Annotated in this window: 46 protein-coding genes (2 of these 46 running past the window's edge); 17 read left to right on the top strand and 29 right to left on the bottom strand. The window is 72.2% G+C overall.

Annotation, left to right across the window (positions count from 1 at the left end):
* The 3 genes from MQN93_RS06000 to MQN93_RS05990 form a co-directional block, all read right to left on the bottom strand.
* Positions 1–1,589: the 5' portion of an FtsX-like permease family protein gene (locus MQN93_RS06000; protein ID WP_242708627.1), read on the bottom strand. 1,120 nt of this gene lie to the left of the window's left edge; the window shows 1,589 of its 2,709 coding nt (coding positions 1–1,589); its start codon is at positions 1,587–1,589; its stop codon lies off the left edge, out of view.
* A complete protein-coding gene (locus MQN93_RS05995) occupies positions 1,589–4,834 on the bottom strand; it encodes an ABC transporter permease (RefSeq protein ID WP_242708626.1) in 3,246 nt (1,081 codons plus the stop codon). Before MQN93_RS05995 ends, MQN93_RS06000 begins: the two co-directional genes overlap by 1 nt.
* 125 nt (positions 4,835–4,959) lie before the next feature.
* Positions 4,960–5,373 (bottom strand): globin, encoded by a 414-nt coding sequence (locus MQN93_RS05990; protein ID WP_016435104.1) that lies wholly within the window; start codon positions 5,371–5,373, stop codon positions 4,960–4,962.
* Positions 5,374–5,489: 116 nt separating this feature from the next.
* On the opposite strand from MQN93_RS05990, the gene MQN93_RS05985 reads away from it, so the two are divergent.
* Positions 5,490–6,485: a methyltransferase domain-containing protein gene (locus MQN93_RS05985; protein WP_242708625.1), complete on the top strand. Its 996-nt coding sequence runs from the start codon at positions 5,490–5,492 to the stop codon at positions 6,483–6,485.
* Positions 6,486–6,585: 100 nt separating this feature from the next.
* Here the strand turns inward: MQN93_RS05985 and MQN93_RS05980 are convergent, their stop codons facing one another.
* The 14 genes from MQN93_RS05980 to MQN93_RS05915 all read right to left on the bottom strand — a co-directional run bounded on the left by MQN93_RS05980 (position 6,586) and on the right by MQN93_RS05915 (position 25,465).
* Entirely contained in the window at positions 6,586–7,923 is a 1,338-nt protein-coding gene (locus tag MQN93_RS05980) for an FHA domain-containing protein (protein WP_242708624.1), read from the bottom strand.
* 81 nt (positions 7,924–8,004) lie between these two features.
* Positions 8,005–9,351, bottom strand: a complete 1,347-nt coding sequence (locus tag MQN93_RS05975) for a vWA domain-containing protein (RefSeq protein WP_016435107.1) — start codon at positions 9,349–9,351, stop codon at positions 8,005–8,007.
* 98 nt (positions 9,352–9,449) lie between these two features.
* Positions 9,450–10,817, bottom strand: coding sequence for a PP2C family protein-serine/threonine phosphatase (locus tag MQN93_RS05970; protein ID WP_372504287.1), 1,368 nt, complete (start codon positions 10,815–10,817; stop codon positions 9,450–9,452).
* Positions 10,818–13,325, bottom strand: coding sequence for a serine/threonine-protein kinase (locus MQN93_RS05965; RefSeq protein ID WP_242708622.1), 2,508 nt, complete (start codon positions 13,323–13,325; stop codon positions 10,818–10,820). It lies immediately after the preceding gene.
* Positions 13,326–13,350: 25 nt separating this feature from the next.
* Positions 13,351–14,679 carry a hypothetical protein gene (locus MQN93_RS05960; RefSeq protein ID WP_016435110.1) on the bottom strand — a complete coding sequence of 443 codons (1,329 nt, stop codon included), beginning with the start codon at positions 14,677–14,679 and terminating at the stop codon, positions 13,351–13,353.
* Between the two features lie 75 nt (positions 14,680–14,754).
* A complete protein-coding gene (locus MQN93_RS05955) occupies positions 14,755–15,798 on the bottom strand; it encodes a glutamate ABC transporter substrate-binding protein (RefSeq protein WP_242708621.1) in 1,044 nt (347 codons plus the stop codon).
* Between the two features lie 14 nt (positions 15,799–15,812).
* Positions 15,813–17,267, bottom strand: a complete 1,455-nt coding sequence (locus tag MQN93_RS05950; protein WP_242708620.1) for a GlnX family signal transduction membrane protein — start codon at positions 17,265–17,267, stop codon at positions 15,813–15,815.
* A 147-nt stretch (positions 17,268–17,414) separates the two neighbouring features.
* Positions 17,415–18,386 (bottom strand): N-acetylglucosamine kinase, encoded by a 972-nt coding sequence (locus MQN93_RS05945; RefSeq protein ID WP_242708619.1) that lies wholly within the window; start codon positions 18,384–18,386, stop codon positions 17,415–17,417.
* Complete coding sequence (locus tag MQN93_RS05940; protein WP_242708618.1) at positions 18,377–19,699, bottom strand: 6-phospho-beta-glucosidase; 1,323 nt, start codon at positions 19,697–19,699, stop codon at positions 18,377–18,379. The genes MQN93_RS05945 and MQN93_RS05940 overlap by 10 nt, the downstream gene beginning before the upstream one ends.
* Positions 19,700–19,705: 6 nt before the next feature.
* On the bottom strand, positions 19,706–20,599 hold the full coding sequence (locus tag MQN93_RS05935; RefSeq protein ID WP_242708617.1) for a carbohydrate ABC transporter permease: 894 nt from the start codon (positions 20,597–20,599) through the stop codon (positions 19,706–19,708).
* Positions 20,600–20,601: 2 nt separating this feature from the next.
* Positions 20,602–21,543: a carbohydrate ABC transporter permease gene (locus MQN93_RS05930; RefSeq protein ID WP_242708616.1), complete on the bottom strand. Its 942-nt coding sequence runs from the start codon at positions 21,541–21,543 to the stop codon at positions 20,602–20,604.
* Positions 21,543–22,904 (bottom strand): ABC transporter substrate-binding protein, encoded by a 1,362-nt coding sequence (locus MQN93_RS05925; RefSeq protein ID WP_242708615.1) that lies wholly within the window; start codon positions 22,902–22,904, stop codon positions 21,543–21,545. Before MQN93_RS05925 ends, MQN93_RS05930 begins: the two co-directional genes overlap by 1 nt.
* 69 nt (positions 22,905–22,973) lie before the next feature.
* Positions 22,974–24,185, bottom strand: a complete 1,212-nt coding sequence (locus MQN93_RS05920) for an ROK family transcriptional regulator (protein WP_242708614.1) — start codon at positions 24,183–24,185, stop codon at positions 22,974–22,976.
* Positions 24,186–24,364: 179 nt separating this feature from the next.
* Positions 24,365–25,465, bottom strand: a complete 1,101-nt coding sequence (locus tag MQN93_RS05915) for a mechanosensitive ion channel family protein (RefSeq protein WP_242708613.1) — start codon at positions 25,463–25,465, stop codon at positions 24,365–24,367.
* A gap of 318 nt (positions 25,466–25,783) precedes the next feature.
* On the opposite strand from MQN93_RS05915, the gene MQN93_RS05910 reads away from it, so the two are divergent.
* The 4 genes from MQN93_RS05910 (at position 25,784) to MQN93_RS05895 (ending at position 29,439) form a co-directional block, all read left to right on the top strand.
* Complete coding sequence (locus MQN93_RS05910; RefSeq protein ID WP_016435120.1) at positions 25,784–26,320, top strand: HNH endonuclease; 537 nt, start codon at positions 25,784–25,786, stop codon at positions 26,318–26,320.
* A gap of 243 nt (positions 26,321–26,563) precedes the next feature.
* Positions 26,564–26,797: a hypothetical protein gene (locus MQN93_RS05905; RefSeq protein ID WP_242708612.1), complete on the top strand. Its 234-nt coding sequence runs from the start codon at positions 26,564–26,566 to the stop codon at positions 26,795–26,797.
* A gap of 186 nt (positions 26,798–26,983) precedes the next feature.
* A complete protein-coding gene (malQ, locus tag MQN93_RS05900) occupies positions 26,984–29,089 on the top strand; it encodes a 4-alpha-glucanotransferase (RefSeq protein WP_242708611.1) in 2,106 nt (701 codons plus the stop codon).
* A gap of 86 nt (positions 29,090–29,175) precedes the next feature.
* The gene (locus tag MQN93_RS05895) at positions 29,176–29,439 is read left to right on the top strand and encodes a hypothetical protein (RefSeq protein WP_242708610.1); all 264 of its coding nucleotides are present in this window, start codon (positions 29,176–29,178) and stop codon (positions 29,437–29,439) included.
* A 93-nt stretch (positions 29,440–29,532) separates the two neighbouring features.
* Here the strand turns inward: MQN93_RS05895 and MQN93_RS05890 are convergent, their stop codons facing one another.
* Positions 29,533–30,135, bottom strand: coding sequence for a TetR/AcrR family transcriptional regulator (locus MQN93_RS05890; protein WP_016435125.1), 603 nt, complete (start codon positions 30,133–30,135; stop codon positions 29,533–29,535).
* A gap of 150 nt (positions 30,136–30,285) precedes the next feature.
* Between MQN93_RS05890 and MQN93_RS05885 the strand changes: the two genes are divergently transcribed.
* The 3 genes from MQN93_RS05885 (at position 30,286) to MQN93_RS05875 (ending at position 34,009) form a co-directional block, all read left to right on the top strand.
* On the top strand, positions 30,286–31,722 hold the full coding sequence (locus MQN93_RS05885) for an FAD-dependent monooxygenase (protein ID WP_242708609.1): 1,437 nt from the start codon (positions 30,286–30,288) through the stop codon (positions 31,720–31,722).
* A 142-nt stretch (positions 31,723–31,864) separates the two neighbouring features.
* Complete coding sequence (locus MQN93_RS05880) at positions 31,865–33,178, top strand: sigma-70 family RNA polymerase sigma factor (protein WP_242708608.1); 1,314 nt, start codon at positions 31,865–31,867, stop codon at positions 33,176–33,178.
* Between the two features lie 72 nt (positions 33,179–33,250).
* Entirely contained in the window at positions 33,251–34,009 is a 759-nt protein-coding gene (locus MQN93_RS05875) for an SDR family NAD(P)-dependent oxidoreductase (RefSeq protein ID WP_016435128.1), read from the top strand.
* 62 nt (positions 34,010–34,071) lie between these two features.
* Here the strand turns inward: MQN93_RS05875 and pepN (MQN93_RS05870) are convergent, their stop codons facing one another.
* A complete protein-coding gene (pepN, locus tag MQN93_RS05870) occupies positions 34,072–36,642 on the bottom strand; it encodes an aminopeptidase N (protein WP_242708607.1) in 2,571 nt (856 codons plus the stop codon).
* Between the two features lie 157 nt (positions 36,643–36,799).
* On the opposite strand from pepN (MQN93_RS05870), the gene MQN93_RS05865 reads away from it, so the two are divergent.
* Positions 36,800–37,273, top strand: coding sequence for a DUF1203 domain-containing protein (locus MQN93_RS05865; protein WP_242708606.1), 474 nt, complete (start codon positions 36,800–36,802; stop codon positions 37,271–37,273).
* A gap of 624 nt (positions 37,274–37,897) precedes the next feature.
* Here MQN93_RS05865 and MQN93_RS05860 read toward each other — a convergent pair.
* Entirely contained in the window at positions 37,898–38,914 is a 1,017-nt protein-coding gene (locus tag MQN93_RS05860) for an aspartate-semialdehyde dehydrogenase (protein ID WP_242708605.1), read from the bottom strand.
* Positions 38,915–39,167: 253 nt separating this feature from the next.
* On the opposite strand from MQN93_RS05860, the gene MQN93_RS05855 reads away from it, so the two are divergent.
* Positions 39,168–39,695: a sigma-70 family RNA polymerase sigma factor gene (locus MQN93_RS05855; RefSeq protein ID WP_037782396.1), complete on the top strand. Its 528-nt coding sequence runs from the start codon at positions 39,168–39,170 to the stop codon at positions 39,693–39,695.
* A 1-nt stretch (position 39,696) separates the two neighbouring features.
* On the top strand, positions 39,697–40,416 hold the full coding sequence (locus tag MQN93_RS05850; RefSeq protein ID WP_242708604.1) for a hypothetical protein: 720 nt from the start codon (positions 39,697–39,699) through the stop codon (positions 40,414–40,416).
* Positions 40,417–40,481: 65 nt separating this feature from the next.
* Here the strand turns inward: MQN93_RS05850 and MQN93_RS05845 are convergent, their stop codons facing one another.
* Positions 40,482–43,778: a S8 family serine peptidase gene (locus MQN93_RS05845; RefSeq protein WP_242708603.1), complete on the bottom strand. Its 3,297-nt coding sequence runs from the start codon at positions 43,776–43,778 to the stop codon at positions 40,482–40,484.
* Positions 43,779–43,918: 140 nt separating this feature from the next.
* Positions 43,919–44,461, bottom strand: a complete 543-nt coding sequence (locus MQN93_RS05840) for a CGNR zinc finger domain-containing protein (RefSeq protein WP_242708602.1) — start codon at positions 44,459–44,461, stop codon at positions 43,919–43,921.
* 107 nt (positions 44,462–44,568) lie between these two features.
* Here MQN93_RS05840 and MQN93_RS05835 point away from each other — a divergent pair, with 107 nt between their 5' ends.
* From MQN93_RS05835 to MQN93_RS05815, 5 genes are all read left to right on the top strand, one after another.
* Positions 44,569–45,012, top strand: a complete 444-nt coding sequence (locus tag MQN93_RS05835; protein ID WP_242708601.1) for a VOC family protein — start codon at positions 44,569–44,571, stop codon at positions 45,010–45,012.
* A 2-nt stretch (positions 45,013–45,014) separates the two neighbouring features.
* Complete coding sequence (locus MQN93_RS05830; RefSeq protein WP_242708600.1) at positions 45,015–45,902, top strand: pyridoxamine 5'-phosphate oxidase family protein; 888 nt, start codon at positions 45,015–45,017, stop codon at positions 45,900–45,902.
* 9 nt (positions 45,903–45,911) lie between these two features.
* The gene (locus MQN93_RS05825) at positions 45,912–46,373 is read left to right on the top strand and encodes an NUDIX hydrolase (RefSeq protein ID WP_242708599.1); all 462 of its coding nucleotides are present in this window, start codon (positions 45,912–45,914) and stop codon (positions 46,371–46,373) included.
* Positions 46,374–46,635: 262 nt separating this feature from the next.
* Positions 46,636–48,396, top strand: a complete 1,761-nt coding sequence (locus MQN93_RS05820; RefSeq protein WP_242708598.1) for a TIGR03767 family metallophosphoesterase — start codon at positions 46,636–46,638, stop codon at positions 48,394–48,396.
* Positions 48,397–48,495: 99 nt separating this feature from the next.
* Positions 48,496–49,647: a serine hydrolase domain-containing protein gene (locus MQN93_RS05815; RefSeq protein WP_242708597.1), complete on the top strand. Its 1,152-nt coding sequence runs from the start codon at positions 48,496–48,498 to the stop codon at positions 49,645–49,647.
* A gap of 143 nt (positions 49,648–49,790) precedes the next feature.
* Here MQN93_RS05815 and MQN93_RS05810 read toward each other — a convergent pair whose 3' ends face one another.
* Positions 49,791–50,837: a hypothetical protein gene (locus tag MQN93_RS05810; RefSeq protein ID WP_242708596.1), complete on the bottom strand. Its 1,047-nt coding sequence runs from the start codon at positions 50,835–50,837 to the stop codon at positions 49,791–49,793.
* 188 nt (positions 50,838–51,025) lie between these two features.
* Positions 51,026–53,593 carry an aminopeptidase N gene (gene pepN / locus MQN93_RS05805; RefSeq protein WP_242708595.1) on the bottom strand — a complete coding sequence of 856 codons (2,568 nt, stop codon included), beginning with the start codon at positions 53,591–53,593 and terminating at the stop codon, positions 51,026–51,028.
* Positions 53,594–53,750: 157 nt separating this feature from the next.
* Between pepN (MQN93_RS05805) and MQN93_RS05800 the strand changes: the two genes are divergently transcribed.
* Positions 53,751–54,413, top strand: coding sequence for a mycothiol-dependent nitroreductase Rv2466c family protein (locus MQN93_RS05800; RefSeq protein WP_242708594.1), 663 nt, complete (start codon positions 53,751–53,753; stop codon positions 54,411–54,413).
* Between the two features lie 3 nt (positions 54,414–54,416).
* Here the strand turns inward: MQN93_RS05800 and MQN93_RS05795 are convergent, their stop codons facing one another.
* The 5 genes from MQN93_RS05795 to MQN93_RS05775 all read right to left on the bottom strand — a co-directional run.
* Complete coding sequence (locus MQN93_RS05795; RefSeq protein ID WP_242708593.1) at positions 54,417–54,620, bottom strand: hypothetical protein; 204 nt, start codon at positions 54,618–54,620, stop codon at positions 54,417–54,419.
* A 91-nt stretch (positions 54,621–54,711) separates the two neighbouring features.
* Complete coding sequence (locus MQN93_RS05790) at positions 54,712–54,942, bottom strand: hypothetical protein (RefSeq protein ID WP_242708592.1); 231 nt, start codon at positions 54,940–54,942, stop codon at positions 54,712–54,714.
* On the bottom strand, positions 54,942–55,979 hold the full coding sequence (locus MQN93_RS05785) for a glycerophosphodiester phosphodiesterase family protein (RefSeq protein WP_242708591.1): 1,038 nt from the start codon (positions 55,977–55,979) through the stop codon (positions 54,942–54,944). The genes MQN93_RS05790 and MQN93_RS05785 overlap by 1 nt, the downstream gene beginning before the upstream one ends.
* Positions 55,980–56,005: 26 nt before the next feature.
* Complete coding sequence (locus MQN93_RS05780; protein WP_242708590.1) at positions 56,006–57,427, bottom strand: FGGY-family carbohydrate kinase; 1,422 nt, start codon at positions 57,425–57,427, stop codon at positions 56,006–56,008.
* A 16-nt stretch (positions 57,428–57,443) separates the two neighbouring features.
* Positions 57,444–57,671: the final stretch of a 2-hydroxyacid dehydrogenase gene (locus MQN93_RS05775; RefSeq protein WP_242708589.1), read on the bottom strand. It continues 795 nt past the right edge of the window; the window shows 228 of its 1,023 coding nt (coding positions 796–1,023); its start codon lies off the right edge, out of view — the gene reads right to left on this strand; its stop codon occupies positions 57,444–57,446.

Raw genomic sequence — 57,671 nt, 5'->3', positions numbered from 1 at the left:
GTGCGGCCCGCGCGGGCCAGCGACAGATGGCCCACCGCGCCGCGCAGCCGGGCCGCCGGACGGGCCAGTCCGCGCAGCGGGAGCGGGTACACGCGGACGAGCAGCAGAGCCGCGGCCACCCCCACCAACACCGGGGCCAGCGAGGTCAGTTGATCGTTCGACGCGCCTCGTCTGCGCAGTGTCTCGACCGCGCCGAGGGCCACGACGACGAGGGTGAGCTCCGCGACCGAACGGCGTCGGGACGGCCGTACGGAGGTGACGTCCCCGCGGCCCCCGTGGATCCGTACGGTGCGGTGGACGGCCGCCGCCCGCAGGGGCAGGGCCGCGCAGGCGAGTGCCGTGGCCGTCGCCGCCGCGGTGATCGCGGCGGCCGCCCGGCCGCTGGGGAGTGCGAGCAGCGCGAGGCCGAGACCCACCGCGCCCGCGGGCAGTGCCACCACCGCCGTCTCGGCGAACAGCCGGCCGGCCAGGCCGCGCAGCGAGGCGCCGCGGGCGCGCAGCAGGGCGAGTTCGGCGCGGCGACGGTCGGCGGCGAGGCCGCCCGCCATCAGCAGGACCACGGCGGCCACCGTGCCCGTGCCGAAGGCGGCGACGGCGACCAGCGGCCGGACACCGCCGCGGAGTTGCTCGTACTCGCTCAGCACGCTGTCGAGGTCGGTGCTCACCGTCGTGGACAGGTCCGTCTGCTCACGGATCCGCCGCAGCGCCGGACCGGCCTCCACGGAGGCGACGGCGGACTTCAGGCGGTCCACGTCGTGGCCGCGGAGCCCGGCGTGGGACGGCGCCAACTGCCAGTAGCGCGAAGCGTTTCCGGCGGTCCCCAGCAGCGCGGGGGCCGCGTCCGGGGCGAGCAGAAGGGTGGCGCGCCAGTACTTGTCGCGCTCGGGGCCCGGGGCGACGACCAGGCTCGGGTCGGCGAGCAGGGGCGCGGTGGCCCACCAGGCGCCTTCCGGGTCGTGTGGGGTGACGATGCCGGTGACCCGTACGGCGAGCGGGGGACGGTCCGCGCCGGGCAGATGGACGACCGAACCCACCTTGATGTGCAGGCTCTCGGCGGTCCGCGCGGTGACGGCGGCCTCCACCTGAGCCGTCGCGGCGGTGACCTGTCCGTCGGCGCGGGGCAGGCGCCCCGAACGCACCGTCGCATGACCGTCCAGACCGTGCTGCGCGGCCACGGTGAACTGCGGCGGCAGCCCGCTCGGCCGCGGCAGCCAGGACTCCGGCGCCTCCAGGGGCTTCATGGTGTGCACGCCGTACGTCGACTGTCCGCGGTCGACGACGAGCGGGCCCGGGACGGCCGCGAGGACCTGCGTGTACTGCTCGCCGAGCGTGGCGGGGCGCAGCAGCTCCTCGCGCCGCTCCCGTGGCCTCGGGGGGCCCGGCTGCTCGGCGGACACCTCCAGGGTCGTGCTCACGGGCCGGGCGTGCTCCACGGCCCGGCGCAGCCCGGCGTCCTCGTACCGGTCGACGGCCCGCGGGAACGCGGCGGCGAGACACGCGGTCAGCGCCACGAGCAGCGCCAGCGCACAGGCGGCGGCGGGGGCGGCACGCAGCCGGGTACGGGTCCACGGAGCCGGTACCGGGTTCATCACTCGCCCCCCTGCTCCCGCAGGGACACCGCGGGATCCCCTCGCCGCAGTGCCAGGGCCGCCGTCACCAGCAGCGGTGCCAGGGCCACCGCCGCCAGCAGGAGGGCCACCTGCGGCACCGGCAGCTCGACCAGCACCCGCGGCACCGGGCGTGTGGCCTGCGCGGTCAGCACGATCAGCGGGATCACCGCCCGGGTCAGCACCGTTCCCAGCGCCGCCCCCACCACCAGGGCCAGCGCCACCAGGACCCCCTGCTCGACGGCGATCATGCGGGCCAGCCTTCGGCGCGGGGCGCCCAGGGCCCGCAGCACCGCGAGTTCGGCGCCCCGCTCCCGCAGGGAGCCCGCCGCGCTCACCGCGAACCCGACGGCGGCCAGCGCCGCCGCCACCCCGGCCGCCGCCGTGAAGGCCGCCTCGGGGCCCGCGCCGAACGGGTCGTCCCGCAGCTGCGCGGCGGTCTCGTCCCGCACCACGACCTGCGTCGGATCGAGATCGGGCAGGGCCCGCAGCACCGCCGCGACCCTCGCCGTGTCTCCGGGGTCGGTGCGCAGCCACCACTCCGTGGGCGTGACGCTCGTCCCGTGACGGGCCTGCAGGACCTGGTTCACGGACCGCAGGTCGACCAGCAGGCCGCCGCCGTTCGCCGCTCCGGTCGTCGGCAGTTCGCGCACCGCGTCCACGATCCGCACCGGGACGTTCTCCCCGTCGACCGTCACGTCAAGGCGTTGCCCGGTGTGCGCGCCCGCCGAGGCGAGGAACCGGTCGCTCGCCACCGCCGTGACCTCGCCGGGCGCGGGCTGCGCGACCCGCAGCCGCACCGTCAGCGACGCGCTGACCCAGGTCTCCTTGACCGGCACGTACCCGGTGCCGTACTCGACCGCCGGCGGGCCCGACGTGCTCACGGTGGGCGGCGTCGGGTCGGTCTTCGCGTCCGGCGAGGCGACTTGCCCGTCACTGCCCACGGACGCCTTCCAGGAACGAGGCAGCGGCACCTTCCGCGCGGTGCCGTCCGCGCCGGTCGCCGTCAACGAGCCGATCGTCAGCCGGTGTTGCTCCGGACTGCCGATCGGCTGCGGCATCACCAGCTGTACGGCGGTCAGCGTCAGCCGCCCGCCGAAGACCGGCACGTCCAGGGCGTGCGTCCGCCCGTCGGAGGGCAGCTCGCCGGCCGGCACGTCGTACGGCGTCCCGTACGCGTCGACCAGCGTGACCGTCACGTCCGCCGTCGTCCCCGCGCCGGCCGAACTGTGCAGGGCCGCCGCCAGCCGCAGCCGGGCGGTGTGCGCGGGCACCTTCGCCCCGGCCGTCCCCGTCCTCGGACCCAGCGCCGAGAACAGTGGGCGCACCGGCTCGGACGACAGGTCCCGGCGCATCAGCATCGTGTCCGCGGCGTGCGCGGTGTCCAGGGCCAGCAGTGCCGCCGTACGGCTGCCCGACAGCGGCAGTTCGGTACGGACGGCCGGGGCCGCCTCCCGTACATGGGCGAGGGCCGCGTACTGCTCCGTGCGCCCCAGGTCGTTCTCGCCCGCCGCCAGGACGCGCACCGGCGCACCCGCGCCGAAGTCCGCCTGGTCGTCCTGCGAGCGGTCCCAGGAGGCGCCCTGCCCGATCGCCAGCATGCCGAGCGCGACGGCGAGGACCAGCAGCAGCACCGGCCCGGCGCCCCGCATCGGGCGACGGCTCAGCTGCCAGCCCGCCAGCGCCGCCGTCAGCCCGCGCCCTCCTGCCGCCCGACGCTCGGCCAGCCGTGCCACCAGCGGCAGCAGCCGCAGGGTCACCACCGTGCCGGCGAGCAGCGCGAGCGCGGGCGCCGCGACCAGGAGCGGATCGATGCCGAGGGTGCCGGACCTGTCGCCGGTCACGGCGCCGGAGGTCTGCCGGCCCAGCTGCCAGTACGCGACGGCGGCCACCGCCAGCAGGCCGAGGTCCGCGCCCGCGCGCACCGGTCCCGGCAGCGCGTGGGCCCGGACCGGGCCGAACCCCTCCGCGGTGAGCGCGGGCAGGGTCACCGCGAGCGCGCAGCCCAGTGCCACGCACGCCGCCACCAGCCACACCCCGGGCCGTCCGGCGGCCGGCACGTCCAGGTGCAGTCCGATCCGGGCCAGCGCACCCTGTCCGGCCAGCAGCCGGGTCAGCGGTCCGGCGAGCAGGGGCGCGCAGATCACCGCGGGGACCGCCAGGGCGAGTGCCTCCAGGGCGGCGAGCGCCGCGATCCGGGCGCGGGAGGCGCCGCGGGCCCGCAGCAGCCGGACCTCGCCCGCGCGTTCCGCGCTCAGCAGCCGCGCCACCAGCAGCAGCGCACAGCCCGCCAGCAGCGCGAGCTGCAACGCGACGATCAGCAGGGTGGAGCGGGAGACCAGCAGGGAGCGCTCGACGCGTCCTAGGACGTCCGGCAGGGAGGTGGTCGAGGCCGTCGTACCGCTGAGCGCGGGCTGTCTGCGCAGGGCCGCGCTGCCCGCCCGGGCCGCCTCGCGCAGCTCGTCGATCCGCCCGGTCGACAGGGACGAGAAGTCCGCCGACGCCAGCCACCCGGACTGGCCGGCGCTCACCCGGCCGCCGGTCAGCACACCGGGGGCGGTCAGCAGCGGGCCGTACGTGGTGAAGCCGACCGTTCGCACGCCCCGGCCGCCGAGGTCGTCCAGCTTCCAGTAGGGGGCGTCCGCGCGGGCGGGCCGGTACAGACCGGTGAGCGTGACGTGCACGGTCGGGCCGTCGAGCCGGTCGGTGAGGGTGAGACGGGCGCCGGGCTCCAGATGCAGGCGCCGGGCGGCGGTCTCGGGGAGCGCGGCCTCGATGCCCGAGCCGTCCCGGGGCGCCCGCCCCGCCACGATCCGCACCTGCGAGGGGTCCAGCGCCGCGACATACGTCAGATCCGGCTCCCCGGACCGCTCGGCCTTCGGCTGCAGCGAGCGCGGCAGGGCGTAGGGGCCCGAGCGCATCAGGGTCCGCACGGTCACCGGCAGCCCGCCGAACGTCCGCCGGGCCCCCTGCCGTACGGCGCTGTCGGCGGCTGCGCGCCCGTCGGCCGGCACGTCCGCCTTGACGATCAGGGCGGCGTCGGCGGCGTTCTGGGGCTCGCGCAGGGAGTGGCGCAGGGCCGCGTCGCCGATCGCGCCCGAGTAGGCGGTGAGGGTGGCCAGGACGGCCGTGGTCAGCAGGACGGTGAGCAGCGCGGCGGCCAGCAGCAGGCGGTGCGCGCGGGCGCGGAGCAGGACGAACCGTGCGACCGCACCGAACGCCGTCACGCCCACCCCCGTGGTTGTCCAGACCTCTCGGCGATGTTGTCAGAGAGTGAGGCGCACGGGTAAGCGCTTGTACGGCGGGCTTGACCGGATCGTTGTCAGCCCGGACGGTCAGCCGGGGGCGCCGGTCAGTCCGGGGTGTTCACCATCGACGCGGCGGCGTACGTCAGGTACTTCCACAGCTGCTGCTCGTGCTCCTCGGACAGACCGAGCTCGTCGACGGCGTCCCGCATGTGCCGCAGCCAGGCGTCGTGCGCCTCGCGGTTCACGGCGAAGGGGGCGTGGCGCATCCGCAGCCGGGGGTGGCCGCGGTGGTCGCTGTACGTCGTCGGGCCGCCCCAGTACTGGATCAGGAACAGGGTCAGGCGCTCCTCGGCGGGACCGAGGTCCTCCTCGGGGTACATGGGCCGCAGGACCGGGTCCTCGGCCACGCCCTCGTAGAAACGGTGGACGAGGCGGCGGAAGGTCTCCTCCCCGCCGACCTGCTCGTAGAAGGTCTGCTCCTGAAGCGTGCCGCGCCGAATCTCATTCACGTCCCCCATGGTCTCAGACGGCGGGAACCAGGACCTGAGGCGTAGGACCCCTGCCCGGGGCCCGACTTCCGGATCGGTGTGCTCCGGTACTCGCCTCGTGCCGCGCCGCGCAGGACAGTGGACGTATGGGCGCTCATGCTCTCGACAGAAGCGACGACGACCTCGCCGGGATCGCGCGCTCGGCGCGGGCGGCGCTCGTGCGGGAGATCGAGGCGAGCGGGGCCTTCGACGACGAACCGGTGTGGCGGGAGGCGTTCCTGGCGGTCCCGCGCCACCTCTTCGTGCCGTACTACTACGTCGGCGTCACCGGCGGCTACGAGCGGCGGTGGGGCGAGAGTCCCGACCCGCGGGCCCGGGAGATGTGGCTGCGCGGCGCCTACGCGGACGCCCCGCTGGCCACCCGGCTGCGCGACGGGGAGCTCGTCTCCTCCAGCAGTCAGCCCTCGCTCATGGCGAAGATGCTGGTCGAGCTGCGGGTGGAGGACGGCAACCGGGTCCTGGAGGTCGGCGCCGGCACCGGCTACAACGCGGCGCTGCTGGCCCACCGGCTGGGCGACGACGACCTGGTCACCACCGTCGACCTGGAGCCGGAGATCACCGAGTCGGCGCGCCGGCACCTGGCCGCCGCCGGACACCACCCGGCCGTCGTCACCGGTGACGGTGCGCGCGGGGTGCCCGAGCGCGCGCCCTTCGACCGGATCATCGTGACCTGCACCCTGGCCTCGGTGCCGCGCGGCTGGCTCGCCCAGTGCACCCCCGGCGCCCGCATCCTGGCCCCGTTCGCCACCGGCCTGATCGCCCTGACGGTCCACGACGCCGCCCACGCCGAGGGCCGCTTCCTGCCCACCCCCGCCTACTTCGTCCCGTTGCGCGGCGAGACCCGCCCCGCAACAGAACCGCCCGACCTCGCCGCCCTCCCACGCCGAGCCGGCAACCAGGAGCTGTTCCGCTTCCTGTACACCCTGACCCGCAGCACCCTCTCTCCCCAGGAAGCCTTCGCTCTATGGATCCGAGAGGGCGGCCCACCCCGCGACCGCTACGGCATCACGATCGACGGCAACCGGGAGTGGGCATGGCTGGACGCCCCGGAGGGCCCACACACCTGGCCCCTCCCCGGCTGAGTGGGCGGTCCGGCAGCGCCGCAAAGGGGCGCGGGGAACTGCGCGACCGGCCACGACGGCGCCGCAGACAGACGACGGCCCGCGGCGCTGACGGCGGAGCCTAGCCCCTGCGGATCGTGATCGTCGTCCACGCGCCCACGTGCACCTTGTCGCCGTCCTGGAGGGGCACCGGTACGAAGGGCTGGATCGGTTCCTCGGAGTGGTTGACCGTGGTGCCGTTCGTGGAGTTCTGGTCGACGACCGCCCAGCTGCCGTCCGGCTGCTGGACCAGCACCGCGTGCTGGTGCGAGACGCCCGGGTCCTCCGGCGGCACCGCCAGGTCGATGTCCGGGGTGTCGCCGGTGGAGTGGCGGCGGCGCCCGATGGTGATCTGGTTGCCGCTGAGCGTGCGCTGCTGCTCGGGCGAGTACGCGGGCAGGTTCAGCCCCGCGGCCTCGGGTCCCGAGCGCTGCATCATCGCCATGAAGTACTCGCGGTCCGGGCCGATGGTCGCCATCCAGGTGGCCGGACCGGCGGGCTGCTGCGGGAAGCCAGGCCCGGGCGGGGGCGGGGCCTGGGTCGCACCGCCCTGCGGATAGCCGTACCCACCGCCCTGACCGGGGCCGTTCGTGCCGCCGGGGCCTCCCGGACCGCCGGACGGCGGGGAGATCACCCAGTCGTCGTCACCGCCGCCGAAGGACGGACCGCCGGGCTGCTGCGGCCGTCCCGTCTCCTGCGGGTAGGTGGGCGGGGCCGGCGGACCGGGCTGGTGGAAGGCCTGCGGGGCACCGGGACCGTTCGGGTTTCCGGGGCCGCCGGGCCCACCCTGCCCGCCGGGACCGGGGCCACCCGGACCTGCGGGAGGCGTCGGTCCGGGCGGTGGCGGGACCGGGCGGGACGGGTCCTGCCCGAAGCCGGAGGGGTCGCCGAAGGGGCGGCCCTGACCCTGGGGGTCGGAGCCGTAGGGCGGGCTCGGCGGGATGGGCTCGGCCGGGCGGTTCATCTGGGACGGGCGCGAGCCCTGGTACTCGTACGAGTCACCGCCGCCGTACGACGGGCCGGGGCCGGGACCGCCGGGACCCGGGCCGGGACCACCGGGGCCGGAGCCGGGCGGCTGCTGGAAGCGCACGGCGGGGCCGGGCGCCGGCGGGCGCGGGGCCGCCGGGGTGTAGGAGGTCGCGGTGTTCGTGAGGAAGTTCCACCGGCACTCCTCGCAGAAGGGCGCGCCGCCCTCGCGGGGCGTACGGCACTGCGGGCAGAGCTCCGGCTCGGGGTCCGGCACGGCGGACAGATGACCGCGGCCGCCGCCCTGGGGGCCCTGGCCGGGCGGCGGGAAGCCGTAGCCACCGCCGGGCGGGGGCGGCGGAGGGGGCGGAGGTACGGCACCGGCCATGCGGTGACCGCAGACCTCGCACCAGTCGTCGGAACCCGACTGGTGTCCGTTCGGGCAGGTCGGCATGTCGGCGCTTCCCCCTCTCCTTGTCCGGCCTTCCGGCCGGGTTTCTCCAACCCCAGGGGGCCGGGCTCGCTCTTTGCTATGTCACTTCTTTACACGAACAGTCTTTGTCGACCGAGTCTCGAGCGTCATCTCGTCGGCCTCCTCGACCTTCGCCTTCAGTCGCACAGTACCCGTCGCGGCGTCGACCACGTCCACCACCTTCGCAAGCAGTTTCGCAGTATCCGCGTTTCCGGAGGCGCTGGCGAGCTGAACGGCTCGGCCCAGTTTGGCCGTTGCTCCATCGAAATCGCCCGCTTTGCGAAGGTCAAGCCCTTGCTGGATGGCCTGTGCCAGTTCGGCCTGCCCGGTGTAGTGGGCGACCTGGGGGTTGATCGCCGTGGAGGCGGCCATGTCGTCGGTCCACACGGCCCGCACCAGGCCCTGGGCGCCGAGGTTCTGGGCGCTGCCGTCGGGCTGTGGGATCACCAGGGAGACGCGGGCGGCGAGCATCTCCTGGCCGATGTCCGCCGACTGCACCTCGACGCATACGTGGTAGTCACGGGACTCGTCGCCCCAGGAACCGGTGGGATAGTCGCCGGCGCGCGGGCCGGCCTCCGTGCGGCGGTCGGTCAACTCCTCGACGGTGGGCGCGACTTGCTTGACGAACTTGATGGATGTGCCGACCGGCGTCCACAGCCGGAGCGCGACGTCGGCGACCTCCTTGCCCATGGCCGTCTCCATCATCTGCGTGAAGTCGGCGGCGAGGCCGGCCGGGTCGGCCACGATGTCGGCCGTACCGAGCAGGGCGGAGGCGATCCCTGTGACTTCTTTCACTTCCCAGTCGGTGCCCACGCCCCGTGCGTCACACGTGAACCGTCCGGCACAGGCGTCCAGGGAGGCCTTGAGGTCCTCGGGCGACTCGTGCTCGTTGCGGCCGTCGGTGAGCAGGATGCCGTGGCGGATCGCGACGTCGGCGGAGGAGAGCAGCCGGTCGGCCAGCCTGAGCCAGGTGCCGATCGCCGTGCCGCCGCCCGCGCTGAGCTTGCGCAGCGCCTGTTTGGCCTGCTCGCGGGTGGTGGCGTCGGCGATCGCGAGCCGCCCGCCGCCCGGGTAGACCTCCTTGGCGACATGGGTGCCGCCGATCACCGCGAAGTGGACGCCGTCGCGCAGGGTGTCGACGGCGGCGGCCGTCGCGTCCCGCGCGTTGCGCATCTTCGTCGGCGGGTAGTCCATCGAGCCGGAGCAGTCGACCATGATCGCCACGGCCGCGGACGGGCCCTGTCCCGGCGCGTAGAGGTGGGGTGCCGCGACCGCGCTGCCGATCGTGCCGCCGCCGGTGGCGGTCACCGTGACGATGGCGTTGACCTCGCGACCGCCTTCCGGCAGGTACTCGTTCTGGTACACGTCCATCGAGAACTGCGGCACGTTGGACTTCGAGAAATTGGCCATGCCTACTCAAATCCCCCTCGAAAACCTCACGGTGGTGAGGTGATGCCTGGAAGTGGACCGGTCCCCTCCGGTCCATGAGACCTTCCCCGTACGCGGCCTCAGGCCGATCCTGCCCCCTGGGACACGGCCGGGAACGGGACGACGGCCACTGTTACGTTGTCGTGGCCCCCGCCGTCCAGGGCATGACCGACCAGCACCCGGGCGGCGTGCAGCGGACGGGCCGCGGCGTCCGACGGGACGAGCTCGGCCATCTCCTGCGCCGCCTCCGCGTAGTTCCACAGCCCGTCGGTGCACACCACCACTACACCCGGCCGGTCCGGCTTGAAGGAAGCGGTGTGCGGCTCCAGTTCGTACGCGTCCGCGCCGAGCCAGCCCGTGATCGCGTGGGCGCGCTCGTCGGCGTAGGCCTCGGCCTCGTTCATCAGGCCCGCGGCGACCATCTGCGCGGCCCACGAGTCGTCCTCGGTGAGCCGGGCCGGGGGTGAGGTGCGGTCCGCCGGCACCCAGTAGACGCGGCTGTCGCCGACCCAGCCGACGACCAGCAGCCCGGGCGTGACGACCGCGCCGACGATCGTGCACGCGGGCGCGTTCTGGTGCGGGCTGTGCTCACGGGCGGTGGCGGGCTCGTCGGCCAGGGCGTTGACGGCATGCGAGGCGGCGACGATCGCGTCGTGCATCGCCTGCTGCGGATGCGTGCCGCGCGGCAGGGCGGTCAGCAGCGACTCGCTCGCGGCGACCCCCGCGGCGAGCGAGGCGTCGTCGGGGCGGGTCGCCGAGGAGACCCCGTCGCAGACCACGGCCACGGACGCGGGGGAGCCGTCCGGGAGGGTGGTCCGGCCGATGCCGAAGGCGTCCTCGTTGCGGTGGTGGCGCAGTCCGCGGTCGCTGACCGCGGCGACCGGGCCGGACTCCTGCTCCATGTGGTCGCGCTCGCGGGGCTGGGCGTGCCCGCAGTTCTCGCAGTAGCCGTCGCTGTCGACGCGGCCCGCACGGCAGGCGACGCAGAGCTTGGCCCCCGCGGAGGCGGAGAGGTCCGCGATGCGCGGGTCCGGCGCCTGCAGCGGGTACTCGTCGGGCTCCGGCGGCCGGTCGAAGCGCACGCCGGTGGCCGGGGAGACCGGCGATCCGGTGGGCGGCGCCGTCGGCAGCGGAGAGCCGCCCGAGTCCGTCCCGGGCAGCTCGGCGGGCACATGCGTCACCGCCGGGCCGCCGGAGCCGCTGTCCGGCTCTGCCGCGACCGGCCAGGCCGTGCCGGCACCGTCTGAGCCGGCACCGTCGGCGCTTTCGCCGTCCCCGGGGGGCGGGACCGAGCCATTCAGGGCGATCGTCGGATGGTCGTCCGGCCGTGCGGGCACCGCGGACAGGTCGTAGCCGCACGCACCGCAGAAACGGTCACCCGACTCGAGCGGCCACTCGCAGCTCGGGCAGTTCGACAGGGCGGCCTGCTGGGGCATCTGGGACATCAACTACACCCACGTCCGGGGGCGGTAACGGTTGGCACGTTCCACCAGGTCGATCCTCTCCTCGCCGCCGGGCGCCAGCCGGGCGAGCGTGCGGTACGAACGCTCCAGGCCGAAGCGGAGTCCCCGCTCGTCCAGATCGCTGCCGAGCAGCACCCGCTGCGCGGTGGGTGCGGAACCCTGCCCACCGGAGAGTATCCAGTCCAGTGCGCAGCCGAGGACCTCGGCCGACAACTGCTCCCGGCGCGCCGGATCCAGACCGTAGGCGTCCAGCGCCTCGACCTGCCGGGCCGCGGCGGTCAGGTCGTCCAGGAACGCCGTGTCACCGGGGGCCGCCGTGCGCCCGCGCAGCCGCGCCCGTACGGCGGCCACCCGCGCGGCCGTGTAGTGGATCGACGACTCCGGGACCGACTCCAGCGTCCCCACGGCGCCCGTGCGGTCCCCGGTCGCGAGCTGGACGCGGGCCAGGCCGAAGGCCGTGCTCACATAGCTCGGGTCGGTCGACCAGACCAGGCGGTAGTACTCGGCCGCGTTGTCCAGCTGGCCCAGCACCTCCGCGCACAGGCCGAGCGCCAGCTTGGGCGCGGGCTCGCCGGGGAAGGCGTCGTAGATCGCGTCGAAGGCGAGCGCGGCGCCCTCGTGGTCGCCGGTCACCAGCGCCGCCACACCGCGGTACCAGACCACCCGCCAGTCGTCGGGCCGCTCCTCCTCCAGATGGAGCAGGGCTTCGAGGGCGGTGTACGAGTCGCCGTTCTCCAGCCAGGCGCGGATCTGCCTCAGCCGGGTCTCGATGGACGCCGCGGGCGCCGCGGCCAGCGCCCCGAGCAGTTCGGCCGGCGCGGTCGTCATCAGACCCGCGAGGAAACCCGCGTTCGGGTCGGAGGGGTCGACGCGGGGGACCGGCAGCGCGAGGGCCGCCACGGGGGAGTTGACGGTCTTCACGAGCGCCGGGGAGCCGTTCGCGGAACCGTTCGCGGAGGCGGGCAGGGCGGGCTGCCGCCCCTTCCGGTGCGGCACCGCCCGCGCTCCCAGCAGCGACACGTCCCCCTCCAGCTCGGGGAACAACTCCGTGTCGGTGACCTTCAGTTCGGGCCCGAACAGCGTCGACAGGGAGGGCCGCGCACGCCCCGACTGCAGCGAGACGACCTCGCGCAGCACACCGGTCAGCTGCTCCGCCATCTCCTGTGCCGAGGCGAACCGGCGGGCCGGGTCCGGGTCGGTGGCGCGGACCAGGAAGCGGTAGAAGGACTCGTACTGGCGGAAGACCTCGATGTTGTCCGGGTCGGGCAGGGAGTCCACGAAGACGTTCGTGTACCCCTGGAAGTCGAAGGTCAGGACCGCGAGCGTACGGGCCACCGTGTACAGGTCCGAGGCCACCGACGGGCCGACCTCGGCGACCTCCGGCGCCTGGTAGCCCACCGTGCCGTAGATGGCCGACTCCTCGTCGTCCATCCTGCGCACCGCGCCCATGTCGATGAGCTTGAGCTGGTCCTCGGTCTGGATGGCGTTGTCGACCTTGAAGTCGCAGTACAGCAGGTTCCGGCTGTGCAGATGGCCGAGCGCCTCCAGCGCCTCGATGCCGTACGCGCACGCCTGCTCCACCGGCAGCGGATCGCGCTTGCCCTCGGGCGTACGGCGGGCGTTGGCGATCTCCTTCAGCGACTTGCCGCCGACGTACTCCATGACGATGTAGCCGTCGAGCGAGCCCGTGCGCTGGTCGAGGTGCTCCACGAAGTTGTAGATCCGCACGATGTTGGAGTGCTCGATCTCCGCCAGGAAGCGCCGCTCGGAGATCGCCGCGGCCATCGCGTCCTGGTCACCGGTGTCGAGCAGGCCCTTGAGGACCACCCACCGGTCGGAGACGGCCTTGTCGACGGCGAGATAGACCCAGCCGAGCCCGCCGTGCGCCAGACAGCCCACGACCTCGTACTGGCCGTGCACCACGTCGCCGGTCTTCAGCTTCGGGACGAAGGAGTAGGGGTTGCCGCACTTGGTGCAGAAGCCCTCGGTGCGGCCCGCGCGGTCGCCGCGCGCCCGGCCGACCGGCGCCCCGCAGTCGGAGCGCGAGCAGAACCGCTTGCGCTCGGGCACCTCGGGGTTCTCCAGGACCATCGCCCGCGGGTCGGGCCGCGGCACGTCCGGCACCTGCACCAGACCGACACCGAGCCGGCCGCGGCCGCTGGAGTTGGTGCTCGAACCCGAGCTGCGCACCGACACCGAACGGCTGGAGGTGCGGCCCGACAGGGAGCGGGAGAGCCGCCCCGACACCGAGCGCCGGGACTTGGAGGACTGCGAGGACGTACGCGAGCTGCCGCGGCTGCCGGCGCGTGAACTGGCGCTGCCCTGCGAGCCCTTGCCGCCGCCCGTGATGCCGGTGGCCGGCGAGCTCACCATGCCGTTCGCCGAGACGACCGGCGCGAGACCGCAGGTGTCGCAGTACAGCTCGCCGCCGCCCACGTCCTCGTAACGGCCCTCGCACCCCGGCCGCTGGCACTGCTGCTGGGCCTGACTCATGACGTCACAGCACCCCCTTCGTCACTCACGCTCCGGGCTCCCTGCGGTCCTGGGGCCCGCCCTGCCCCGGCACGCGGGCGGCCAGCGCCTCGGCGGCCGCCTGCTGGTAGCGCAGCACGGCCTGACCGGCGACGCGCAGATCGCAGGGCGCGCTCCACAGCATGCGGCGCGCCGCGTCGTACCGCTCGATCAGGAACGGGTCCTCGGCGAGACCGTGGCGGGCCACCTTCGCCTTGTACGCGTCGAGGCGGCCGCGCAGCTCCGCGCGGACCGCGAGCGGCGCGGTCACGGCGGTCAACGACTCGCGGGCGCGCAGCAGTTCGTCCTCCGCCTTCTGCTCCAGCGACTCCAGCAGCGGCGACAGACGGTGCCACTGCGCGTGTCTGCGGTACTCGGCGGCCGTCGCCAGCTGCTCCTGCAGCTGGGTCGCCGGACCGCTGACGACCGGCACCTCCGTGGCCGCGATCTTCGCCAGCACCTCACCGCGCGCGGTGCGCGCCTCCGCGAGCGTGCGGTCGGCGCGGCTGAGCACGTCCCGCAGCTTCACCAGCCGCTGCTCGGCGTCCTGCCGGACGGTGAGCACGGCGTCGATCTCCCGGCGCACCTCCTCCAGGGCGCGCGCCTCGCGGTCGTAGATGGTGGTGTCGGGGCGGCCGCCGCCGGGCGCCGAACTGCCCTGTGCGGGCAGCCAGTACGCGAGCGGGTCGGAGACCACCTGTTCGCGCAGGGAGGTCAGGACGCGCGTGATGCGCTCCAGGTCGTCGCCCGCCGGGTGCTCGCCGGGGCGCACACCGACGGAGTGGGCGAGCTTGCGGGTGCGCTGCAGCTCCGCCGCCAGTAAGTCGATCCGCGCGGGCAGCGCCGACCAGACCGCGTCGGCGGCGACGACCATGTCCAGGCTGGACGCGTACAGGTCGTTCATCACCTCGACCAGGCCGGCCAGCGAGAACTGCCGGCTCAGCCGGCCCGAATTGACCATGAGAGTGGGCGCGTTGGCCGTGGCCGTGGCGGAGTCCGCGATGGTGACGGACTCGCCGCGCAGCAGCTCCGTCAGCTCCACCAGGTCGTCGTGGCTGGACCAGCGGCGCCGGGAGCGGATCTCGCGGGCGGAGCGCAGCGCGTCCGTGTACGCGTCGAAGTAGGCCCACAGCAGGGTGATCGACGCCTCTGCCGCGCTCCAGCGCTCCTTGGTGATGCCTGTGAGCTCCGCGCCCTCCAGGAGTCTGCGGCCCGCGTGGTCCTGCAGGGCGAGGAGCGAGGTCTCGATCGCCTCGTGCTCCGCGCCGAGCCGCGCGAGCGCACGGTCCACCTCGTCCCGGTCCATCACCGGCCCGGCGGGGTCCGTGACGCCCATCGATCACCTCTCGCTGCTGTCGTGTTCCGTGGTGTGGTCTCTTACGTCTGCTGGTCGGTCACGTCTGATGGTCGGTCACTTGTAGTGCGCGGCGGGAGGGGTCGCCGACGCCGACTTCTTGTCGTCCTGGTCCATGGTGGGGTGCAGCCACTTCTGGTACGAGTCCGCCCAGCCACCGTCCTTGACGTAGTTCTCCAGGGTCCGGTTGACCTGGCGTACCAGATCGTCGGAACCCCGCTTCATCGCCACGCCGTAGTACTCGTCGGTGAACAGGCCGCCCTTGAGCTCCACCGTCGGGTCCTGTGCGGCCTGGCTCGCGGCGAGCGCGCCGTCGGTGACCACCGCGTCGACCTCGCCGAGCTGCAACTTCACCAGGCAGTCGAGCTGGTTGGGCACGACGGTGCGGATGTCGGTGGAGGCGGGGATCTTGCCGCCCTTGTCCGCCTTCAGGTTGTCGAGCGCGGTGGAGCCCTCGGCCGAGCAGACCTTCTTGCCGGCGAGGGTGTCGTTGTAGCCGGTGATCGTCGACTTCTTCGGCGCGAGGACCTGCTGGCCGGTCCTGAAGTACGGGGCGGAGAAGGCGACGTCGCCGAGGCGGTCGCAGGTGATCGTCATGGTGCGCACCACCATGTCGACCTGGTCGTTCTGGATCGCGGGAATGCGCTGGTTGGTGGGGATGGCCTTGAACGAGACCGCGTTCGGGTCGCCGAGGAGGTCCTTGGCGATCCGGTGCACGAGGTCGATGTCGAAGCCCTCCAGCGCGCCGGAGGCGTTGTTCGGGTTGAGATAGCCCCAGCGGTAGCTGTTGGTGTCGACGCCGACGATCAGCCGCCTGTCCTCGCGGGCCTTGATCCTGTCGACGACCGGTGTGGCGCCGCCGCCGGACGGCGAGAGGCTCTGGTCCTGCGGGGCCGCGCCGTTGTCGCACTTGGTCTCCGCCCTGGCCTGGGTGCCGTGGGCGAGGCGCCCGGCACCGCCGGCCGGGGCACCGCTGGACTGGGTGTGGGGCAGCAGCAGCGCGAAGGCCAGGGCCAGGGCGCACACGGCCGCCATCGCGCCGACCCCGCCCCAGCCGCGCAGGCCGGTCCGCAGCCGCCGGGCCAGTCGGTGTGCATCCATCTTCACGCCCCCTCTCACCGGTACTCCGAAAGCCTGCGCCCGATGCCGAGCACCGCGCCCGCCGCACCCAGCACGGCGAGCACCGCGGCGCCGTACGGCAGTCCGGTCAGCGCGTCCTTGCCGTCGCCCGCCGCCTGCTTGAACTCCGTCTGCTCGTGGCCGAGTGCCGTCTGGAGCGCCTTGTCCACATTGTCGAAGCACACGCTCGTCGGATCCTTGCCGACGCCGATGACCTTGTCACGGGCCTGCTGGTACTCACCCTTGTCGTTCAGGCCCTGGGCGACGCCGTGCCGGTCCTTCCACGCCTTCATGAAGCCGTTCGCGTCGGTCACGGGCTTGCGGCCCGCCGAGTCGTCGGCGAGCGAGTCCGCCCGCACGAGCGACTTGGCCAGCTTGTCGATCTGCTCGTCGTAGCCCGCGGCGTAGGCGTCCACGGTCGCGTCGCCGACCTTCGTGGTGTCCGCGCCGCGGCGGATCAGGCTGAGGTTCTCGTCGCTGCGGGCGGTCAGGGAGGCGATCCGGGCGTCGTGCAGGACGTTCAGCGAGCGGACGCCGTGGTCGTAGGAGTCGTTCAGGCCCGCGCGCGCGACGCTGTGCCCGACGACGAGCCACAGCAGCACGACCGCCGAGGCGGCCGAGGCGGTGACCAGGCCGTGGTTCAACACCCGGTTGGTGCGCAGGTAGTTGCGGCGCTGGGCCCAGGCCAGGGAGCCGAGGGCGACGAGGCCGAGGCCGATCGCCGCCCACGGGAAGGACTTCGCGTCGGCGTAGTCGGACTGCAGCCGCTGGTTCTCCTTGCGGTACAGGTTCTCGGCCTTGGGCAGCATCTGCGCCTGCATCTGCTCGTTGGCCGCGCGCAGATAGGCGCTGCCGACCGGGTAGCCCTGCCGGTTGTTGGACCGGGCCGTCTCGATCAGGCCCTTGTACTGCGGCAGCAGGTTGTTGAGCTCGGCGATCGTCCTCGCCGAGTCGGAGCCCGCCTCGGAGTTGGACGCCGCCGTGACCAGCTTGGTCGCGGCGGTGCGGATGTCGCTCTCGTAGCGCCGGCGCATCTCGGGCTTCTCCTGCGGGCCCGCGAGATAGCCGCTGGCCGCCGCCGTGTTGGCGTCGGCCAGCGAGCGGTAGATGTCGGCCGCGTCGGAACTCAGCGGCTGGCTGCGGGTGAGCACGTCGTCGGCGGCCGAGGCGCGGTCGGTCATCTGCCAGGCGGTGACCGCCCCGAACGCGACGACGAGAAGGGCGACGAATGCGCCGATGATGCGCAGCCGTCCGGGCTCCGTCGTCGCCGCCTCACGCAGCCGGTCGACGCCTTCGGCGAAGGCCGTGCGGCGGGCCGGGGCCACCTCGGGCACGGCGGAGGGGCCCGGGGCCGGTGGGGGTGCGGCCTGCCCGGGCTGCGGCGGAACGGCCGGCATCGTGGGCAGGGCGGTGCCCGGTGGCGCCGTGCTGCTCTTCGGCGGGTGTGTCACTGTGACCTCCCCCATGGTCATCCGTCGCCGCAAGTATCCCTGCCGGTCGCCTCCGGCGGGAGGGCAGGGTCTCGCCTCACCCCCTGCCCATCAATACGTCGTGGGAATCGGATCGGTTCCGCCCCGGGGTACGCCGCCTCCCGGTGCTCATGCCTCGAAGTGCGCCCGTACGCGCTCGTGCACCTCCTGGGGCGCGTCCATGAGGTCCAGACCCAGCAGTGCCGCCCCCAGCACCGGACTCGCCGTGACCACCCTGGGCACCGCCTTCGGGGCCCGGGCCGCCAGCAAGTCGCGTACGCCGTCGTTGAGTTGAGCGTGCTGGGCGGCCAGGACGCCGCCGCCGAGGAGCACCGGGGTCTCCTCCTCCAGCAGATCGAGACGCCTCAGGGCGACCGTCGCCATCGTGACCACCTCGTCGGCCAGGCGGTCCACGACGGCGCGGGCGACCGGGTCGCCGTCGGCCGCCGTGGCGAACAGGACCGGGGTCAGTTCATGACGGCGGGCGTACGCCACCTTCTCCAGGTGCAGCGCCTCGATCAGCGCGAGCATGCTGTCGTAGCCGAAGTGCGCCGGAAGGGTGCGGGCGAGGGCGGTGGGGGCGCCGCGGCCGTCCTCCGCGCGCGCGGCGAACCACAGCGCCTCCTCCGCCAGGCCCCATCCGCCGCCCCAGTCACCGGAGATACGGCCGATCGCGGGGAAGCGGGCGGTGCGCCCGTCGGGGCGCATGCCGACGCAGTTGATGCCGGCGCCGCAGACGACGGCGACGCCGCGCGGTTCGGTGATGCCCGCGCGCAGGATGGCGAAGGTGTCGTTGCGGACCTGGACGGCCGGGCCCCACGCGCGCGCGTGCAGCGCGGCCGCCAACTGCTCCTCCTCGACGGGGAAGTCGGCGTTGGCGAGGCACGCGGAGACCTGGTCCACGGACGTCACCCCCGCCGCGGTGAACGCGGTGTCCACCGCGGCGGCGAGGGCGTCCACCGCCGCCTCCACGCCCACCACCGGTGGCCTGAACCCGCCGCCGCGGGCCGTTGCGAGGACGGTTCCGTCGTCCGCCACCACCGCGACGTCGGTCTTGCTGTTGCCCGCGTCGACGGCGAGGACACGTGCGGTCATGCCCACGCGAGATGCTCCCGGTTGTGTGCGATCAGTCGGTCGGTCAGGGCGTCCGCGTACTCGTACTGGCCGATGAGCGGGTGGGCGAGCAGCGCCCGGAAGACCCGGTCGCGGCCTCCGCGCAGCGCTGCCTCCAGGGCCAGGTCCTCGTACGCCGTCACGTTCGCCATCAGGCCCGCGTACAGCGGGTCCACGGCCGGCACCGCCAGCGGGAGCGCTCCCTTCGGCCCCACGGCGGCCGGGACTTCGATGACCGCGTCGTCGGGCAGGAAGGGCAGCGTGCCCCGGTTGTAGGTGTTGACCACCTGGTAGGGGCTGCCCCCGCCCACCCGTCTCCCGCCACCGCCCTCAACCGAGGGCCCTGCGGGCCCGCTGCTTTGGTCTCCCAGCAGCGCGGCCGCGAGGTCCACCGCCGCCTCCGAGTAGTAGGCGCCGCCCCGCTTGGCGAGCAGCTCCGGCTTCTCGTCCAGGGCCGGGTCGCCGTACATCGTGAGCAACTGCCGTTCCATCTCGGCGACTTCGGCCGCCCGGGAGGGCTTGGTGCGCAGTTCCCGCACGACCTCGTCGTGGGCGTAGAAGTAGCGCAGGTAGTACGAGGGGACCACGCCGAGCCGGTCGAGCAGGGCCCGGGGCAGCCGCAGATCGCCGGCGATGGTGTCGCCGTGCTCGGCCAGCAGCTTGGGCAGGACGTTCTCGCCCTCGGGTCCGTCCAGGCGTACGGCGGTCTCCCAGGTGAGGTGGTTGAGGCCGACGTGGTCGAGGTGGACGTCGGACGGGTCGACGCCCAGCATCCGCGCGAACTTCCGCTGGAGTCCGATCGCCACGTTGCACAGGCCGACCGCCTTGTGGCCCGCCTGCAGCAGGGCCCGGGTGACGATGCCGACCGGGTTGGTGAAGTCGATGATCCAGGCGTCCGGGTTGGCGCGGTGGACGCGCTCGGCGATGTCCAGCACCACCGGGACCGTGCGCAGCGCCTTGGCGAGGCCGCCCGCCCCGGTGGTCTCCTGGCCCACGCAGCCGCACTCCAGCGGCCAGGTCTCGTCCTGCTCGCGGGCCGCCTGCCCGCCGACGCGCAGCTGCAGCAGCACGGCGTCGGCGCCCTCGGCGCCCGCGTCCAGATCGGAGGTGGTGACGATACGGCCGCCGTGCCCCTGCTTGGCGAAGATACGGCGGGCCAGGCCGCCGACCAGCTCCAGGCGCTCGGCGGACGGGTCGACCAGCACCAGCTCCTCGACGGGCAGGGTGTCCCGCAGCCGCGCGAAGCCGTCGATGAGTTCGGGGGTGTAGGTCGAGCCTCCGCCGACCACGGTGAGTTTCATGAATGGTTAACCCTTCACTCCGGTGAGCGTGACGCCTTCGACGAACGCCTTCTGGGCGAAGAAGAACACAAGGATCACGGGGGCCATGACCAGCACGGTCGCGGCCATGGTCAGATTCCAGTCGGTGTGGTGCGCGCCCTTGAACGACTCCAGGCCGTACGACAGGGTCCAGGCGCCGGGGTTCTCCGACGCGTAGATCTGCGGGCCGAAGTAGTCGTTCCAGGCGTAGAAGAACTGGAACAGGGCGACGGCCGCGATGCCCGGCCGCGCCATCGGCAGCACGACCCTCAGCAGGGTGCGCAGCTCGCCGCAGCCGTCCACCTTCGCCGCGTCAAGGTACTCGTTCGGGATGGTCATCAGGAACTGGCGCAGCAGGAAGATGGAGAACGCGTCGCCGAACGCCATCGGGATGATCAGCGGCCACAGCGTGCCGGACAGGTCCAGCTGCTTCGCCCAGAACAGATACATCGGGATGATGACGACCTGCGGCGGCAGCATCATCATCGAGATCACCAGCATCAGCGAGAGATTGCGGCCGCGGAAGCGGAACTTGGCGAGCGCGTACGCCACCGGGATCGAGGAGACGACGGTCAGGACCGTGCCGAGGCCGGCGTAGATCAGCGTGTTCTTCCACCACGTCAGAAAGCCCGGGGTGTCGAAGACCTTGTGGTAGTTGGACCATTGCCAGGTGTGCGGGATCAGATCCCGGCTGAGCGCCTGGCTGTCGGTCATCAGCGAGGTCAGGAACACGAACACGAAGGGCAGGACGAAGAACAGCGCGGCCGCGACGCCGAGCGCGTGGACGGCGATCCACTGCAGCAGCGTACGGCGGCGGGCCGTGCGCTCGGCGGGGGAGACCGGCGCCTTCACCTGCACGGGCTTTTCCAGCACTTGGGCCATGGTCAGTCACCTGCCAGGTTGAGACCGCCCCGGCGCCGCATCAGGAACGCGGTGAACACCATGGACAGGGCGAACAGCACCAGGGCGACGACGCACGCGGAGCCGTAGTCGAAGCGCTGGAAGCCGAGGTTGTAGACGAGCTGGGGGAGGGTGAGAGTCGACTTCTCCGGGTAGCCGGGCTCGAACTGGGTGCCCGCGCCCTGGATCACCCCGGAGGCGACCTTCCCCGCGATCAGCGGCTGTGTGTAGTACTGCATCGTCTGGATCACGCCGGTGACCACCGCGAACATGACGATCGGCGAGATGTTCGGCAGCGTCACATAGCGGAAGCGCTGCCAGGCCGACGCCCCGTCCAACTCGGCCGCCTCGTACTGCTCCTGGGGCACGTCGAGCAGCGCGGCCATGAAGATGACCATAAGGTCGCCGATGCCCCACAGGGCGAGCAGGGTCAGGGCCGGCTTGGACCAGGTGGGGTCGTTGAACCAGCCGGGGGCCGGGATGCCCACCTTCTCCAGGATCGAGTTGACCGGCCCCGTACCGGGGTTGAGCAGGAAGGCGAACGCCATGGTCGCCGCCACCGGCGGGGCCAGGTAGGGCAGATAGAAGAAGGTGCGGAAGACGCCCGTACCCGTCTTGATCTTGGTGATCAGCAGGCCGATGCCGAGTCCGAAGACGACCCGCAGGCTCACCATGATCAGCACCAGCCAGAGGGTGTTGCGCAGGGCCGGCCAGAAGAAGGGGTAGTGCTCGAAGACGTACGTCCAGTTCTTGGTGCCGCTCCACGTCGGCGGTTTGAAGCCGTCGTAGTGCATGAAGGAGAAATAGACCGTGGAGATCAGCGGATACGCGAAGAAGACCGCGAAGCCGATCAGCCAGGGCGACATGAAGGCGAGAGTACGAAGCGCCGACCGGCGGCGCTTCGACGCCAGTGTGAGCGTGGTCATTACTTCGCCTGCGCGATGTCCGTGTCGATCTGCGCGGCCGTCTTCTTCAGGCCGGCCTTGAGGTCGGTGACCTTTCCGCTCTCGTAGTCGTAGCCGAAGTTCTGGATCGTCGTCAGATACACGCCGCCGTTGACGGAGGCGGGGGACGTGGTGGAGTTCGGGTTCGCGGCGATGTCCAGGAAGGTCTTGAAGCGCGGGTCGTACTTCAGCTTCGGGGACTTCAGGGCGGCGAGGGTCGAGGGGACGTTGTGGATGCCGTTGGAGAAGTTCACCACCGCGTCGGTGTCGGTGGTCATGTACTTCACCAGTTCCCAGGCCGCGTTCTGCTTGTGGCTGGTGGCGGCGATGCCGGTGATGGTGCCGGTGATGTAGCCCTTGCCGTACTGGCTCACCTGGTCGTCGGGGACGGGCAGCGGGGCGACGCCGATGTCGAACTTCGGCTTGGCCTCCATGGCCATGCCCAGGCGCCATTCACCGTCGAGCTGCATGGCCACCTGGCCGGTGTGGAAGGGGTGTTTGACGCCCCATTCGTCGCCGAGCTTGGAGCGGTAGGTCTCCAGCTTCCTGAATCCGCCGAGTTCGTCGACGAGTTTCTTCTGGAGGGTGAATCCGGCCTGGAAGGCGGGGTCCGTGGCCAGTTCGGACTTGCCGGCCTTGTCGAAGTACGTCGGCGAGAACTGCCCGAAGTAGTGCTCGGTCGTGGTCTCCCAGCCGTGGTAGTTCGGCATGAAGCCGAGCTGTTGGTAGCTGTCGCCCCGGGTGATGGTCAGCTTCTTCGCGTCCGTCTCGAATTCGGACCAGGTCTTCGGCGGGTTCTTGATGCCCGCCTTCGCGAAGGCCGTCTTGTTGTAGTAGAGCCCGTAGGCGTCGCCGAGCAGGGGCGCGGTGCAGCGGTTCCCGTCGAACTGGGTGTACTCGTTCATCGCCTTCGGGAACGTCGTCTCCGGGTCGATGCCCGACTTCTTGAAGAAGGGGTTGAGATCGACCAGCGCACCCGACGAGCAGAACTTGCCGACGTTGTTGGTGGTGAAGGAGGAGATGACGTCCGGTGCCTTGTCGCCGCCGGCGCGCAGTGCCTGGTTGATCTTGTCGTCGGTCATGTTGGCGACGACGTTCACATGGATGTTGGGGTGCGCCTTCTCGAAGCCGGCGATCAGCGCGTGGACGGCCTTGACCTCGCTCGGCGCGCTCCAGGCGTGCCAGAAGTTGATGGTCGTCTCCTTCGAGGCGTCGTCGTCCGCGCCGGAGGAGGACTGGCCGGTACAGGCGGTGGTGAGGAGCGCGAGAGAGGCGGTGGCGGCGAGGGCGACGGCCGTCCTGCGTGACACTCCGGGTATGGCTTTCCTGGACTTTTCGGGCATGGCGAGGTCTCCCAGGGACGGGACGGGTGAGGGGAAGGCAGGGCAGGGACGGGGCGGACGGGCAGGGGCTCAGCGCGAGGTGTCGAAGACCTCGTCACGGGTGGCCGCGAGCGCGCTCTCCAACGCGCCCCGCAGCACGGGGTGTTCACGGACGTCGCCGACCACGAGCCGGGGCCGGGAGGCGGCCAGCTCCTCCAGCTCGGCCTGGACGAGGGCGCGCAGCACCTCACCGCCGCTGGTGAGCGAGCTGCCGCTGAGGACGACGAGTTCGGGGTCGAGGACGGAGACGAGCGAGGCGAGACCGGTGGCCAGCCGGGTCGCGTACGTCTGCAGCAGCTGCCGGTGCGGTTCGTCGTCGCTCCCGGCGGCGCGGGCGACGAGAGCGGCCGCGGTCTCGGCGTACGGGCCGGAAGGGATGTCCTCGATGCCGAGGCTGCGGGCCAGCTGGGGGATGGCCTGCGAACCGGCCAGCTCCTGGTAGCCGCCGCTGTTGGCCTTGGTCACCTGCCGGACCAGGGGCGCGCCCGGCACCGGCAGGAAGCCGACCTCACCGGCGCCGCCGGTCCAGCCGCGGTGCAGCCGCCCGCCGAGGACGAGGGCGGCACCGAGGCCCCCCTCGTTCCACAGCAGCACGAAGTCCTCGTGGCCGCGGGCCGCGCCGAGGCGCTGTTCGGCGACGGCGGCGAGGTTGACGTCGTTCTCGTACTCGACCGGCACCGGCAGGGCGGCGGCGAGGTCGTCGAGCAGGTTCGGGGCGTGCCAGCCCGGCAGATGGGAGGCGTAGCGCAGCCGGCCGGTGTTCGGGTCGAAGGCGCCGGGGGTGCCGATGACGAGGCGGTGGACGTCGGCGCGGGCGAGCCCGGCGGCCTTCACGGCGCCGTCGAGGGCGTCGGTGACCTGCCGCACGACGGGGTGGGCGGGCCGCCTGCCGGGGGTCGCGAGTTCGTAGGAGCCGACCGTGCGGCCGGTGATGTCGGCGACGGCGGCGATGATGCGCTCGGGTGTGACGTCGAGCCCGGCGGCGTACGCGGCGGCCGGATTGACCTCGTACAGCTGGGCGTTGGGGCCGGGCCGGCCCTCGGTGGTGCCGGTGGCGAGGACGAGTCCGGCCGCTTCGAGGCGGGCGAGCAGCTGGGAGGCGGTGGGCTTGGACAGGCCGGTGAGCTTGCCGATGCGGGTGCGGGAGAGCGGTCCGTGCTCCAGGAGGAGGTCGAGAGCGGCGCGGTCGTTCATGGCGCGCAGGACGCGCGGGGTGCCCGGCGTGCCGGCCGTTCCTGCCATGGGGCGCCACCTGCCTTTCAGACTGACCGAAGCTTCTCATTGATCACTGTTAGGAAAGTTTCCTATTGGCTGGAAAGGAACGTAAGCCCAGGGCGAAGGGGGCGTCAAGAGAAACCGCCCGCGAGGCAACGGACTCGTTACCTCGCGGGCGGCGCGGATGCCGGCGGCCGGGCGGGCCGCTACTTCACCGGCGGACGTGGCTGCGCGATCGGGGAGGCCGCGGCGGACTGCGGGGACTCCGTGTTGGCATACACCGACGGCGCCGCGACGACCGCCGTCGGGTCCGGCGGCTGCTCCTCCGTCGGGGCCGTCGCCCCGCCCACGATGCGGATGTCCGCCGCGTCGAAGGCGCGCTTGATGCGCCAGCGCAGCTCGCGCTCCACGGTCAGGGACTTGCCAGGCATCGTCTTCGCGGAGACATGGACCACCATCGAGTCCAGCAGCACGCTGTCCAGGCCCAGGACCTCGATCGGGCCCCACAGGAGCTCGTTCCAGGGCTCCTCCGCGCTCATCTTCTCGGTGACCTCGTCCAGGGTGGCCTTCACCCGGTCCAGGTCCTCGGACGCCTTCACGGTGACGTCGACGCCGGCCGTGGCCCAGCCCTGGGAGAGGTTGCCGATGCGCTTGACCTCGCCGTTGCGGACGTACCAGATCTCGCCGCCGTCGCCGCGCAGCTTCGTGACGCGCAGACCGACCTCGATCACCTCGCCGGAGGCGACGCCCGCGTCGATCGTGTCGCCGACGCCGTACTGGTCCTCCAGGATCATGAAGACGCCGGAGAGGAAGTCCGTGACGAGGTTGCGGGCGCCGAAGCCGATCGCCACGCCCGCCACACCGGCGGAGGCGAGCAGCGGGGCCAGATTGATCTGGAAGGCGCCCAGGATCATCAAAGCCGCGGTGCCCAGGATCACGAAGGACGCCACCGAGCGCAGCACCGAGCCGATGGCCTGGGAGCGCTGGCGGCGGCGCTCGTTGTTGACCAGCAGCCCACCGAGCGCCGTGCCCTCCGCGGCCTGAGCGGTACGGGCCATCCGGTCGATCAGCTTGGTGATCGCCCGCTTCACGACCGCTCTGAGGACCATGGCGATCACCAGGATCAGCAGGACCCTGAGGCTGATCGCGAGCCATGTCGACCAGTTCTGTTCGACCCAGCCGGCGGCGTTGGTCGCGCTCTCCTGGGCGTCCTGGAGCGTGGGGACCGCCGGAGTCGCCGAGCCCGAGCCCGAGGGCGTCGGTGACGGCGACGGGCCGGCGGCCGGTAGGACAGCGGGCAAGGACACGGCGGGAACCTCCAGGTGCAGCGGTCCGCTCCACCGGCAGGCGGTCAAGGTCACGAAAAGGTCACCGGTGGGGCAGGGCAACCACACTATCGGGGCATCGTGTGTGGATCCTTGCCGTCTTCTGGGGAGAGACGGTGCTCACGTGGGGATGAACAGGTGGGATGAACCGATTGCCGTCCCGGGGATGAATGGGATGTGGTCGAAAACACTCCCAGCCCGTTACCGGGACATGGTGGCGCTTCCACCAGGCCAGAGGAGAGACTGACTGCAGATCGTCCCGGCGCGAGCCACGCGCCGCCGGCGTACAAGGAGGCATCCGTGCCGCATGTCCTGGTCCTCAACGCGTCGTACGAGCCACTCGGCGTCGTACCGCTCCGCCGCGCGCTCGTACTGGTCCTCGAGAACAAGGCCGTGTGCCTCGAGGAGTCCGGCGCCTTCATGCACAGCGCAACCGTCACAGTCCCCGCACCCAGCGTGGTCCGGCTCAAGCGATTCGTCCGGGTTCCCTATCGGGGGCCCGTTCCTCTCACCCGGCGTGCGCTCTTCGCGCGCGACGGAGGCCGGTGCATGTACTGCGGTGGCGTCGCAACCAGCGTCGACCACGTCATCCCGCGCAGCCGCGGGGGCAAGCACGTCTGGGACAACGTGGTGGCGTCCTGCCGCCGCTGCAACCACGTGAAGGCCGACCGTCATCTGTTCGAGATCGGCTGGCGGCTGCGCCACAAACCGGCTCCGCCCACCGGTCTGGCCTGGCGCATCATCGGCACGGGCCATAGGGACCCGCGCTGGCTGCCCTACCTGCAGCCGTTCGGCGCGGACGACGCCATGGCCCGGATCGACGGCATATCCGCCTGACGACCCGGGCCTTCGCATACCTGGGCGCGGGGCCGTGCGGCCCGGCGTCCGGTCCCGGGGTGCCCCCGTGCTCCCCGGGACCGCCAAGTTTCAGATTTCGAACGAGGGCGGCCGGAGAACGCAGGATTTCCGGCGCGGAATGTGATGAGAGGCACGATGTTCGTCCTCGGACGTCTGCCGCCGCGACGACGGGGTAGGGCTGCCGTAACGGTCCAGGTCGTCGTACCCGAATAGGAGGCCCCCGTGGCCGCATCGGCACAGCTTCTGCTCTCGGCCCTTTCCAAACGCGATGAGTTCGCCGACTACGAACCCCACCTGTGCGCCTTCGGCTCGGACGGCACCGGCGTCGAGGCCCCGCTGACCAGCGAACCGCCCCTGCCCGACGCCGAACCCCTCACCAGCGAGCCACCCCTCGCCGAGGCCACCCCCCTGACCAGCGAGGCAGTGGGCCTCGACCCGGAGACCACGAGGCCCTAGGGCCTGTCTTTCGGATCAGCCCGGCGTCACGGGCCCTGGCACGCACATCTGCCGCGTTGTCGTCAGTCGCCGACGCTCCGCGTCGACTCCCTCCTCCGCCTTGCAGCTGCACGCACCAGACCCCGCTCGGGTCGGCCAGGACTCGCCGTTTCCTTCAGCCGACCTGATCCGAAAGACAGGCCCTAGATGACCGCAGCGGCCGAACCGCCGTCCGAACCGCTCCCCGAACCGCCCTCCGAGGAACTGTCACGGCTCGCCGCGCTGCACGGTGTCGCCACGTCCTACAGCCCTTCCCCGGACCGTACGGTCGCGGCCTCGGCCACCGCCGTCACCCTCGCCCTCGCCGCCCTCGGCGTCGACGCCTCCGGGCCCGGGGCCGTCAGTGCCGCGCTCGCCGCCCGTGAGCGGGAGCTGAGCGAGCGGCTGCTGCCCCCGACCGTGGTGCTGTGGAGCGGCGGCACGTCCCCCGCGCTCGCGGCCCTTCCGCCCGGCACCCGGCTGCACATCGAGACCGAACAGGGCGCGACGCACACCGGGGCGGACCAACTCCCGCCGGGCGTCCACCGGTTGACGGCCACCGCCCCCGACGGGCGCACCGCCGAGGCCCATCTGGTCGTCGCCCCGCCCCGGCTGACCACGTCCACGGCCCGCTCCTACGGCCTGCTCGTCCAGCTCTACTCCCTGTTCTCCCAGCGCTCCTGGGGCATGGGCGACCTCGGTGACCTCGCCGAACTCGGCGCCTGGGCCGGGCGTGCGCTCGGCGCGGGCTTCGTCCAGGTCAACCCGCTGCACGCGGCCGTACCCGGCGCCCCCACCGACCCCTCGCCCTACCGCCCCTCCTCCCGCCGCTTCCCCGACCCCGTGCATCTGCGTATCGAGGACATCCCCGAGTACGCCTACGTCGCGGACGGCGAGCGCCTGCGGACGCTGCGCGGGCGCGCCGCCGAACTGCGCGCCTCGGTGCTGGAGAAGGGCGCGTTGATCGACCGGGACGCGGTGTGGGCGCTCAAGCGCGAGGCGCTGGAGATGATCCGCGAGGTGGAGCTCGGGCCCGGCAGGCGCGCCGCCTACGTCGACTTCCTCGCCGAGCAGGGCCAGGCCCTGGAGGACCACGCCACCTGGTACGCCCTGGCCGAGGTGCACGGCTCCGACTGGAGCCGCTGGCCGGCCGGGCTGCGCGACCCCCGCTCGGCCGAAACCGCGCGCGCCCGCGGCGAGTTGATGGACCGCGTGGACTTCCACTCCCGGCTCGCCTGGCTCACCGACGCCCAGCTCACCGAGGCGCAGCGCACCGCGCGCGAGGCCGGGATGCCCGTCGGGATCGTGCACGACCTCGCGGTCGGGGTGCACCCGCAGGGCGCGGACGCCTGGGCGCAGCAGGAGTACTTCGCCGCCGGGATGTCGGTGGGCGCCCCGCCGGACGCCTTCAACGCCCGCGGCCAGGACTGGGGCCTGCCGCCCTGGCGCCCGGACCGCCTCGCCGAGTCCGGCTACGCGCCCTACCGACGCCTGCTGCGGGCCCTGTTCCGCTACGCCGGCGCGCTGCGCATCGACCACGTCATGGGCCTGTTCCGGCTCTGGTGGGTGCCCCAGGGCCACCCGCCCACCGAGGGCACCTACGTCCGCTACGACGCCGAGGCCATGCTCGCCGTCCTCGTCCTGGAGGCCTCGCGGGCCGGGGCGCTCGTCATCGGCGAGGACCTCGGCACCGTCGAGCCCGGTGTGCGCGAGACGCTGCGCGAGCGCGGGGTGCTCGGCACGTCGGTGCTGTGGTTCGAACGGGACTGGGAGGGCGACGGGCGCCCGCTGCCGCCCGAGCGCTGGCGCGAGGACTGCCTCGCCACCGCCACCACCCACGACCTGCCCTCCACCGCGGCCCGGCTGACCGGCGAGCACGTCGAACTGCGCCACCGGCTCGGTCTGCTGACCCGCCCGCTGGAGGAGGAGCGCGCGGAGGCGGCGGCCGACACGGGGGAGTGGCTGGGCCTGCTCACCCGCCTCGGCCTGCTGCACGGCACCGGCGGCGGGCACGATCCGTCGGAGGAGGAGGCCGAGATCCAGGCCGTCCACCGCTTCCTCCTGCGCACCCCCTCCCGCATGCTCGGCATCTGGCTCCCCGACACGGTCGGCGACCGGCGCCCGCAGAATCTGCCGGGCACCTGGGACCAGTACCCGAACTGGCGGCTGCCGGTGGCGGATGCGGACGGGCGTGCGGTGACGCTGGAGGAACTGTCCCGCTCGCCGCGGCTGCATGCGCTGGTCGATGTGTTGCGGACGGGGCGCGAGGAGTAGGGCGGGAGTGTGGTGGCGGGGTGGTCGAGGTCCCGTACGGCACCCCGGGCGCGCGGCTCCGACCGGCGTTGGCTATTTTTGGTGGCGTGGACAAGAAGAACGCCCTGCGCGCCGGCGCCCTGGCTTCCGGTACGACGCTGATGATGCTGCTCATGTCGTCCCCCGCGCTCGCGCTGACGCGCGACGACGGCGACGATCCCGGCAAGGGCCTGAGCGTCATCGAGACGCTGGGCCTCTACGTCCTGATCCCGCTCGCCCTGTTCGCGGTCATCGCGGGCCTGGTGTTCGTCCTGGACAGGTCCCACGACAGGCAGGACGACACCACCTCCAACGTCGACGTGAAGGCGTAAGAGGCGAGCGATCGCCTGATCACACACTTTTCAGAGGGCGTCACCGTCACCCGTCGAGGGCGGCGGTGACGCCCTCGCTGCGTTCGCGCACCTTCAGGGGCTCGGCGCCGTCAGATACCGCTGCAGCGTCGGCGCCAGCCATGCCACGATCTCCTCGCGGCTGAGCGCCACGGTCGGCGGGAACCGCAGGACGTAGCGCGTGAGCGCCAGCCCGAGCAGCTGCGCGGCGGCGAGCGCGGCCCGCGCGGGGGCCTGTTCGGGATCGGGGCAGGCCTTTTGGGCGACCGGCGTCAACTGCTCCCGGAAGACCTGCTGCATCCGCTCGGCCCCGGCCTGGTTGGTCGTCCCGACCCGGAGCAGCGCCGTCAGCACCTCGTTCTCCTCCCACATGCCGAGGAAGTGCGCCACGAGCGCCCGGCCGACGTCGTGCCGGGGCAGCGCCGCGGGGTCCGGCATCGACAGGTCGATGGAGACGGCCGCCGCGAACAGGCCCTCCTTGTTGCCGTAGTAGCGCATGACCATGGAGGGGTCGATGTCCGCGTCCTTGGCGATGGCGCGGATGGTGGCCCGCTCGTAGCCGTCGGCCGCGAAGCGTTCGCGGGCGGCGGTGAGGATGGCGTCCCGGGTGACGTCCGAGCGCCGGCGGGCTCCGCTGCCGGGATCCGCGTTGCTGCTGTTGCTGACCTTCACATCCACGAGCGTAGGCCAACATCTGTTGGCCTACAAGTGTTGACTTCGTAGCGGTGGCGGCTCTAACGTGGTCAACGCACGTTGGCAAACAGTCGTTGGCAAACGACTGTAGGCCAACAATCGTAGGCAAACACACGTTGGCAATCGGAGGTCGTCATGCGGACCCAGTACTCCGTGATCGTCGTAGGCGCGGGCCCCGCCGGTCTGCTGCTCGCCGGGGACCTCGCCGCCGCAGGCGTCCCCGTCACGCTCGTCGAGAAGCGCCCGCACAAGATCAGCAACCTCTCCCGCGCCTTCGTCCTGCACGCCCGCACCCTGGAACAGCTCGACGCCCGCGGCCTCGCCGACGGTCTGGAGGCCGTCGGCCGCCCCCTCGACAACCTGCGCCTCTTCGGGCACCTCGGCATCGAGCTCGGCACCCTGCCCTCCCGCTACAACCACCTCCTGGTCGTCCCGCAGTACGAGGTGGAGAAGGTCCTGGAGCGGCGCGCGATCGAGGCCGGCGTGGAGTTCCGCCACGAGACCGAGCTGACCGGACTCGTCCAGGACGCCGACGGCGTCACCGTCGAGGTCCGCACGGCCGAAGGCCGCACCGAGAGCCTGCGGGCCGCGTACGTGGTCGGCACCGACGGCATGCGCAGCGCCGTGCGCGAGGCGATCGGGCTGCCCTTCCCCGGGCGCTCCGTCATCCGCTCCGTCGTCCTCGCGGACGTACGGCTGACCGAGGAGCCCGAGAACCTGCTGACGGTCAACGCCGTCGGTGACGCCTTCGCCTTCCTCGCGCCCTTCGGCGACGGCTACCACCGGGTGATCGCCTGGAACCGCGCCCGCGACGTGCCCGACAGCGAGCCCCTCGACCTGGACGAGGTCAAGGAGGTCACCCGGCTCGCCCTCGGCCGTGACTTCGGCATGCGCGACGCGCGCTGGATGTCCCGCTTCCACAGCGACGAACGCCAGGCGCCCGCCTACCGCGTGGGCCGCGTCTTCCTCGCCGGGGACGCCGCGCACGTCCACACCCCGGCCGGCGGCCAGGGCATGAACACCGGTCTGCAGGACTCGGCCAACCTGAGCTGGAAGCTGGCCGCCGTCGTCCAGGGCCACGCGGACGCCGCCCTGCTGGACACCTACCAGTCGGAGCGGCACCCCGTGGGCAGGGCGGTGCTGCGCAGCAGCGGCGGCATCGTCCGGCTCGCGATGGCCAAGCGGCCCTGGACGCTGGCGCTGCGGGCGGCGCTGACCACCTTCCTCGACCATGTCGGCCCGGCCCGGCGCAAGGCCGTCGGCGGCATCACCGGCATCGGCTTCCGCTACCGCGCACCCCGCGGCGCCCACCGCCTCACCGGCACCCGCGTCCCGGACGTGGCCCTGGAGGGCGGCCGCCTCTACGAGGCCCTGCGCGGCGGCCGGTTCGTCCTGATCACCCCGCAGCCCTACGAGGACCGGGCCGCCCGCAAGGACCGGCTGACCGTGGAGCACTGGGCGAGCGACCGCCGCACGACCGTCCTGGTCCGCCCCGACGGCTACGTGGCCTGGGCGAAGGACTCGGCGGACCACGCCGCGATCGAAGCGGCGCTCGCAGCACACGTGGGGTGACGCACGCACGGCGTCGCGAACGGGGCGTCGCGAACCGGGTGTCGCGAACGGGGCGCGTGGGCCTTCCGGTCCCACGCGCCCCGTCCGCGATAGCGTCACAGGGTTCTCGCGTGACGCAAACCCCGGACTCTCGGAGGTGCCCGTGGTCGCCCAGGTCTGTGCGAGCTGCGGCAAGCGGCTCCCCGCGCGTGGCGGTCGTGCGGGCCGCAGTTCCGTGTACTGCTCGGCCGCGTGCCGGCAGAAGGCGTACCGGGAGCGGCAGGGGGCCGCGGAGACCGGTGTGCAGGGGCTGATCGACGACATCGCGCGGAAGGTCGGGGACCTGACCCCGCAGCCGCCCTCCGTCCTGTACTCGGGAGTGACCGACCTGTCGGCCTCGGTCGCCCGGCTGCGCCGCGTCGCCCGCATCGCCCGGGAGAGCGCGAAGGATTCCGTCACGTCAGTTCCCGTGACGAAACCCCCTGCCGCCGAAACTCCCCTCACCGAAGCCGACTTCGCCGCCCTCACCGAGTCGTACCGCCGTGAGATCCAGGTGCACTGCTACCGCATGACCGGGTCCTACGACGATGCCGAGGACCTGGTGCAGGAGACGTTCCTGCGGGCCTGGCGGGCGCGGGAGGGCTTCGAGGGGCGGGCCGGGGCGCGCACCTGGCTGTACCGCATCGCCACCAACGCCTGCCTGGACTTCCAGCGCCGCACCGCCCGCCGCCCGCAGCGCTACGAGCCCGTCCCCGGCATGAACCACGGCACCGGCGAGGCACCCGACCGCATCACCTGGCTGCAGCCCTACCCCGACGACGAACTGCCCGCGGCCGACCAGGACCGCCCGGACGTCGCCGCCGTCTCGCGCGAGACCCTGGAGCTGGTCTTCCTCGCCGCCCTCCAGCACCTGCCGCCCCGCCAGCGGGCCGTGCTGATCCTGCGGGACGTGCTGGGTCTGACCGCCGCCGAGACCGCCGAGGCCCTCGGGCTGACCGTCGCCTCGGCCAACAGCGCCCTGCAGCGGGCCCGGCCCACCCTGCGCGACCATCTGCCCGGGCAGCGTGCCGACTGGGCGGCGGGGGAGCCGACCGAGGCCCAACGGGCCGTGCTGCAGGGGTATATGGCCGCCGCCGAGCGGCTCGACCTCGACGCGATGACCGAGCTGCTCAGCAAGGACGTCCGGCTCACCATGCCGCCCAACCCGTTCTGGTTCACCGGCCGGGACGCCTTCGTCGACTTCCTGCGGCCCACCCTCGACCCCGCGTCGCCCGTGTTCTTCGGCCACTGGCGCCACCTGCCCGCCCGCGCCAACGGCCGGCTCGCGGCCGGGGGTTACGTCCGCAGGCCCGGCACGCACGTCTACCGGGCCCAGGTCCTGGACGTGCTCCGCTTCGACGCGGACGACCGGATCGTGGAGGTCACCTCCTTCGAACCGCACCTCTTCCCCGCCTTCGGACTGCCGCTGAAGCTGTGACCGATGAGCGTCCGGGGTGCCGTGCGTCTGTATGACCGACCGATACGGACCACGCTTCCCAAGGAGATCACCATGCTGCTCACCGACAAGACCGCGATCGTGTACGGCGCCGGCGGCGCGATCGGCGGTGCGGTGGCCCGGGCCTTCGCCGCGGAGGGCGCACGCGTGCACCTGGTCGGCCGTACCCGCGAGACGCTGCAGGCGGTGGCGGACGACATCAAGGACGCCGAGATCGCGGTCGTCGACGCCCTGGACGAAAGCGCCGTGGAGGAGCACCTGGCCCGCGTCGGCGACGTCGACATCTCCTTCAACCTCGTCACCCGCGGCGATGTGCAGGGCGCCCCGCTGACCGAGATGCCCGTGGACGACTTCCTGCGGCCCGTGATCAACGGCGCCCGCGCGAACTTCCTCACCGCCCGCGGCGCCGCCCGCCGCATGGCCGAGCGCGGCTCCGGCGTCATCCTCACCCTCAACAGCGGCTCCGCGCACGGCAGTCCGATGATGGGCGGCACGGGCCCCGCCGACGCCGCCGTCGACACCCTCGTCCGCAATCTGGCCGTGGAGTGCGGGCCGCGCGGAGTGCGTGCCGTGGGTCTGTGGGCGGCCGGGATCCCCGAGACGTTCACCGTCGAGAAGCTCTCCGCGGTCAACCCCGCCATCGACGACAACGCCGTCCAGGGCATCGTCGAGGGCCTCGCCGGGATGCGCATGACCCGCCGCAACCCCACCCTCGCGGACGTCGCCGCCACGGCCGTCTTCCTCGCCTCGGACCACGCGGCCGGCATCACCGGCACCTTCGTCAACGTCACCGGCGGCATGGTCCCGCGCTGACGGCGACCACGACGAAGGGCGCCCGGTGCGACACCGGGCGCCCTTCATGCTCGTAGCGGCGACTACGCCCGCGCGTCCGCGGCCTGCGCCTTCAGCGCGCGCTCGATGCCCGAGCGGGCCTCGGAGACCAGGCGGCGCAGGGCCGCGCCGGGCTCGGCGGAGGCGAGCCAGGCGTCCGTCCGCTCCAGCGTCTCCTGCGAGACCTGGATCGCCGGGTAGAGGCCGACCGCGATCTGCTGGGCGATCTCGTGCGAACGGGACTCCCAGATGTCCTTGACCACCTCGAAGTACTTCTCGGTGTACGGAGCGAGCAGCTCGCGCTGGTCGGTCTGGACGAAGCCGCCGATGACGGCCTCCTGCACCGCGTTCGGCAGCTTGTCGGACTCCACGACCGACGCCCACACCTCCGCCTTCGCCTCCGCGGTCGGGCGCGCGGCACGGGCAGCGGCCGCGTGGCGCTCACCGGCGGCGGTCCTGTCCAGCTCGTACTCGCCGGCGATCTCCGCCTCGTCCCAGCGGCCGACCGCCGCGAGCCGGTGCACGAACGCCCAGCGCAGCTCGGTGTCGACGGCCAGGCCCTCGATCGTCTGCGAACCGTCCAGCAGCGACTCCAGCAGGTCCAGCTGCTCCGGCGTGCGGGCCGTCGCCGTGAACGCCCGGGCCCAGGCCAGCTGGTGGTCGCTGCCCGGAGCGGCCGTGCGCAGATGGGCCAGCGTCGCGTCGGTCCAGCGGGTGAGCAGGGCCTCGCGGGCGGCCGGGTCGGCGTACAGGTCGATCGCCAGCTTCACCTGGCGGTGCAGCGACTGCACCACGCCGATGTCGGACTCCTTGCCGATGCCCGACAGGACGAGGGAGAGGTAGTCCCGGGTGGCGAGTTCCGCGTCCCGGGTCATGTCCCAGGCCGAGGCCCAGCACAGGGCGCGCGGGAGTGACGCCTCGAAGTCGCCGAGGTGCTCGGTGACGACGGCGAGGGACGCCTCGTCCAGCCGGACCTTGGCGTACGACAGGTCGTCGTCGTTGAGCAGGATCACCGCCGGACGGGACCGGCCGGTCAGCTGCGGTACGGCGGTCAGCTCGCCGTCGACGTCCAGCTCGACGCGGTCGCCGCGCACCAGCTTGCCGCTGCCGGCGTCGAGGTCGTACAGGCCCACGGCGATGCGGTGCGGGCGCAGCGTCGGCTCGCCCTTGGCGCCGGCCGGCAGCGCGGGGGCCTCCTGACGGATCGCGAAGGAGGTGATCACGCCCTCGGCGTCCACCTCGATCTCCGGGCGCAGGACGTTGATGCCCGCCGTCTCCAGCCACTTCTTCGACCAGGTCTTCAGATCGCGGCCCGAGGTCTCCTCCAGCGCGCCGAGCAGGTCGGACAGGCGCGTGTTGCCGAAGGCGTGGCGCTTGAAGTAGGCCTGCACGCCCGCGAAGAACGCGTCCATGCCGACGTAGGCGACGAGCTGCTTGAGGACCGAGGCGCCCTTGGCATAGGTGATGCCGTCGAAGTTGACGAGGACGTCGTCCAGGTCGTTGATCTCGGCCATGATCGGGTGGGTGGAGGGCAGCTGGTCCTGCCGGTAGGCCCACGTCTTCATGGAGTTCGCGAACGTCGTCCACGAGTGCGGCCAGCGCGAGTCGGGGTGGTGCGCCTGGCAGGCGATGGAGGTGTAGGTGGCGAACGACTCGTTCAGCCACAGGTCGTTCCACCACTCCATGGTGACCAGGTCGCCGAACCACATGTGCGCCAGCTCGTGCAGGATGGTCTCGGCCCGCAGCTCGTACGAGGCGTCCGTGACCTTGGAGCGGAAGACGTACTGGTCGCGGATGGTGACCGCGCCGGCGTTCTCCATCGCGCCCGCGTTGAACTCCGGCACGAACAGCTGGTCGTACTTCGCGAAGGGGTACGCGTGGTCGAACTTCTCCTGGAACCACTCGAAGCCCTGCCGGGTGACCTCGAAGATGGCGTCCGAGTCCAGGTACTCCGCGAGCGAGGGGCGGCAGTAGATGCCGAGCGGCACGCTCTGGCCGTTCTTCTCGTAGACGCTGTGCACCGAGTGGTACGGGCCGACGATCAGCGCGGTGATGTACGACGAGATCCGCGGGGTCGGCTCGAAGACCCAGGTGTCGTCCCGGGGCTCGGGGGTCGGGGAGTTGGAGACGACGGTCCAGCCGGGCGGCGCCTTCACGGTGAACTGGAAGGTGGCCTTCAGGTCCGGCTGCTCGAAGGAGGCGAAGACGCGGCGGGCGTCCGGGACCTCGAACTGCGTGTAGAGGTAGGCCTGCTGGTCGACCGGGTCGACGAAGCGGTGCAGGCCCTCACCGGTGTTGGTGTAGGCGCAGTCGGCGACGACGCGCAGGACGTTGCGGCCCCGGAGCAGACCGGGCAGGGCGATCCGGGAGTCCTTGAAGAGCTCGGCGGCGTCGAGTGCGTCGCCGTTGAGCGTCACTTCGTGCACGGTCGGGGCGACCAGGTCGATGAAGGACTCCGCGCCGTTTTCGGCCACGTCGAAGCGCACCGTGGTCACGGACCGGTAGGTGCCGCCCTCCTGCGCGCCGGAGAGGTCGAGATCGATCTCGTAGGAGTCAACGGTGAGCAGCTTCGCCCGCTGCTGTGCCTCTTCGCGGGTCAGGTTTGTGCCAGGCACCGGGTCATCTCCTCGTCATGTGTCGGTGGCGCCATCCTTCCACGTGATCGTGGGCGGGGGGACGAGGGTTTTCCCGATGGATCGCCCGGCGGCGGCGCCGGACCGCCACGTCCGAATCCCGCCGGTGCTGCGGCCGCGTGCGCGCCAGCCTGGACGCATGACGACCTACACCGCACGGCCCATCGCCCCGACCGTCCTCAAGGAACTGCGCACCACCGACGACGCGGGCCGTCCCATGGCCCCCCTGACCGACGACGAGGGCGGCGCCCCGCTGCGCTGCTGCCTGCGCCGCAGCGAGCCGGGCGAGCGGATCGCCCTCGTGTCCTACGCACCCCTGCGCCGCTGGGCCGCCGAGACCGGGGCCGAGCCCGGCGCCTACGACGAACAGGGCCCCGTCTTCATCCACGCCGACGACTGCCCGGGCCCCGCCCCGTCGAACACCTACCCCTTCGCCAACGCCCACCGCAGCGTCCGCCGCTACTCCGCCGACGGCCACATCCTGGGCGGCGCCCTCGTACCCACTCCGAACGACGAGGCCTTCCGAAACGCCTTCGACGACCCGACCGTGGCACTGGTCCACGTCCGGGCCGTCGAGTACGGGTGCTTCCTCTACGAGGTCAGGAGGGGGTAGGTCTTTTTACGGGGCCGGGAGGGCTGGGAGGGCGAAAGGCGCGGGAGGGCCGGAAGGGCGCGGGAGTGGCCGGGAGGGGCGCCCGACGATCCCATCGCGGACGCCCCGGCGCCTCGCGGTCGCCGGCACCGGATGGCCGTCTGGTCTGCCTTACGGACGTCCGCCCGGCCCGGCTTCCGGATGGCCTTCTGGTCTGCCCTCCGGACGGTCGTCTCGCCCGCCTTCCGGAGCGTTCGCCTGGTCTGCCTTCGGACGTCCGCCTGGTCTGCCCTCCGGATGGTCGTCTCGCCCGTCTTACGGACGTCCGCCCGGCCCGTCTTCCAGACGGTCGTCTCGTCCGCTCTCCGGAGCGCCCGTCTGGCCTGCCTTCCGGACGCCGGTCTCGCCTGTCTTCCGGACGTCCGCCTGCCTTCCGGACGGCCGTCCGGCCCCTCTTTCGGAGCGTCCGCGTGGCTGCCTTCCGGAGGCCCGTCTGCCCTGCCCTCCGGACGGCCGCTGACCTGCCCCGCGGACGGTCGTCCGGCCCGTCCTCGGGTGGAGGACGCGACCTGTCGGACGCCGCCGCCCCGGGGGGGCGCTCCGCGAGGCCGGCAGGCAGTGGTTCCCCTGCGAGCCGCCGGAGGCTCAGGCCTTGAGCTCCGCTGCCACCAGTTCCGCGATCTGGACCGCGTTCAGGGCGGCGCCCTTGCGGAGGTTGTCGTTGGAGATGAAGAGGGCGAGGCCGTTGTCGACGGTCTCGTCCTTGCGGATGCGGCCGACGTAGGCGGGGTCCTGGCCGGCGGCCTGGAGGGGGGTGGGGATGTCGGAGAGGGCGACGCCGGGGGCGCCGGCGAGCAGCTCCGTGGCGCGCTCCGGGGAGATCGGGCGCGCGAAGCGGGCGTTGACCTGCAGCGAGTGACCGGAGAAGACCGGGACGCGGACGCAGGTGCCGGAGACCTTGAGGTCCGGGATCTCCAGGATCTTGCGGGACTCGTTGCGCAGCTTCTGCTCCTCGTCGGTCTCGTTCAGACCGTCGTCGACGAGGTTGCCCGCGAAGGGGAGCACGTTGAAGGCGATGGGGCGCTTGTAGACGCCGGGCTCCGGGAAGTCGACGGCCGCACCGTCGTGGGTGAGCTTGTCCGCGTCGGCGACGACCTTCTGGGTCTGGCCGTGCAGCTCCGCCACGCCCGCGAGCCCCGACCCGGACACCGCCTGGTAGGTGGCGACGACCAGCGCTTCGAGACCGGCCTCTGCGTGCAGCACCTGCAGGACCGGCATCGCGGCCATCGTGGTGCAGTTCGGGTTGGCGATGATGCCCTTGGGGCGGTCCGCGATCGCGTGCGGGTTCACCTCGGAGACGACCAGCGGGACCTCGGGGTCCTTGCGCCAGGCGGAGGAGTTGTCGATCACCACGGCGCCCTGCGAGGCCACCTTCTCGGCCAGCGCCTTCGAGGTCGCCCCGCCCGCGGAGAACAGCACGATGTCGAGGCCGGAGTAGTCCGCGGTCGCCGCGTCCTCCACCGTCACGCCGTCCAGCTCCGTCCCCGCCGAGCGGGCCGAGGCGAACAGGCGCAGCTCGCTGACCGGGAAGTTCCGCTCCGCGAGGATCCTGCGCATGACCGTGCCGACCTGTCCGGTGGCTCCGACGATTCCGACCCTCACGGCGACTCCCTGTGCGTGTTCATGCCTGGCGGCTTCTCGTGTCTGCGACTGTCTGCGGCGTTTCCATGATGCGGCCGACCCGGGTCCGCCTGTCCAATTCTTTCCGTCCCATGCCCGAGGAGTGGACGCCGGGCGGTGTGACATCCGCCTCCGGAGCGGACTCCGGCAGACTCCGGACAGATTCGCCGGCGTTCCGTCGAACGTTTCCGTGCGCCCGCGCGTCGTAGAGGAAACACGGTGAGGGGGGTGGCTTGTGCTGCGCAGAAAGGCCCGCCGTGCGCCGGGGGACGATCAGGGTGATCCTCTGGACGCGGCCCAGGAACGCCGGGTGCGGGCGGTGCTCGCGCTGGGCGGTGTGCCGCAGGCGGACCTGCCGGACGGGGTGCAGCAGGTGCGGCTGCGGCTGCTGGAGCGGGCGGCGAAGGGGTACGAGGCCCCGCGCGACGTCTCCGCGTGGGCGGCCGTCGTCGCCTCCAACCTGGCCATGGACTGGCATCGCGCCAAGCGCCGGCAGGAGCGGATCGGCGAGCGCCTGGCCTCGCTGCGGCAGCTGGAGCACCCCTCCGGCGAGGACACCAGCGTGCTGTCGCTGTCCGTCGCCCAGGGCCTGGACGAGCTGCCCGACTCCCAGCGCCAGGTCCTCGTCCTGCGCTTCTACGCCGATCTGCCGGTCCGCTCGATCGCCGAGGAGCTCGGTGTCCCGGAGGGCACCGTCAAGAGCCGGCTGCACACGGCGGTACGGGCCCTGCGCGCCCGCCTGCACGAGGACGAGGTGGTGTGACATGGCCGCGGAACACGACGGCACCGACGCGCTCATGGCCGCCCTCACCGGCGAGGAGCTGTCGCAGGAGGCCCGCGCGGACGCCGCCTTCATGACCGAGCACCGCGAGGCGGAGGCCGACGTGGCCCTCCTGCGGGAGCAGCTGGGCCTGATCGGGGACGCGCTGGCCAGGGACGCGGCGGTGCAGCACACGCCACCCGCTCCGGTGCGGGCGCCGCGCGACCGGCACCGGGCCCGCAGGTTCGCCTTCGGCTCCCTGGCCGTGGCCGCCGTAGCGACCGTGCTGGCGGGGATGGGCTGGCTGGTGACCCAGAGCGGCACCGGCGTGAGCGACGACGCTGGCGCGAGCGCCGACAAGGCGGCGGCCCCCTCGGCGAGCTCCTCCCTGAGCAGCCCGGGCTACCTCGCCTGTACGGGTCTGGTCGCCGAGGGCGACGTCACCGACGTGCGGCCGGTCGGCACGGTGGCCGGGCAGGAGCGGATCACCCTGCACGTGACCCGCTCGTACAAGCCGCAGAAGGGTCCAAAAGAGGTGGTCTTCGTGCTCGGCCGGGGCCTGACCGACAAGGCCCTGCACAAGGGCGACCATCTGCTGGTGACCCTGCCGCGGCACTCGGACGTCGCGCAGAACGTGGTCGTCGGCGCGCAGGCGGTCGCCCGCGAACGCGCCGGTCTGGTCCGGGCGCTCCCGGAGGCGGCGGGCCTGAGCTGCGGGGGATGAGGGCGGCAGGCAAGCAGAAGGGGCGGGCGCCCGTACGGACGCCCGCCCCGCTGCCGCCGTCCTGACTACGGCGTGACCTTCTCGATCTTCACACTGCCGACGCCCGCGACCGTGCCGCGCGCGTTCACCAGCTGCACCTGGCCGAAGAACTCACGGCCCTCCGGAGCGGCCGCCGCGGCGGTCACACTGCCGGAGACGGTCGCCGAGTCGCCCGTGCCGAGCTTGACCGGCGCCGACTCGTCGACGGTGACGGTGCCGAGGGACGCGGAGAAGAAGACGTCCCGGTAGTCGTAGTCGGTGGAGCCGGACGGCACCGAGTAGCCCATGACCTCGACCGTGTACGTGCCGGCGGCCGGCGAGGCGACGGAGACCGCCTCCTCCGAGTCGCCGTCGGCGGACTGGCCGACGACGTTGCCGTCCTCGTCCAGGACCGTCAGGTCCAGGTCGGCCGCGTTGTCCGAGACTCCGCCGATGGCGACGTCGAGCGACTTCGCACCCGCGGGCACCGCGACCGTGGTGGTCTGCGTCTCGCCCTCCTTGATGGCCGGGCGGGCCGACTTGGCGGAGCCGAGCGGGCCGCCGACCAGGTGGCCGTCGAGGGCGGCGAACCCGTTGGTCGCCTTCCAGGAGACGGCGGCCGGGGTGCCGACCTTGGCCTCGGGGACTGTCACGGTCTCCGGGTCGAAGGCGGCGCCGTAGACGGCGGCCTGCAGCTTGTAGGGGTTGTCGAGCAGCGGCGAGGTGCGGCGCGACTCGACCTCGATCTCCCAGACGCCGGGCTGCGGGTCGGCGTAGGAGCGCACGTCCGGCTTGCAGCCGTTGGTGTTCGAGTAGTTGCTGTAGCAGTACGGGGTGCCCGTGTCCTCGACCGGGACGCCGTAGGGGTGGATCGAGATGAAGCGGGTCTGGCTCTTGTCCTTGAGTCCGCCGATCGCGACCTCCAGCGCCTTGGCGCCCTCGGGCACGGTCAGGAAGTACGACTGCGTGCTGTTGCGCTGGACGGTGTTCGACGCGGACCAGGTGTACTTGACCGGCGTCGAGACCACGACGGTGGTCAGGATCTGCTGGTCGACCCCTTCCGTCCTGCGGTCGTCGACCTCGAGGATCGCGCTCTTGATGCCCGCGGACCGCGGCTTCGCCTGCACCTTGACGGTGACGGGCTGGTTCAGCGGCAGGCTGACCTCGTCCGAGCCGACGACGCGGAAGGTGTCACCGGCGTTGTTCGCGAAGTGCAGCCGGTGCCGGATCGCCTTGTCCGCGCCGGAGGTGCGGGTGATCGTGACGTCGTACGACTTCTTCTGCCCGGCCTTCAGGCCGCCCTCGCGGTCGTACAGGCCGGTGCCGAAGCCCGGTGTCTTCAGGGCGAAGTCGATCGCGGTGTCGACGGGGGCCTTCACGGTGTAGTCGTGGGCGGAGGCGCCGTGGCGGATCGCGTCCCAGGCGTCGACGATGTCGATCAGGCCCGCGCCCTCCTCGTAGGCCTGAACACCCTTGATGTGATCGGCCGTTGACGTGAGCGCCGTGCGCAGGGTGGCCGGGGTCAGCTCGATGTGCCGCTGCTTCGCCGCGCTCAGCAGCAGCGCGGAGGCGCCGGCGGCCTGCGGGGAGGCCATCGAGGTGCCCTGCAGCATGGAGTAGCCGGCCGGCAGCGAGTAGCCCGCCTCGGCGACCGGGGCGCCCGGCAGCCAGGTCTGGGTGGTGTTGATCGCGGCGCCCGGCGCGGACAGCGTGGGCGTGAAGCCGCCGTCCTCACGCGGGCCGCGCGAGGAGAAGGGCATCATGGCGTACTTGGTCTTCACGGCCGAGCCGTAGTTGGCCGCCCAGGTCTCCTTGGAGATGGTCGCGCCGACCGAGATCACCTTGTCGGCGAGGCCGGGGTCGCCGATGGTGTTGGCGCCCGGTCCGGAGTTGCCCGCGGAGATGACCAGCTGCACGCCGTAGGTGTCGATGAGCCGCGTGTACAGCTCGGCGCGCGCGTTGTTGCCGTCGTTGAGGGCGGGCAGACCGCCGATCGACATGTTGACGATGTCGACGCCGCGGTTGACGACGAGGTCGATCATGCCCTCGGTGAGCGCGACGTTGGTGCAGCCGCCGGTCCAGGTGCAGGCACGCGAGGAGACGATCTTCGCGCCCGGCGCCTCGCCGTTCATCCGGCCGCCGAACAGGCCGTGGGCGGAAGTGATGCCGGCGACGTGCGTGCCGTGCTCGGACTCGATGACGCCGATGTTGACGAAGTCGGCCTTCTTGCCGACCCAGTCGCCGCCGTAGGGGTCCATCGGCACGTCCTTGCGGATCTGCACGACGAACGGCTGGCGCTCCACCACGTCGGTCTTCGGGTCGTCGGTCCCGAACCAGCCGATCTGGTATCCGTCCTTGTACGGCTTCATCGGCGCGTCGTCGCCGAAGTCGAAGTTGTTGTTGAGGTCGACGCGGACGGTCCCGGCGGCGGGGTCGTACAGGACGCCCCACTTGTCCGTGGTGTCGCCGTCGCGGTTGGCGTCGCCCTTGGCGTCGCCGCCGGTGGTGGCGGCCTCGCTGAAGGTGCTGACCTGGTAGGCACCGGCCGGCGCGGTCCAGGTCTGCCCGCCGTAGGTGAAGGTGGGGCCGGAGACGGAGGTGACCATCGGGCGCCAGGTGGCGTCGCCGTCGACGATCGGGTCGGTCGCCGTCACCCAGTCGACGATCTTCCGCTCGCCGGTGGTGGTCTTCTGCAGCGCCGGGTGGCCGAGGTCGACGCCGGAGTCGAGGATGCCGATGGTGATGCCGCGGCCGTCCGCCTTCGGGTTCTTCTTCACGAAGTCGACGGCGCCCGTCTCGAAGGACGGGTTGTACGGGTTCTCGGCGGGGGTCTTCTTGCCCGGGGCGGGGTAACTCACGCTCCCGGAGGCCGACTTGGCGGAGCCGCCGCTCACGCTCGGGTCGTCCAGCGGTATCTCCTCGCGCAGGTCGATGCCGTGCACGGAGGAGAGCTTCGCGGCGGCGGCGATGGCCGACTCCGCCTTCGAGGTGGGGACGGTGGCGCGGACGTAGCCGAGCTTGTCGTAGGTCCGCCCCACCGAGCCGCCCTTGACCGCGTCCAGCTTGTCGGCGACCTGCTCGGTCTGCCCCGGAGCGGTGGCGATCATCATCGTGACGTTCTTGTCGCCGCCGGCCTTGGCCTCGGCGAGCAGGTCCGCGTCGTCTGAACCGAGCTTTTTCTGCGCGGACTTGACGGTGCCGTCCGAGGGCGCGGACGGATCGTCGGCGGAGAAGGCCATGGGTATCGGCCCCGCCGCGGAGAGCGCGGCGACGAGACCGGCGGCCACGGCTATGCGCGCCACACGTCTCGCGCCCGATATGGGATCGCGCTGGGGGTGGGTCATCGGCATCCCTCGTAGGTGAAGTTCCAGTGCCGGACGAGCGCACAGCTTTACCCAAGGGACAGTTGTTTGGGAAGTGTTGACCGAAACGATATGGACGTATGGGGAAAACCCCCTATGCCCATCAGGTGTTTTGGGGTGTTTCAGGACTCTTTCGAGCGGGCGTAGTGGCGCGACGCCTTCGCCCGGTTCCCGCAGGTCGCCATCGAGCACCAGCGGCGCGTGCCGTTGCGTGAGGTGTCGTAGAAGTGCAGGACGCACGTCGGGCCGGAGCAGGCGCGCACGCGGTCGGGGGCGGCGGAGAGCAGCTGAAGGTAGTTGCGCGCGGCGAGCCAGGCGGGGCCCCAGGACGGGTCGTCGAACTCGGGCAGCTCGCCGGGGCCGTCGGCGGTGAGGGTGAGCCGGATGCGGCCGTGTGCGAGAACGCCGTCGACGGCGTCCGCGCCCTCGGCGACCGACCCGTCCACAGCCTTCTTCAGGGCGTCGCGCGCCTGGAGGGTTCGTCGCAGGGTCGTCGCGTCCGCCTCGAACCGCTCGTCGAGTCCGTTCGCCGTGAGCCATACGGCGAGTCCGTCGAGGTCGGTGAGCAGGTCCTGCGTGACTCCCTCGCTGTTCCACCGGGTGTTGAGCAGGTCGAGCGCGAGGGGCTCGCCGGTGAGGGGGCGCGGGTCGGGGGCGATGGGCATCGGGTGACTCCTTCCGGGCTAACCCTTGAAGGGTACGTGACCGGTTGACCTCTGGGCATGCTAACCGTTAATGTCGAGGACGACGGTTAAAACGACTGGGGAGAGCCATGACCCTGCACACCGGACACGTCGGTCTCAACGTCACCGATCTCGACCGCTCGCTCGCCTTCTACCGCGACGTCCTGGGCTTCGTCCTCGTGGCGGAGGGCAAGGAGGACGATCGGCGGTACGCGTTCCTCGGCGACGGCGAACGGCTCGTCCTCACACTCTGGCAGCAGGCGGGCGAGCCCTACGACGGCGACCGGGCGGGCCTGCACCACCTGGCCCTGGAGGCCGAGTCGATCGAGCGGGTCAGGGAGTACGAGCAGGCGCTGCGGGCGTACGGCGCCGCGTTCGCCCACGAGGGTGTGGTGGCCCACCGCGAGGGCGCGGACTCGGGCGGCATCTTCTTCCACGACCCGGACGGCACCCGCCTGGAGATCTCGGTGCCGAGCGGCGTCCAGGGCGCGCCGGCACCCCATGAGTCCGCCCCGACCTGCGGTTTCTTCTAGTCATGGACGTCTATCACGCGGGTTCGCGGGCGGTGCAGGACCGGGTCGGCGTGCGGGAGGACGCCGACCACGTGGGCCGGGCGGTCGGCGAGGGCATCAAGCCGGTGGCGGCGGCCTTCCTGGAGCTGCAGCCCCTGCTGGTGCTCGGCGCGGCCGACCCGGCGACGGGCGCGGTCTGGGCGTCACCCCTGACCGGGGCTCCCGGCTTCGTCCGGGCGACGGGCCCGCGCCAGATGTCGGTGACCGGCGGCGTCCGGCCCGCCGACCCCCTGGCGACGGCGCTGGCGACGGAGGGCACCCGGGTCGCCACCATCGCCCTGGACCCCCGCACCCGCCGCCGCATGCGCCTCAACGGCCGGCTCCGCCCGACGCCGCGGGGCTTCGCGGTGACGGCGGAGCGGGTGTTCTCCAACTGCCCCCGGTACATCCAGCGGCGCGAGGCGTACGAGGTGGCGGCGGACCGCAGCCCCGGAGAGACCCGGCGCGGCACTGAACTCACCGACGCCCAGCGCGCGTTCGTCGAGTCCGTCGACACCTCCTTCATCGCCACCGTCCACGAGGGCGAGGTCGAGGTGAGCCACAAGGGCGGCAACCCCGGCTTCCTGCGCGCACCCTCCCCGCACGAGCTGACCTGGCGCGACTACCCCGGCAACGCCATGTTCCTGACCCTGGGCAACATCGCACTGGACCCGCGGGCGGGGCTGCTGTTCGTCGACTGGTCGACGGGCACGGTGCTGCAGCTGACGGGCGAGGCGCACACGGAGTTCGGCGAGGACGGCGAGCGCCGGGTGCGGTTCACGGTGCGGGAGGTCGTCGAGACGCCCGCTGCGGTCCCGCTGCGCTGGTCGGCCCCCGAATACTCACCTGCGAATCCGGCGCCCGCGGACTAACGTCCCCTCGTGCGCGAGACATTGAGGGTGGCGGCCTACGCCATGTGCATCCGCGACGACCAGGTCCTGCTGGCCCGCTGGACCGACACGCAGGGCCGCCCCGAGTGGACCCTGCCCGGCGGCGGCATGGAGCACGGCGAGGACCCGTACGACACCGTGCGGCGCGAGGTGGAGGAGGAGACCGGCTACCTCGTCGAGATCACCGGCCTGCTCGGCGTGCGCTCCAGGAACATCACCATCTCGCGGCGCTTCCGCCGCACCGTCCACCATCACGGCGTAGGCCTCGTCTACGAGGCCCGGGTGACCGGCGGCGAACTGCGCTACGAGGTCGGCGGTTCGACGGACATGGCCGCCTGGCACCCGCTCGCGGATGTGCCCGGGCTGCGCCACGTCGACCTGGTCGACGTCGGGTTGCGGCTGTGGCGGGAGCGGCCGGTCACGGGGAGGGTGACGGTGCCGGGCCAGGAGTGACCGGCGCCACCTTCAGACTCCCTGAACTGCTTCCCGTACCCCGGAAGATGAACGCGGAGTGACCGGCTCCGGGACGCGTGACGAGCGGTCGTGAACGCACAGGGTGGCCCAAGATCCACGTACGGTGATCGGTGTTGCGCGTTGCCGTCTCGTTCACGCGCAGGTCATCCCCGGTGCCAAGCATCCAGAGCGAGCGGGAATGTTCGCGACAGCGATCGCCCGCGACCACTGCCGACGCGTTCGCACTCGGGGAGATCGCGCCATGTCGCGCATACGCTCTGTCGCCGCCAGCATCCCGGCGGTCAACCGCCGTACCGTCCTCGCCGCCACCGGGGCGGCCGCAGTCTCCGCGGGCGTCGGCTACGCCCTGCGGCCCACCGACAGCCAGGCCGCCGCCGGCGCGCCCACGGAGGCGACCCGGGTGGTGGCGCAGTCCCGCAAGGCCCCCGGCGCCCCCCTCGCCCCGTACACCAAGGGCACCACCCTCGCGAGCGTCGCCGCCCCGCGCTCCGGCACCGGCTACCGCCGCCTCGGCGACGGCGCGGGCTGGTCCCGCGTGGTGCGCGGCGAGCTGGCCGCGCCCAAGTCGGGCCGGGCCGGGCGGCGTACCGCGCTCGCCGCGTTCGTGCAGCTCACCGACCTGCATCTGATCGACGCCCAGCACCCGATGCGCCTGGAGTACCTGCGCTCCGCCGACCGGCACGCCTGGCGCCCGCACGAGGCGCTGACCGTGCATGGCGCGATCTCACTGGTCGAGCGGATCAACGCGCTGCGCGGGGCCCCCGTCACCGGCTCCGCGCTGCACTTCGCCATGACCACCGGCGACAACACGGACAACAACGCCAAGTCCGAGCTGGAGTGGTTCCTGAAGATCATGAGCGGCGGCCGGTTCACGCCCAACTCCGGTGACCCGCGGCACTACGAGGGCGTCCAGAACAGCGGTCTGAAGACCTACTGGCAGCCCGACTCCACCGTGCGCGACGGCGACAAGCAGCTCGGCTTCCCGCACCTCCAGGGCTACCTGGCCGCCGCGATCCGCGAGGTGCGCAGCCCCGGCCTGAACCTGCCCTGGTACTCCACCGTCGGCAACCACGACGCCATGCCGCTGGGCTGCTACGGCCACGGCGACTCCTGGCTCGCCGAGTACGCGGTCGGCGGCCGGAAGCTGATGTCGCTGACCGCGTCCGAGGCGAAGCGGCTGCAGGACCACATCAAGGCCGGCAACGACCCTAAGGGCCTCGCCTTCCGGGACCTGCTGAAGGCCCACACCCGCGACATGCGCCCGGTCACCGCGGACGAGTGGCGCGCGCCGTTCACCCCGGCCGACTACCTCAGGGCCCACCTCGACCCGGCGTACCGCGGTCTCGGCCCGGTCGGGCACGGCTACTCCAGCGCCAACCTCGCGGCGGGCACGCAGTACTACACCTTCCGCATCGCCGACGACGTCGTGGGCATCAGCCTCGACACCACCGATCCGGGCGGCCACTACGAGGGCTCCATCGGAACGGCCCAGCTGAACTGGCTGGACAAGCAGCTGAAGGACAACAAGGACTCGTACGTCGTCGTTTTCAGCCACCACACCAGCAAGACCATGACGAACACCGGCCACGCGGACCCGGCCCGCCCGAACGAGCGCCGCCTGGGCGGCCAGGAGGTGATCGCCACCCTCGGCCGCCACCGCAACGTGCTCGCCTGGGTGAACGGCCACATCCACCGCAACGACATCACCGCGCACTCGTCCTCGGCCGGCGGCTCCTTCTGGGAGATCTCCACCGCGTCCCACGTGGACTACCCCCAGCTCGCCCGGGTCATCGAGCTGACGGACAACAAGGACGGCACGATCTCCCTGTTCACCACCCTGGTGGAGTCCGCGGCCCCGCACCGCACGGACTTCGCCGACCTCACCCAGACCGGCCTCGCGGCCCTGTACCGCGAGCTGTCGTACAACGCGCCGGGCGCCAGTACGAAGCTGGGCGGCGCCGCGCACGACCGCAACACGGAGCTGCTGCTGAAGAAGGGCTGAAAGCCGCCCAACCGGCCCGCGATGTTCAACCTCCTGCCCGCGGGCCGGGTCTGCTCTCCTGTCCGAGCCTTGTGCACAGTGAGATGGGGGAGACAAGAGATGAACACAGGCGTCCGTACGACCCTGGTCGCGGCGACGGCCGTGGCGCTGTCCGCCGCGCTGGCCGGTCCCGCGCTCGCGGCCGCGCCCGCGCGCGGCACCGGCGGTCACGACGCGACCCGGCAGGCCGTCGAGGCCCTGGTGAAGGAGGGCGTGCCCGGGGTGACGCTCACCGCGAGAGACGGCCACGGCGCCTGGTCGACGACCGCGGGCGTGGGCAACCTCCGCACGAAGGCGCCCCGTTCGGCCGACGACCGCTACCGCGTCGGCAGCATCACCAAGACCTTCGTGTCCACCGTGCTCCTCCAACTGGAGGCGGAGGGACGGCTGTCGCTGGACGACACCGTGGACAAGTGGCTGCCGGGGAAGGTCAGCGGCCACGGCCACGACGGCCGCGCGATCACGCTCCGCATGCTCCTCAACCACACCAGCGGTGTCTTCAACTACACCGCCGACGAGGACTTCGGCCGCACGTACTTCCTCAAGGACGGGTTCTTCAAGCATCGTTACGACCGCACATCGCCCGCGGACCTCTTGGCGATCGCGATGTCCCACGAGCCGGACTTCGCGCCGGGCACCTCGTGGAACTACTCCAACACCAACTACCTGCTGGCCGCGATGGTGATCGAGCAGGCCACGGGCCGCCCCTACGGTGCCGAGATCCGCGACCGCATCATCGAGCCGCTGCACCTGAGCGCCACCTCGGTCCCCGGCACCCGCGTCACCGTCCCGCAGCCCAGCAGCCGCGCCTACTCCAAGCTCGCGGAGACGGCCACGGGCCCGACCTACGACGTCACCACCCTCAACCCCGCCATCGCCTACGGCTCCGGCGAGATGATCTCGGACTCCGCGGACCTCGACCGCTTCTACTCTGCGCTGCTGCGCGGCCGTCTCCTCCCGCCCCACCAGCTCAAGGAGATGAAGAGCACGGTGCAGATCGAGGGCGCCCCGAACGTCCGCTACGGGCTGGGCCTGATCGACCGCACCCTCTCCTGCGGAGTGCACGTCTGGGGCCATGACGGCGGCATCCACGGCTCCTCGTCCGACGCGGCGACCACCGCGGACGGCCGGCATTCCGTGGCGCTCAACCTCAACGGCGACTGGGCGGGCGACACCACCACGGTGCTCGAGGCGGAGTTCTGCGGGAGCTGAGCCCGAGGCGCGAGCTGAGCCCGAGGCGGGCGCCGATCCCGAGGCGGCAGCCGGGCCCGGCGCGGAAGCCGAACACGAGGAGGGGCCGCCCGGTTCGCCCGGCGGCCCCTCCCCTCCCCTCCTGATACCGCCTCGCTCCGTCACTAGCGGGGCAGCACCACGACATACGCGGCCGGTTCCCGGTCGCCGGACGCCATCAGCGCCGTACGGACGATCGCCGCCTGCTGCTCCATGGATTCGCGGAGCTTCTTGGGCGTGATGTGGACGACCGTGATGCCGAGCCGCTCCAAGTGCTCGCGCTTGCGGGCGTATTCGGACCACAGCGCGTCGTCGTCCTGCCGCGGGGCCCGGATGTCCAGCTCCACGGCGACCGCCTGCTCGGGCCAGTAGGCGTCCAGGCCGCCGAGGTGGGGGCCGCCGGGCAGCCGGAGGTCGACGTTCCAGACCGGGTCGGGCAGGCCGTACTCCTCGACCATGCGGTACAGCCGGTCCTCCGCGATCGCGCGGCCCTCGGCCAGCAGCGAGTCCACCGCGTCCACCACGTGCGGACGGCTCAGCAGCTTCGCCTGGTTCAACGCCCGCACGACCGAAGCCGGTTCGCAGTGGCCGCCGCGCACCGCCTCCGTCAGCAGCCGGCGCACCGTGGAGGCGTCCGCCAGCTCCGCCACCGCGTCGGCCAGGGCGCGGGCCACCGGCGCGACCGGAACTCCCGTGACCGGCTCGGGAGTCGGCAGGGCCGGCGTGCGCACGATGCGCGCGCAGCCCGTCGAGCGCAGCCGGCGCAGCCGGGGCACCAGCACGTCGATCTTCTCCAGCGACAGCAGCGGCGGCGCGGAGGTGAAGCCGTACAGGGTCAGCGCCGCCAGGCCGGTGATCATCGCCTCCGCGTAGACCGGGCGGTGCGGCGCCTCCGGGCCGGGCTGCGCCGGTACTCCCGGCGCCGACTCGCGCGAGGCGTACAGCAGTACCGCGTGCAGCCGCTCCTCGCTGGTGGGTGGGCCCGGGTGGAGCAGGAAGACGCCCGGCAGGAGCTGCTGCCAGGAGCCGCCCGCGCGGCACTGTTCGTTCATCTCCGCCGACGAGACGCCGTGCGCCCGCAGTTGAGCCGTCGTCAGCACACGGCGGTGCACGTCGGCGAGGTGGCGCAGGGGGCGGGGGGAGGCCGGGGGGAGCGGGGTGTTGTGGTTCATGACTCGGAATGTCCCGCGTCCGGTCCGCGCTGTAACCGCTGTTACACGCTCGTCGACAAATACGGACAAGACAGCACTAAAGGACGCGTGTTCGGGTGCCGATAGGGCACGGAAAACCCCTGGTCCAATCGGGTTGGACCAGGGGTTACGGGTGTTATTGACCGGATTCCGTAACGGTCACCGGCGGCTTAGTCGTTGGCCAAAGCTTGGGCGCGCAGGGCCCGCGCCAGATCGTCCCGGGCCTCCAGCACCAGCCGGCGCAGCGCGGGCGCGGCCCCCTCGTGGGCGGCGAGCCACGCGTCCGTCGCCTCCAGCGTCGCGGGGGAGTCCTGCAGCGCCGGGAACAGGCCCCGCACCACGTCCATGCCGATCTGGATGGACCGCTCCGTCCAGATCCGCTCGATCACCTCGAAGTACCGGGCCGCGTACGGCGCGAGCAGCTCCCGCTGGGAGGCCTGGGTGAAGCCCGCGATCGTCGCCTCCACCAGGGCGTTGGACAGCGCGTCGGACTCCACGACCTGCGCCCACGCCTGCGCCTTGACCGCCTCGGAGGGGCGGGCGGCCAGACAGCGGACCTGGTGGCGCTTGCCGGACGCCGTGTCGTCGCGGGCCAGTTCGGCCGCCAGGACCGTCTCGTCGACCGCGCCGTGCGCGGCGAGCGGCTCCAGGAACGTCCAGCGCAGCTCCTGGTCGACCTTGAGTCCCTCGATCTTCTCCGTGCCCTCCAGCAGGCCCCGCAGCAACTGCAGATCGTCGGGCGCCGACGCCACCGTCGCGTAGAACCGCGCCCACGCCAGCTGGTGCTCGCTGCCCGGCTCGGCCGCCCGCAGGTCGCGCAGCGCGGTCTCGGCCAGCAGCTCCTCGCCACGCGGCCGCGACGAGGCGGGGGAGTAGTGGGTGAGCGCCGAGCCCGCCCAGGCGTGCAGCATCTGCAGCACCCCGATGTCGGACTCGCACCGCCCGAAACGAACCACCAGGTCGATGAAGTCGGACGCGGGCAGCAGCGCGTCCCGCGTCATGTTCCACAGCGCCGACCAGCACAGGGCGCGGGCCAGCGGGTCCTCGATCGCGCCGAGGTGCTCGCGCAGCGTGGCCAGCGAGGTCGCGTCGAAGCGGATCTTGCAGTACGTCAGGTCCTCGTCGTTGACCAGCACCAGCTCGGGGGCCTGCGCTCCGGCCAGTTCCGTCACGACCGTGCGCGGGCCGTCGACGTCCACCTCGGCGCGCGCGTAGCGCACGAGATGGTCGTCCTCGCGCCGGTAGAACCCCACCGCCACGCGGTGCGGCCGCAGTTCGGGGTGCGACTCGGCGGCCTCCTGCACCACCGCCAGCTCCTCGACCCGGCCCTCGGCGTCCAGCAGCACCTGCGGGGTCAGGGAGTTGACGCCCGCCGTCTGCAGCCAGCCGCGCGCCCAGGTGCCCATGTCGCGCCCGCTGGTCTCCTCCAGCACCGACAGCAGGTCACCGAGGCGCGTGTTGCCGTAGGCGTGCCGCTTGAAGTAGCGGCGGGCGCCCTCCAGGAACGCGTCCTGGCCGACGTAGGCCACCAGCTGCTTGAGCACCGAGGCGCCCTTGGCATAGGTGATGCCGTCGAAGTTGAGCTTGGCGTCCTGCAGGTCGCGGATGTCGGCCGTGATGGGGTGCGTGGAGGGCAGCTGGTCCGCGCGGTAGGCCCAGGACTTGCGGCGGTTGGCGAAGGTGATCCAGCCGTCGGTGAAGCGGGTCGCGCCGACCAGCGAGAAGGCGCCCATGAAGTCCGCGAAGGACTCCTTGAGCCACAGGTCGTCCCACCACTCCATGGTGACCAGGTCGCCGAACCACATGTGCGCCATCTCGTGCAGGATGACGTTCGCCCGGCCCTCGTACGACGCGCGCGTCACCTTGCCGCGGAAGATGAACTCCTCGCGGAACGTGACCAGTCCGGGGTTCTCCATCGCGCCGAGGTTGTACTCGGGGACGAAGGCCTGGTCGTACTTCCCGAAGGGGTACGGGTAGTCGAAGTGGTCGTGGAAGAAGTCCAGGCCCTGCTTGGTGACGAGGAAGACGTCGGCGGAGTCGAAGTAGGGGGCCAGGCCCTTGCGGCACAGGGCGCCGAGGGGGATCCGGAGCTTCGTGCCGTCCTCGAAGGTCCGCTCGTAGGAATCCGTCACGTAGTGGTACGGACCCGCCGTCACACAGGTGATGTACGTCGAGATCGGCTTCGTCTCCGCGAACCGCCACACCCCGTCGGTGAACTCGCCCGCGCCGTTGCTCCAGACCGTCCAGCCCTCCGGGGCGCGCACCTCGAAGCGGAACGGGGCCTTGAGGTCGGGCTGCTCGAAGTTGGCGAAGACGCGGCGGGAGTCGGCGGGCTCGTACTGCGTGTAGAGATAGATCTCGCCGTCCTCGGGGTCGACGAAGCGGTGCATGCCCTCGCCGGTGCGGGAGTAGGCGCACTGCGCGTCCACGACCAGCTCGTTCTCCGCGGCGAGGTCCTCCAGGAGGATGCGGGAGCCGTCGAAGACCTGGCCCGGGTCGAGATCGCGGCCATTCAGTGAGACGGAGGTCACACTCGGGGCGATCAGGTCGGCGAAGGTGGCGGCGCCGGGCTCGTTGCTGCGGAAGCGGATCGTGGTGACGGAGCGGAACGTGCGCGGTCCGTCGCCGTCGTGCTCGCCCACCGCCGAACGCAGGTCCAGGGCGACCTCGTACCCGTCGACGGACAGCAGGGCGGCCCGCTCCCGGGCCTCGTCACGGGTCAGATTCTCACCGGGCACGGGCGGTACTCCCTCGGCTGCTGTTTCGGCATGTGGACAGGGCCGATCCTGCCATGCGCTCCTGACGGTGAGCACCCGGGAATGAGGTGGTCACCCGGGAATGGGGTGGATGATGTTCGGCGTTGTTGGTTGAACACGACACTTTCCGAGGAGAGCCATGTCCGAGACCGCGACCACCTCCGGCAAGACCCCCGTCGACTTCTGGTTCGACCCGCTGTGCCCCTGGGCCTGGATGACCTCCCGGTGGGTGCTCGAAGTGGAGAAGGTCCGGGACATCGAGGTGCGCTGGCACATCATGAGCCTGGCGGTGCTCAACGAGGACAAGCTGGACACGCTGCCCGCGGAGTACCGGGACATGCTGGAGACCAAGGCGTGGAAGCCGGCGCGCGTGGTGACCGCCGCCTGGCAGAAGCACGGCGCGGACGTCCTCGGCCCGCTCTACACCGCGCTCGGCACCCGCTTCCACAACAACGGCGAGGGCCCGACCACCGAGGCCATCGCCGGCGCCCTGGCCGACGCCGGTCTGCCCGCCGACCTCATCGACTACGCCGACCAGGAGGACTTCGAGTTCGACGCCGAACTGCGCGCCTCCCACAAGGAGGGCATCGACAAGGTCGGCCAGGAGGTCGGCACCCCCGTCATCGCCGTGCCCGGCGCCGACGGCCAGCAGATCGCCTTCTTCGGCCCCGTCGTCACCCCGGCCCCCAAGGGCGACGCCGCCGCCAAACTCTGGGACGGCACCCTCGCGGTCGCCTCCATCCCCGGCTTCTACGAAATAAAGCGCACCCGCACGGTGGGCCCGGACTTCAGCAACCTGTAGAACTCACTCGGGCGGCGGGAGGGTCCCTCCGACCTGGTAGTTGCCCCGCTGCTGCCACCGCCGGCAGTTCTTGTTGGTGCAGCGCAGGAGGGAGCTCTCGCTGACGTGCTTAGGTACGTGGGGCCGGGCCTGCTCCTTCTCCTTCTCGGTGAGCTCGCGGAACTCCTGCATCTGGTGGCCGCAGTTCGGGCAGCGCTTGGACACCATGTGACCTCCCCAAATCGGTGACCGGAGCGTAGGCCCGCGCCGGGCGGCCGCGGCAGCCCGGAATCCGTCCCACCAGGGCGGATTCCGGACGTCACTTCGTGGCGGTCTCCTCCCCGCGGAAACTCTCGGGGAGGAGGTCGCCTTTCCCTCTGTTGAGGTACGGCTGATACCAGAGGCACTTCTCGGCGGTGCAGCGCCAGAGGTTGCCGACGAAGAAGCGGGGCCCCTTCTTCTCGCGGACGGCGGCCTGCTCCGCGGCGTTGAGCCGGCGGAACCTCTGTCTGCTGCGACAGGTCGGGCACTCCCGCTCGATCTCGGTCATCAACCCCTCCTCGCGATCACCGCCAGGTCCGGGAAGTCGGTCACCACCGCGTCGACTCCCTGGTGGTAGTAGAGCGCGTACTCGGCGAAGGCGTCACCGAAATCGTTCGGTCCGGGGCCGCGGCGGAGGTCTGCGGGGAGGAACTGGTTCTCGGCGCGGAAGGTGTACGCCCCTACGCGCAGGCCGGCCGCGTGGGCGTCCGGGAGGAGGGTCGTGCCGGTGAGGGAGACCTTGTCCGGGCCGATCCAGTCCGCGTAGGCGGCGATGCGGGCGAGGCCCGCCGGGGTCATCATCTGCTGGTAGGTCGTCGACGGCAGGTCGTAGGGGCCGCCCGTCGTGCCCAGTGCCTGCCACAGGGGGAGGCCGAGTTTCGCGGCCGCGATGCGGTGCAGGCTCGTCGGCTCGAAGGACTGGACGACGCACTCGCGCGGCCCGAGCCGGTTGCGGCGGATCAGCCGGATCAGCTCCGGCTCCAGCTCCAGACCGATCGAGCGGAAGTACGTGGGGTGCTTGGTCTCCGGGAAGACGGCGACCGTACGGCCGTACGTCCGGGACAGCCGCCGCGCCAGGTCCACCACCTCCTGGAAGGTGAGCACCTCCTCCCGCCCGTCGAACACGGTGTTGCGGTTGCGCACATCCGGCAGCCGCTCCACCGCCCGCAGCGTCTTGAGCTCGGCGAGCGTGAAGTCCTCCGTGAACCAGCCCGTCACCGCCTTCCCGTCCACCGTCTTCGTCGTCCGCCGCCCCGCGAACTCCGGATGATCGGCCACGTCCGTGGTCTGCGAGATGTCGTTCTCGTGCCGCACCACCAGCACATGGTCCTTGGTGGCGACGAGGTCCGGCTCGATCCAGTCGGCGCCGACCTGGACGCCGTAGGTGTACGCCGCCGCCGTGTGTTCGGGCCGCCACCCGGCCGCGCCCCGGTGACCGATGACCAGCGGGCCACCGCGCGAGGACGGCGCCGCGTGCGCGGGTGCGGCCGCGGCCACCGGCGTGGCGGCGGCCGCAAGCAGCAGGGAACGTCGTCTGAGCTGCATACAACTCCCTTTCCTGGACGGGTCGTTCATGCACGCGCCCGGCCGCGCGCCTGCGCCAGCCGGGCCAGATGGTCCTCGTAGGCCTTCGCGTAGTACGCCGAGCGCGCCGCGTCCGGCTCCACGACCGCCGTCGGCTCGGTCCACACCGCCGCGTCCAGCGCGACCCCGTACCGCTCCGCCGCCGCCAGCACCGCGCCCCGCGCGCCCACCTCGCCTTCGACGACCCGCAGCGGACGGCCCAGCACGTCGGCGAGCAGCCGCATCCAGGCGGGGCTGCGGGTCCCGCCGCCGCACACCGCGAGCGAACCGGTCAGCCCGGCCGCCTGAAGGCAGTGCCGGGCCGCGAAGCCGATGCCCTCACAGGTGGCGCGGACCAGGTCGGCCTTGGTGGACTCCAGTGATACACCGGTGAGTTCGGCGCGCAGCCGCGGTTCCACGAAGGGCGCGCGCTCGCCGGACGGGGCGAAGTACGGCAGGACCCGCACGCCGTTCGCGCCCGGCGGGGTGTCCGCGAGCAGGCCGTCGACCTCCTCGTGCCCGACGCCGGTCGTGGTGAGCACCCAGTCGAGCGCCGCCGTGCCGACCATCGCGGGCATGGCGCGCAGCCACTGCCCGGGACGGTCGGTGGAGATGTACAGGCCGGCCGGCTCACCGGACAGGTCCAGATCGGTCGTGGCGACGAGACTGGCCAGACAGGTGCCGACGATCAGCAGACCGTCACCGGGATCGGTCACCCCCGCGCCGAGCGCACAGGACGGCAGGTCGTACGGCCCGTTCGCGATCCGTGTCCCGGCCGGCAGCCCCTCGCGTGCCTCGGCCGTCGCGATCGGGTCGCCGACCGGGGCGAGCAGACCGCGGCGGTGCGTGAGACCCAGCAGCTCCACGACCCGGTTGTCGTACGTCCGCGTGCGCGGATCGAGGAACGGCATCGACGCGTCCGAGACGTCCGTCGTCGCCGGGGCCCCGGTGAGCCGGCGGAAGACCATGTCCTTGCAGTACAGAGCCGTGGCCGCGGCATCGAGCGAGGCGGGCTCGTAGCGGTCGAACCAGGCAAGGAGCGGGCCCGGGCACCCGGGGAACATGGCGCTGCCGGTCCGCCGGAACACCGTCTCGAAGGTGCCGTCGGCCAGCCACTGGTCGAGCAGTTCGTGCGCCCGTCCGTCCATCCAGGAGGCCGCGGGCCGCACCGGGCGGCCCTCCTTGTCGACCAGCCACACCCCGTCGCCCTGCCCGGTCAGCCCGGCCAGCTCCACCGGCGCGGCCACCCGCGAGGTCAGTGTGCCGAGCACGTCGACGACGGCCGCGTACACCTCCTCCATGTCCTGCTCGACCACGCCCCCGCGCAGCGCGAGACCCACCGGGCGTGCCTCGACGGCCAGTTCACGCCCGTCGCCGTCGAACGCGGCGGCCTTCACCATGGACGTGCCCACATCGATACCGACGTACATCTCGCCTCCCGGCTCGTCAGGTCAGACAGTGCGCCAGCGGCTCCCCGCGCACCCAGCGCCCCACCTCTTCGGCGGCGATCCGGGCCGCCTTCTCCGCGACCGCCTGGGACGCCCCGCCCAGGTGCGGGGTCAGGACGACGCGTTCGGCGAGCGCGTGTAGCCGCGAGCCGGCGGGCAGCGGCTCCGTCGCATAGGTGTCGAGGGCGGCCGCCGACAGCCGGCCGCTCTCCAGGGCGTCGCACAG

Origin of the sequence: Streptomyces spinosisporus, assembly GCF_022698145.1 — a bacterium.
Lineage (GTDB): Bacteria > Actinomycetota > Actinomycetes > Streptomycetales > Streptomycetaceae > Streptomyces > Streptomyces spinosisporus.
This window is presented reverse-complemented; position numbering and strand designations above follow the sequence as displayed.

Bases quoted from the DNA above. Each gene is read 5' to 3' on its own strand.
- MQN93_RS05990 (WP_016435104.1), bottom strand. From the start codon at position 5,373: ATGGGGGACGTGAATGAGATTCGGCGCGGCACGCTTCAGGAGCAGACC.
- MQN93_RS05985 (WP_242708625.1), top strand. From the start codon at position 5,490: ATGGGCGCTCATGCTCTCGACAGAAGCGACGACGACCTCGCCGGGATC.
- MQN93_RS05980 (WP_242708624.1), bottom strand. From the start codon at position 7,923: ATGCCGACCTGCCCGAACGGACACCAGTCGGGTTCCGACGACTGGTGC.
- MQN93_RS05975 (WP_016435107.1), bottom strand. From the start codon at position 9,351: ATGGCCAATTTCTCGAAGTCCAACGTGCCGCAGTTCTCGATGGACGTG.
- MQN93_RS05965 (WP_242708622.1), bottom strand. From the start codon at position 13,325: ATGAGTCAGGCCCAGCAGCAGTGCCAGCGGCCGGGGTGCGAGGGCCGT.
- MQN93_RS05960 (WP_016435110.1), bottom strand. From the start codon at position 14,679: ATGGGCGTCACGGACCCCGCCGGGCCGGTGATGGACCGGGACGAGGTG.
- MQN93_RS05955 (WP_242708621.1), bottom strand. From the start codon at position 15,798: ATGGATGCACACCGACTGGCCCGGCGGCTGCGGACCGGCCTGCGCGGC.
- MQN93_RS05940 (WP_242708618.1), bottom strand. From the start codon at position 19,699: ATGAAACTCACCGTGGTCGGCGGAGGCTCGACCTACACCCCCGAACTC.
- MQN93_RS05935 (WP_242708617.1), bottom strand. From the start codon at position 20,599: ATGGCCCAAGTGCTGGAAAAGCCCGTGCAGGTGAAGGCGCCGGTCTCC.
- MQN93_RS05930 (WP_242708616.1), bottom strand. From the start codon at position 21,543: ATGACCACGCTCACACTGGCGTCGAAGCGCCGCCGGTCGGCGCTTCGT.
- MQN93_RS05925 (WP_242708615.1), bottom strand. From the start codon at position 22,904: ATGCCCGAAAAGTCCAGGAAAGCCATACCCGGAGTGTCACGCAGGACG.
- MQN93_RS05920 (WP_242708614.1), bottom strand. From the start codon at position 24,185: ATGGCAGGAACGGCCGGCACGCCGGGCACCCCGCGCGTCCTGCGCGCC.
- malQ (WP_242708611.1), top strand. From the start codon at position 26,984: ATGACCGCAGCGGCCGAACCGCCGTCCGAACCGCTCCCCGAACCGCCC.
- MQN93_RS05885 (WP_242708609.1), top strand. From the start codon at position 30,286: ATGCGGACCCAGTACTCCGTGATCGTCGTAGGCGCGGGCCCCGCCGGT.
- MQN93_RS05875 (WP_016435128.1), top strand. From the start codon at position 33,251: ATGCTGCTCACCGACAAGACCGCGATCGTGTACGGCGCCGGCGGCGCG.
- MQN93_RS05865 (WP_242708606.1), top strand. From the start codon at position 36,800: ATGACGACCTACACCGCACGGCCCATCGCCCCGACCGTCCTCAAGGAA.
- MQN93_RS05850 (WP_242708604.1), top strand. From the start codon at position 39,697: ATGGCCGCGGAACACGACGGCACCGACGCGCTCATGGCCGCCCTCACC.
- MQN93_RS05845 (WP_242708603.1), bottom strand. From the start codon at position 43,778: ATGACCCACCCCCAGCGCGATCCCATATCGGGCGCGAGACGTGTGGCG.
- MQN93_RS05840 (WP_242708602.1), bottom strand. From the start codon at position 44,461: ATGCCCATCGCCCCCGACCCGCGCCCCCTCACCGGCGAGCCCCTCGCG.
- MQN93_RS05835 (WP_242708601.1), top strand. From the start codon at position 44,569: ATGACCCTGCACACCGGACACGTCGGTCTCAACGTCACCGATCTCGAC.
- MQN93_RS05830 (WP_242708600.1), top strand. From the start codon at position 45,015: ATGGACGTCTATCACGCGGGTTCGCGGGCGGTGCAGGACCGGGTCGGC.
- MQN93_RS05820 (WP_242708598.1), top strand. From the start codon at position 46,636: ATGTCGCGCATACGCTCTGTCGCCGCCAGCATCCCGGCGGTCAACCGC.
- MQN93_RS05815 (WP_242708597.1), top strand. From the start codon at position 48,496: ATGAACACAGGCGTCCGTACGACCCTGGTCGCGGCGACGGCCGTGGCG.
- MQN93_RS05810 (WP_242708596.1), bottom strand. From the start codon at position 50,837: ATGAACCACAACACCCCGCTCCCCCCGGCCTCCCCCCGCCCCCTGCGC.
- MQN93_RS05800 (WP_242708594.1), top strand. From the start codon at position 53,751: ATGTCCGAGACCGCGACCACCTCCGGCAAGACCCCCGTCGACTTCTGG.
- MQN93_RS05795 (WP_242708593.1), bottom strand. From the start codon at position 54,620: ATGGTGTCCAAGCGCTGCCCGAACTGCGGCCACCAGATGCAGGAGTTC.
- MQN93_RS05790 (WP_242708592.1), bottom strand. From the start codon at position 54,942: ATGACCGAGATCGAGCGGGAGTGCCCGACCTGTCGCAGCAGACAGAGG.
- MQN93_RS05785 (WP_242708591.1), bottom strand. From the start codon at position 55,979: ATGCAGCTCAGACGACGTTCCCTGCTGCTTGCGGCCGCCGCCACGCCG.
- MQN93_RS05780 (WP_242708590.1), bottom strand. From the start codon at position 57,427: ATGTACGTCGGTATCGATGTGGGCACGTCCATGGTGAAGGCCGCCGCG.